The 54,665-nt window shown below is 53.4% G+C and carries 55 protein-coding genes and 6 pseudogenes; 40 read left to right on the forward strand and 21 right to left on the reverse strand.

All coding sequences use genetic code 11. The features are described from left to right. On the forward strand, positions 1-342 hold a 342-nt coding region (locus tag V8L70_RS17915; protein WP_336270287.1), incomplete at its 5' end, for a tyrosine-type recombinase/integrase. Between the two features lie 161 nt (positions 343-503). Here V8L70_RS17915 and V8L70_RS17920 read toward each other — a convergent pair. Genes V8L70_RS17920 through merT form a run of 4 tightly spaced genes read right to left on the reverse strand, consistent with a single transcriptional unit; the run spans position 504 to position 2,818 of the window. Next, positions 504-716 (reverse strand): hypothetical protein, encoded by a 213-nt coding sequence (locus V8L70_RS17920; protein WP_223305241.1) that lies wholly within the window; start codon positions 714-716, stop codon positions 504-506. A gap of 20 nt (positions 717-736) precedes the next feature. Then, positions 737-2,140, reverse strand: a complete 1,404-nt coding sequence (merA, locus tag V8L70_RS17925) for a mercury(II) reductase (protein WP_085682210.1) — start codon at positions 2,138-2,140, stop codon at positions 737-739. 5 nt (positions 2,141-2,145) lie between these two features. After that, the gene (merP, locus tag V8L70_RS17930; protein WP_085682209.1) at positions 2,146-2,442 is read right to left on the reverse strand and encodes a mercury resistance system periplasmic binding protein MerP; all 297 of its coding nucleotides are present in this window, start codon (positions 2,440-2,442) and stop codon (positions 2,146-2,148) included. Between the two features lie 13 nt (positions 2,443-2,455). Continuing rightward, positions 2,456-2,818, reverse strand: a complete 363-nt coding sequence (gene merT / locus V8L70_RS17935; RefSeq protein ID WP_085682208.1) for a mercuric ion transporter MerT — start codon at positions 2,816-2,818, stop codon at positions 2,456-2,458. A gap of 164 nt (positions 2,819-2,982) precedes the next feature. Between merT and V8L70_RS17940 the strand changes: the two genes are divergently transcribed. From V8L70_RS17940 to V8L70_RS17965, 7 genes and pseudogenes are all read left to right on the forward strand, one after another. Beyond that, positions 2,983-3,657 (forward strand): MerR family transcriptional regulator, encoded by a 675-nt coding sequence (locus tag V8L70_RS17940; RefSeq protein WP_198556035.1) that lies wholly within the window; start codon positions 2,983-2,985, stop codon positions 3,655-3,657. Positions 3,658-3,948: 291 nt separating this feature from the next. Further along, a complete protein-coding gene (locus tag V8L70_RS17945) occupies positions 3,949-5,340 on the forward strand; it encodes a cytochrome D1 domain-containing protein (RefSeq protein WP_336270290.1) in 1,392 nt (463 codons plus the stop codon). 73 nt (positions 5,341-5,413) lie between these two features. Continuing rightward, positions 5,414-5,998 (forward strand): RNA polymerase sigma factor, encoded by a 585-nt coding sequence (locus V8L70_RS17950; protein ID WP_085682206.1) that lies wholly within the window; start codon positions 5,414-5,416, stop codon positions 5,996-5,998. Further along, positions 5,991-6,128 (forward strand): annotated as a pseudogene (locus V8L70_RS22955) (zf-HC2 domain-containing protein); the annotation flags it as partial. The gene V8L70_RS17950 and the pseudogene V8L70_RS22955, both read left to right, overlap by 8 nt. A gap of 156 nt (positions 6,129-6,284) precedes the next feature. Continuing rightward, positions 6,285-6,806, forward strand: a complete 522-nt coding sequence (locus V8L70_RS17955; protein WP_232774823.1) for a hypothetical protein — start codon at positions 6,285-6,287, stop codon at positions 6,804-6,806. A 27-nt stretch (positions 6,807-6,833) separates the two neighbouring features. Next, positions 6,834-7,313, forward strand: a complete 480-nt coding sequence (locus V8L70_RS17960; protein ID WP_198556036.1) for an MFS transporter — start codon at positions 6,834-6,836, stop codon at positions 7,311-7,313. Positions 7,314-7,331: 18 nt separating this feature from the next. After that, positions 7,332-7,709 carry a YkvA family protein gene (locus tag V8L70_RS17965; protein WP_101146399.1) on the forward strand — a complete coding sequence of 126 codons (378 nt, stop codon included), beginning with the start codon at positions 7,332-7,334 and terminating at the stop codon, positions 7,707-7,709. On the opposite strand, the gene V8L70_RS17970 is transcribed toward V8L70_RS17965, so the two are convergent. Together V8L70_RS17970 and V8L70_RS17975 are read right to left on the reverse strand one after the other, a co-directional pair. Next, positions 7,700-7,861 (reverse strand): hypothetical protein, encoded by a 162-nt coding sequence (locus V8L70_RS17970; protein ID WP_157826481.1) that lies wholly within the window; start codon positions 7,859-7,861, stop codon positions 7,700-7,702. The genes V8L70_RS17965 and V8L70_RS17970 overlap by 10 nt on opposite strands. 165 nt (positions 7,862-8,026) lie before the next feature. Next, positions 8,027-8,809 (reverse strand): annotated as a pseudogene (locus V8L70_RS17975) (ISL3 family transposase); the annotation flags it as partial. Positions 8,810-9,053: 244 nt separating this feature from the next. On the opposite strand from V8L70_RS17975, the gene merR reads away from it, so the two are divergent. Next, positions 9,054-9,518 carry a mercury resistance transcriptional regulator MerR gene (gene merR, locus V8L70_RS17985; RefSeq protein WP_063091985.1) on the forward strand — a complete coding sequence of 155 codons (465 nt, stop codon included), beginning with the start codon at positions 9,054-9,056 and terminating at the stop codon, positions 9,516-9,518. 160 nt (positions 9,519-9,678) lie between these two features. Here the strand turns inward: merR and V8L70_RS22960 are convergent, their stop codons facing one another. Then, entirely contained in the window at positions 9,679-9,801 is a 123-nt protein-coding gene (locus V8L70_RS22960) for a hypothetical protein (RefSeq protein WP_422822249.1), read from the reverse strand. 232 nt (positions 9,802-10,033) lie between these two features. On the opposite strand from V8L70_RS22960, the gene V8L70_RS17995 reads away from it, so the two are divergent. The 7 genes from V8L70_RS17995 to V8L70_RS18025 all read left to right on the forward strand — a co-directional run bounded on the left by V8L70_RS17995 (position 10,034) and on the right by V8L70_RS18025 (position 18,045). Continuing rightward, positions 10,034-13,006 carry a Tn3 family transposase gene (locus V8L70_RS17995; RefSeq protein WP_101146400.1) on the forward strand — a complete coding sequence of 991 codons (2,973 nt, stop codon included), beginning with the start codon at positions 10,034-10,036 and terminating at the stop codon, positions 13,004-13,006. Between the two features lie 66 nt (positions 13,007-13,072). Beyond that, the gene (gene rdgC, locus V8L70_RS18000) at positions 13,073-13,345 is read left to right on the forward strand and encodes a recombination-associated protein RdgC (RefSeq protein WP_101146401.1); all 273 of its coding nucleotides are present in this window, start codon (positions 13,073-13,075) and stop codon (positions 13,343-13,345) included. A gap of 197 nt (positions 13,346-13,542) precedes the next feature. Next, a complete protein-coding gene (locus V8L70_RS18005; protein ID WP_035557937.1) occupies positions 13,543-14,319 on the forward strand; it encodes a ParA family protein in 777 nt (258 codons plus the stop codon). A gap of 1 nt (position 14,320) precedes the next feature. After that, a complete protein-coding gene (locus tag V8L70_RS18010; protein ID WP_101146402.1) occupies positions 14,321-15,484 on the forward strand; it encodes a ParB/RepB/Spo0J family partition protein in 1,164 nt (387 codons plus the stop codon). A gap of 5 nt (positions 15,485-15,489) precedes the next feature. After that, complete coding sequence (locus V8L70_RS18015; protein WP_008958302.1) at positions 15,490-15,771, forward strand: helix-turn-helix domain-containing protein; 282 nt, start codon at positions 15,490-15,492, stop codon at positions 15,769-15,771. Between the two features lie 88 nt (positions 15,772-15,859). Beyond that, entirely contained in the window at positions 15,860-16,873 is a 1,014-nt protein-coding gene (locus tag V8L70_RS18020; RefSeq protein ID WP_101146403.1) for a hypothetical protein, read from the forward strand. A gap of 110 nt (positions 16,874-16,983) precedes the next feature. Continuing rightward, positions 16,984-18,045 (forward strand): YaaC family protein, encoded by a 1,062-nt coding sequence (locus V8L70_RS18025; RefSeq protein ID WP_101146404.1) that lies wholly within the window; start codon positions 16,984-16,986, stop codon positions 18,043-18,045. A gap of 54 nt (positions 18,046-18,099) precedes the next feature. On the opposite strand, the gene V8L70_RS18030 is transcribed toward V8L70_RS18025, so the two are convergent. From V8L70_RS18030 to V8L70_RS18045, 4 genes are read right to left on the reverse strand one after another with little or no spacing between them, the layout of a single operon-like run. Next, positions 18,100-18,831, reverse strand: a complete 732-nt coding sequence (locus V8L70_RS18030; protein WP_101146405.1) for a hypothetical protein — start codon at positions 18,829-18,831, stop codon at positions 18,100-18,102. Next, positions 18,828-19,196, reverse strand: a complete 369-nt coding sequence (locus V8L70_RS18035; RefSeq protein ID WP_101146406.1) for a hypothetical protein — start codon at positions 19,194-19,196, stop codon at positions 18,828-18,830. The genes V8L70_RS18030 and V8L70_RS18035 overlap by 4 nt, the downstream gene beginning before the upstream one ends. After that, on the reverse strand, positions 19,193-20,149 hold the full coding sequence (locus tag V8L70_RS18040; RefSeq protein WP_101146407.1) for a tyrosine-type recombinase/integrase: 957 nt from the start codon (positions 20,147-20,149) through the stop codon (positions 19,193-19,195). Before V8L70_RS18040 ends, V8L70_RS18035 begins: the two co-directional genes overlap by 4 nt. Next, positions 20,134-20,469, reverse strand: coding sequence for a hypothetical protein (locus V8L70_RS18045; protein ID WP_101146408.1), 336 nt, complete (start codon positions 20,467-20,469; stop codon positions 20,134-20,136). The genes V8L70_RS18040 and V8L70_RS18045 overlap by 16 nt, the downstream gene beginning before the upstream one ends. An 886-nt stretch (positions 20,470-21,355) precedes the next feature. Here V8L70_RS18045 and V8L70_RS22965 point away from each other — a divergent pair. Continuing rightward, positions 21,356-21,595 (forward strand): annotated as a pseudogene (locus V8L70_RS22965) (histone-like nucleoid-structuring protein, MvaT/MvaU family); the annotation flags it as partial. Positions 21,596-21,628: 33 nt separating this feature from the next. After that, positions 21,629-22,660, forward strand: coding sequence for a plasmid replication protein (locus tag V8L70_RS18050; protein ID WP_101146411.1), 1,032 nt, complete (start codon positions 21,629-21,631; stop codon positions 22,658-22,660). Between the two features lie 1,160 nt (positions 22,661-23,820). On the opposite strand, the pseudogene V8L70_RS18055 reads toward V8L70_RS18050, so the two are convergent. Beyond that, positions 23,821-23,994 (reverse strand): annotated as a pseudogene (locus V8L70_RS18055) (JAB domain-containing protein); the annotation flags it as partial. 75 nt (positions 23,995-24,069) lie between these two features. Between V8L70_RS18055 and V8L70_RS18060 the strand changes: the two are divergent. Continuing rightward, positions 24,070-25,232, forward strand: a protein-coding gene (locus tag V8L70_RS18060; protein ID WP_157826482.1) for an IS3 family transposase whose coding sequence is annotated in 2 segments (ribosomal slippage) — positions 24,070-24,343 and positions 24,343-25,232 — 1,164 coding nt in all. Because the reading frame shifts where the segments join, the coding sequence is not laid out codon by codon here. Here V8L70_RS18060 and V8L70_RS18065 read toward each other — a convergent pair. Then, a complete protein-coding gene (locus tag V8L70_RS18065) occupies positions 25,229-25,639 on the reverse strand; it encodes a JAB domain-containing protein (RefSeq protein WP_336270296.1) in 411 nt (136 codons plus the stop codon). The two genes, V8L70_RS18060 and V8L70_RS18065, sit on opposite strands and share 4 nt — an antisense overlap. A gap of 140 nt (positions 25,640-25,779) precedes the next feature. Here V8L70_RS18065 and V8L70_RS18070 point away from each other — a divergent pair, with 140 nt between their 5' ends. The 5 genes and pseudogenes from V8L70_RS18070 (at position 25,780) to V8L70_RS18090 (ending at position 31,160) form a co-directional block, all read left to right on the forward strand. Further along, complete coding sequence (locus V8L70_RS18070) at positions 25,780-26,682, forward strand: ArdC family protein (RefSeq protein WP_101146414.1); 903 nt, start codon at positions 25,780-25,782, stop codon at positions 26,680-26,682. Between the two features lie 438 nt (positions 26,683-27,120). Beyond that, entirely contained in the window at positions 27,121-28,482 is a 1,362-nt protein-coding gene (ltrA, locus tag V8L70_RS18075; protein ID WP_085942804.1) for a group II intron reverse transcriptase/maturase, read from the forward strand. A gap of 335 nt (positions 28,483-28,817) precedes the next feature. Continuing rightward, positions 28,818-29,846, forward strand: a complete 1,029-nt coding sequence (locus tag V8L70_RS18080) for a DNA-binding protein (RefSeq protein WP_052703847.1) — start codon at positions 28,818-28,820, stop codon at positions 29,844-29,846. 380 nt (positions 29,847-30,226) lie between these two features. Next, a pseudogene (locus V8L70_RS18085) lies at positions 30,227-30,772 on the forward strand (IS3 family transposase); the annotation flags it as partial. Continuing rightward, positions 30,759-31,160 carry a DUF411 domain-containing protein gene (locus V8L70_RS18090; protein ID WP_232774879.1) on the forward strand — a complete coding sequence of 134 codons (402 nt, stop codon included), beginning with the start codon at positions 30,759-30,761 and terminating at the stop codon, positions 31,158-31,160. The pseudogene V8L70_RS18085 and the gene V8L70_RS18090, both read left to right, overlap by 14 nt. A gap of 375 nt (positions 31,161-31,535) precedes the next feature. Here V8L70_RS18090 and V8L70_RS18095 read toward each other — a convergent pair whose 3' ends face one another. Further along, the gene (locus tag V8L70_RS18095) at positions 31,536-32,456 is read right to left on the reverse strand and encodes a bile acid:sodium symporter family protein (RefSeq protein ID WP_101146559.1); all 921 of its coding nucleotides are present in this window, start codon (positions 32,454-32,456) and stop codon (positions 31,536-31,538) included. Positions 32,457-32,660: 204 nt separating this feature from the next. Between V8L70_RS18095 and V8L70_RS18100 the strand changes: the two genes are divergently transcribed. The 3 genes from V8L70_RS18100 to V8L70_RS18110 all read left to right on the forward strand — a co-directional run bounded on the left by V8L70_RS18100 (position 32,661) and on the right by V8L70_RS18110 (position 35,355). Then, a complete protein-coding gene (locus tag V8L70_RS18100) occupies positions 32,661-33,575 on the forward strand; it encodes a cation diffusion facilitator family transporter (RefSeq protein ID WP_035556048.1) in 915 nt (304 codons plus the stop codon). Between the two features lie 113 nt (positions 33,576-33,688). Further along, positions 33,689-34,366 carry a DsbA family protein gene (locus V8L70_RS18105; protein WP_022521292.1) on the forward strand — a complete coding sequence of 226 codons (678 nt, stop codon included), beginning with the start codon at positions 33,689-33,691 and terminating at the stop codon, positions 34,364-34,366. After that, the gene (locus V8L70_RS18110; RefSeq protein WP_101146560.1) at positions 34,366-35,355 is read left to right on the forward strand and encodes a M23 family metallopeptidase; all 990 of its coding nucleotides are present in this window, start codon (positions 34,366-34,368) and stop codon (positions 35,353-35,355) included. Before V8L70_RS18105 ends, V8L70_RS18110 begins: the two co-directional genes overlap by 1 nt. A 93-nt stretch (positions 35,356-35,448) precedes the next feature. Here V8L70_RS18110 and cadR read toward each other — a convergent pair whose 3' ends face one another. Then, positions 35,449-35,856, reverse strand: a complete 408-nt coding sequence (gene cadR, locus V8L70_RS18115) for a Cd(II)/Pb(II)-responsive transcriptional regulator (RefSeq protein ID WP_101146561.1) — start codon at positions 35,854-35,856, stop codon at positions 35,449-35,451. Positions 35,857-35,954: 98 nt separating this feature from the next. Here cadR and V8L70_RS18120 point away from each other — a divergent pair, with 98 nt between their 5' ends. From V8L70_RS18120 to V8L70_RS22970, 3 genes and pseudogenes are all read left to right on the forward strand, one after another. Continuing rightward, positions 35,955-36,851 (forward strand): cation efflux transmembrane domain-containing protein, encoded by an 897-nt coding sequence (locus V8L70_RS18120; protein ID WP_101146565.1) that lies wholly within the window; start codon positions 35,955-35,957, stop codon positions 36,849-36,851. Positions 36,852-36,992: 141 nt separating this feature from the next. Further along, positions 36,993-37,754 carry a ZIP family metal transporter gene (locus V8L70_RS18125; protein WP_232774881.1) on the forward strand — a complete coding sequence of 254 codons (762 nt, stop codon included), beginning with the start codon at positions 36,993-36,995 and terminating at the stop codon, positions 37,752-37,754. Between the two features lie 132 nt (positions 37,755-37,886). Beyond that, positions 37,887-38,033, forward strand: a pseudogene (locus V8L70_RS22970) (ZIP family metal transporter); the annotation flags it as partial. 156 nt (positions 38,034-38,189) lie between these two features. Here the strand turns inward: V8L70_RS22970 and V8L70_RS18135 are convergent. Beyond that, positions 38,190-38,648, reverse strand: a complete 459-nt coding sequence (locus tag V8L70_RS18135; RefSeq protein WP_101146562.1) for a MerR family transcriptional regulator — start codon at positions 38,646-38,648, stop codon at positions 38,190-38,192. A gap of 86 nt (positions 38,649-38,734) precedes the next feature. Here V8L70_RS18135 and V8L70_RS18140 point away from each other — a divergent pair, with 86 nt between their 5' ends. The 4 genes from V8L70_RS18140 to V8L70_RS18155 are packed head-to-tail and all read left to right on the forward strand — an operon-like array spanning position 38,735 to position 44,034. Continuing rightward, complete coding sequence (locus tag V8L70_RS18140) at positions 38,735-40,921, forward strand: heavy metal translocating P-type ATPase (protein WP_101146563.1); 2,187 nt, start codon at positions 38,735-38,737, stop codon at positions 40,919-40,921. Next, the gene (gene lspA / locus V8L70_RS18145) at positions 40,918-41,421 is read left to right on the forward strand and encodes a signal peptidase II (protein ID WP_022521288.1); all 504 of its coding nucleotides are present in this window, start codon (positions 40,918-40,920) and stop codon (positions 41,419-41,421) included. Before V8L70_RS18140 ends, lspA begins: the two co-directional genes overlap by 4 nt. A gap of 4 nt (positions 41,422-41,425) precedes the next feature. Beyond that, entirely contained in the window at positions 41,426-42,958 is a 1,533-nt protein-coding gene (gene lnt / locus V8L70_RS18150; RefSeq protein WP_022521287.1) for an apolipoprotein N-acyltransferase, read from the forward strand. A 53-nt stretch (positions 42,959-43,011) separates the two neighbouring features. Then, positions 43,012-44,034: a L,D-transpeptidase family protein gene (locus tag V8L70_RS18155; protein WP_431313231.1), complete on the forward strand. Its 1,023-nt coding sequence runs from the start codon at positions 43,012-43,014 to the stop codon at positions 44,032-44,034. A 274-nt stretch (positions 44,035-44,308) separates the two neighbouring features. On the opposite strand, the gene V8L70_RS18160 is transcribed toward V8L70_RS18155, so the two are convergent. The 3 genes from V8L70_RS18160 to V8L70_RS18170 all read right to left on the reverse strand — a co-directional run bounded on the left by V8L70_RS18160 (position 44,309) and on the right by V8L70_RS18170 (position 45,574). Next, on the reverse strand, positions 44,309-44,581 hold the full coding sequence (locus V8L70_RS18160) for a hypothetical protein (RefSeq protein ID WP_127062892.1): 273 nt from the start codon (positions 44,579-44,581) through the stop codon (positions 44,309-44,311). Between the two features lie 128 nt (positions 44,582-44,709). Beyond that, positions 44,710-45,042: a DUF6685 family protein gene (locus V8L70_RS18165; RefSeq protein WP_332870637.1), complete on the reverse strand. Its 333-nt coding sequence runs from the start codon at positions 45,040-45,042 to the stop codon at positions 44,710-44,712. Continuing rightward, a complete protein-coding gene (locus V8L70_RS18170; RefSeq protein WP_157826499.1) occupies positions 45,017-45,574 on the reverse strand; it encodes a hypothetical protein in 558 nt (185 codons plus the stop codon). Before V8L70_RS18170 ends, V8L70_RS18165 begins: the two co-directional genes overlap by 26 nt. A 113-nt stretch (positions 45,575-45,687) precedes the next feature. Between V8L70_RS18170 and V8L70_RS18175 the strand changes: the two genes are divergently transcribed. From V8L70_RS18175 to V8L70_RS18185, 3 genes are all read left to right on the forward strand, one after another. Then, entirely contained in the window at positions 45,688-46,143 is a 456-nt protein-coding gene (locus tag V8L70_RS18175; protein ID WP_157826500.1) for a DUF192 domain-containing protein, read from the forward strand. Positions 46,144-46,408: 265 nt separating this feature from the next. After that, positions 46,409-46,687: a type II toxin-antitoxin system RelE/ParE family toxin gene (locus V8L70_RS18180; protein ID WP_101146622.1), complete on the forward strand. Its 279-nt coding sequence runs from the start codon at positions 46,409-46,411 to the stop codon at positions 46,685-46,687. 134 nt (positions 46,688-46,821) lie between these two features. Next, complete coding sequence (locus V8L70_RS18185; protein WP_198556051.1) at positions 46,822-47,106, forward strand: HigA family addiction module antitoxin; 285 nt, start codon at positions 46,822-46,824, stop codon at positions 47,104-47,106. Between the two features lie 566 nt (positions 47,107-47,672). Here V8L70_RS18185 and V8L70_RS18190 read toward each other — a convergent pair. After that, a complete protein-coding gene (locus V8L70_RS18190; RefSeq protein ID WP_101146623.1) occupies positions 47,673-48,221 on the reverse strand; it encodes a hypothetical protein in 549 nt (182 codons plus the stop codon). Between the two features lie 479 nt (positions 48,222-48,700). Between V8L70_RS18190 and V8L70_RS18195 the strand changes: the two genes are divergently transcribed. From V8L70_RS18195 to V8L70_RS18205, 3 genes are all read left to right on the forward strand, one after another. Beyond that, positions 48,701-49,624, forward strand: a complete 924-nt coding sequence (locus tag V8L70_RS18195) for an Abi family protein (RefSeq protein ID WP_101146624.1) — start codon at positions 48,701-48,703, stop codon at positions 49,622-49,624. 64 nt (positions 49,625-49,688) lie between these two features. Further along, the gene (locus V8L70_RS18200) at positions 49,689-49,853 is read left to right on the forward strand and encodes a hypothetical protein (RefSeq protein WP_157826501.1); all 165 of its coding nucleotides are present in this window, start codon (positions 49,689-49,691) and stop codon (positions 49,851-49,853) included. Between the two features lie 36 nt (positions 49,854-49,889). Beyond that, positions 49,890-50,795, forward strand: coding sequence for a hypothetical protein (locus V8L70_RS18205; RefSeq protein WP_101146625.1), 906 nt, complete (start codon positions 49,890-49,892; stop codon positions 50,793-50,795). A gap of 2,112 nt (positions 50,796-52,907) precedes the next feature. On the opposite strand, the gene V8L70_RS18210 is transcribed toward V8L70_RS18205, so the two are convergent. After that, on the reverse strand, positions 52,908-54,038 hold the full coding sequence (locus tag V8L70_RS18210) for a hypothetical protein (RefSeq protein ID WP_101146627.1): 1,131 nt from the start codon (positions 54,036-54,038) through the stop codon (positions 52,908-52,910). Positions 54,039-54,665: the final 627 nt, after the last annotated feature.

Genomic DNA, 54,665 nt, shown 5'->3' on the forward strand with positions numbered 1-54,665 from the left:
CGCGCGGGCATTCACGAAGGACCCGTCTTTCGAGCCGTCAATCGCTGGGATCGGTTGCAACCCCAAGCCCTCTCAGGCGGGTCAGTGAACCGTATCCTGAAGGCGCTCGGGGAAACCTGCGGCCTGGACTTCGTGCCGACCCTGAGCAGTCACAGCTTCCGGCGCGGTCTATCCACCGCCGCCGCGCGGGAAAAGGTCGACTTTGCGCAGATCAAGCGCCAGGGTGGCTGGAAGCATGACGGGACGGTGCGGGGCTACATCGAGGAAGGACAGCAATTTACGGACAACGCCGCAAACACCTTACTGACCAAAGTCGCCAGGTTGATCCGGGACACCGACTAATGGTGAGTGTGGTCGCGGCTGGCTACGCTGCCCGGAAGCACTCAGAATACGATGAACAGGTATCTGTAGTGGCTCACAAAGCTAATCTGTTGGGCCCGCAATTATCCTGAGCAGTGGGACCACATTGGGTGAGAAAGGGCGCCCGGTTGGGCCCAGATTAGCTACGAACCGACCAACCCCTGACCGTCATACTCGACGGTTCCGCAAGGCAGCTGTTCCCGCACCTGCACCACCTGGTCCGTCGTCCAGTTGAGCGACGCTGCAAGCCGCTTAAGAGTGACAGGACGACCCTGGACCAGCTCACGCAATAGCGCCACATGAAGCGTGGCCTCCGCTTCTCCGGTCAGGCCCAGCCGATTCACGATTTCTCGCATATCATTCACGGGGCCTTGCCTTATCCCGCGCAGCAGGATAGTTGTTTGACATCCTTGGTAAACGTTTGAGCGCACAGCTTCAAACCTTCTACCATCGTCAGGTACGGGAACAGCTCATCGGCAATCTCGTTGACGGTCATGCGGGCGCGTAGCGCCATCACCGCGGTCTGGATCAGTTCGCCGGCCTCACCCGCCACGGATTGCACACCCAGTAACCGCCCGCTTTCACGTTCCGCGACCATTTTAATGAAGCCTCCGGTATCAAAGTTGACCAGGGCCCGTGGCACATTGTCGAGGGTCAGGGTACGGCTGTCGGTGACGTAGCCACTTGCCTCGGCGTCGGCCTCGGATAAACCGACGGTTGCAATCTGTGGCTCGGTAAAGACCACCTCCGGCATGGCGCTGAGATCCAGGCGGGCATCGCCGCCGGTCATATTGATCGCGGCCCGGCTACCACCCGCTGCCGCCACATAAACAAACTGGGGCTGATTGGTACAGTCGCCGGAAGCGTAAATGCCCGGCACCCGGGTCTCGAGTTGCTCATTGACGATAACGGACCCGCGATCAGTCTCGACGCCGATAGACTCCAGGTTCAGCCTGTCTGTGTTCGGTGTGCGTCCCACGGCCACCAGCAGCTGATCGGCCCGCAGTTCCCCGGCGTTCGTGTCGAGCACGAATTCCTCGTTGGTATAACTGATCTGGCTCGCCTGGGTGTCATTCAGAACCTTGACACCCTCGGCTTTGAACGCGGTTTGAATGGCCTCGTCAACAGCCGGGTCCTGCCGGGATAACAGTCGACTGCGCGCCAGGATGGTCACCTCGCTGCCCAGTCGGGCAAACGCCTGTGCCAGCTCCACTGCCACGACGGATGCCCCAATGACAATTAGTCGATCCGGAATGGTGTCACTGGCCAGTGCCGTGGCGGACGTCCAGTACGGCGTATCGGACAGGCCCGGAACCGGGGGGATGGTAGGCCGCGCACCGGTACCAATGAACGCTCTGTCAAAGCGTACCTCGCGTTCCGTACCATCAGGTGTAGTAACCTGCACTGTATTGGCATCGATAAAACGGGCCTCACCCCGCAGGACAGTAATCGCCGAATTGTCGTCGAGAATGCCCTCATACTTGTCGCGACGAAGCTCATCGACCCGGGCCTGTTGCTGGGCCAGCAACCGGGGCCGGTCAATGGTCGGCTCGACTGCCGCAATGCCCTCGTCGAACGGACTGCGGCGGCGCAGATGGGCCACGTGAGCGGCGCGGATCATGATCTTCGAGGGCACGCAGCCGACATTGACGCAAGTGCCACCGATGGTACCACGCTCGATCAGCGTCACTCGGGCTCCGCGTTCCGCCGACTTCAAAGCGGCGGCCATGGCACTGCCACCACTGCCAATCACGGCAATGTGCAGATCGTTATCACTCATAAACACTACTCCTGTTTCGCCCCGGACTGTATCAGTGTGGACGGGTAGCCCGCGTTGGTCGTGGCTTGAGTTATTGCGTCGACAGAGGTTTTGTCATCGTAGAAAGTAACCGTCGCATCACGTTCCTCATAGCGGACCTGGACAGAACTCACCCCATCAACTCTCTTGAGAGCGGCTTTGACGGTAATCGGGCAAGCCGAACAGGTCATTCCGGGAACAGACAGGGTCACCGTCTTTTGCTCCGCCAAGGCAGGCATGCTGAACAGCGTAAACAGTACGGCAGTGATCAGGGACTTTCTCATGGTGTATGGCCTCTCAGTAAAATAACGGTAAGACGAAAGGGAATGCCAACGCGATCAGTACGAGCAACGCGACGATCCAGAAAGTGATCTTGTAAGCGGTGCGCACTTGCGGTACTGCGCAGACCTCGCCCGGCTCGCAATCCTGTGCAGGCCGGTATATCCGACGCCAGGCAAAGACCATCGCCACCAGAGCAGCACCAATAAACCACGGCCGGTAAGGCTCCAGAGCGGCAAGATTGCCGATCCAGGCACCGGAAACACCAAGGGCGATCAGGACCAGGGGGCCAAGACAGCAGGCCGATGCGAGCAATGCTGCGACCCCGCCTGCAATTAATGACCCGCGACCGGATTTGGACTCTGATTTCAACTCTGACATTGCGACGGTTCCTTTCATGACTTTGCTGGCTATCTTCAAAATACTTCCGTAGTCGGCTACGGAGTCAAGCCCCACACTCCTATAAAATGTTCAGCACTCTTGACCCCGTACCGTGGTACGGGCACTAATCTTATTATTCGGATCTACTGGGTGGGAGTTCTGCCATGACAGACATGACCATTGGCAAAGTGGCTGACGTGGTGGGTGTTGGTGTCGAGACGATTCGTTTTTACGAACGCCGCAAGCTCATTGAACAGCCGCCACGTCCCAGGGAAGGTGGCTATCGGATTTACTCGGACGCCACGGTAAGGCGACTGCATTTTATTCGTCGAGCGCAAGAGCTGGGCTTCTCACTGCGTGAGATCGCTGAGCTGCTCGCGTTGCGTGATGCCGAAAGCAACCAGGCAGACGCAAGTGATGTACGCCAGCGGGCGATGGCAAAGCTGCACGACGTAGACCAGAAAATTGAACAGTTACGGCGAATCCGCCAGGGGCTGGCGGCACTTGTGGACTGTTGTCCCGGACAGGGGCCGTTGCAGTGTTGTTCCATATTTGACGCCCTGGAGCAGAATGCGGGGCCTACAGGCGAGCCGATCATAAGTGAGGAGACAGACATGCAGACAATCAGGCTTTCAATCGGCGGCATGCACTGCGGTGGGTGCGAGGAAATTGTTCGTCATGTTCTCGAACAGCAAACCGGCGTCAAGGGGTGTTCCGTCTCCCATGAAAGCGGTGAAGCCCGGGTGGCAGTTGACGAATCAAGGATTTCGGACGAACAACTTGCGGAGGCTGTGCGTGGTGCGGGGTACTCCGCAAACATCATGAACACGACAGAATAACCCCTTGGAATTCTCGGCGGCCTTGCCCTTGGCCGCGAGCCTCGGGTTACTGGCCTTCGTTGAGCCTTGGTCCGCGGGTAGGGGGCCGGGCCGAAAGTTTCGGGAATAAATCCCGGCCCGGTGACGCCTTTGGCTTCACAGATCGTTTTCGACCGGTGCTTTGCTGGCAAGAGGTCTTGCCAGCACATGAGTCCGGCCGAACTTCTTTTAGCCTTTGGAGTTTGTAATATGCGTCCACCGATCCCCCATGCCATCACATCATTCGTCGCCGCAACCCTGCTCAGTGTCAGTGTGCCCGTGAGCGCGGCGGAAAACACCCGCTTTGAGCGCGGCAGCGAGGTGTACAACCAGCAGTGCGCTGCCTGCCATCAGGCTCAGGGTCAAGGCATACCGGGGTCGTTTCCCCCGCAAAAAAACCACACCGCTCAAATGTACAATGCCACTGACGGTATCGGTGGCCGCCGCTATCTGGGGCATGTGCTGCAGTACGGCCTGACCGGCCCCATCAAAGTCGACGGCACAAGCTACAACGGCAACATGCCGGCCTGGGGCGGTGCGCTCACTAACCAGCAAATGGCGGATGTGCTGAATTACGTGCTGACGGCGTTCGGCAATGAAAAGCGGGTTGCTGGTGAGTTTCAGCCCTACACCCCTGAAGAAATCGAAGCGATTGCGGGTAAGGACCTGTCCGGCAAGGATGTTTACCAGCTGCGGCAGACCCTGCTGGGCCAATCGCCTGAGCAGTCGCGGACCAAAGCCACTCCCGTGCGGTCGGCGCCCGAACTAAGCCTGGAAAAGTCCATTCGCGACCCTCTGTATGTGGCGGTCCAGAACAGCGGCATCGTGAAAGTCCTACCCTCAAAGCAGGCCTGGCCCGGCGTCGCGGGCGCTCACTACAATGCCCTGAGTCCTGATGGTTCCCGGCTGATGGTGTCCGGCTTCAAAACCGGCAATGTCTACGTTTTGAATACCGCCAGCGGTGAGGTGATGGCCAGCGTACCGATCGGTGAGGTGGCCCAGGGCGTAAAAATCTCACCGGATGGCCGTTACGGCCTCGCCGTGGCGCCGACCCAAGGCGACGTTGCGGTGATCGATATGAATACCCTTGAACTGGTCAGGAAAATTCCAGTGGGCAAGGTACCCCACAACCTCGTTTACAGCGCCGACGGCACACTCGCCTACGTCACGCTGCAGGGCGAAGGCGCGCTGGCGGTAGTGGATATGCGGGCCCTGGAAAAACAGCGTCAGATCCCCACTCCGGGTCTCAAGACGCCTCACAACATTGACATCAGCGCCAACGGTCAACGGCTATGGCTGCGCGACTTTACCGGCAACGTGGGGGTACTGGACCTGGCTAGCGAAACCATGCTGAAAACTTTTAAAGTGGGTAGTGGCCATGGCGGCATCGACGTGGTGCCTGGCGAGCAATACGTCGCAACCGGTGCGATTTCTGCGTCCGTGGTCACTATAATCGACTCCGAGAGCCTTAAAATTGTCAAAAATGTCGACGTGGGCGTTGGCCCCCACGGCGTTCGGGCAAGCCGCGATGGCCAGTTCATTTACGCGTCGGTCACGGCGGATAACCACATTGCCGTTATTGATACCCAGTCCCTCGAGGTGGTCCGCCGGGAGCCGGTTGGAGGCCAGTTCCCCTTCTGGCTCGCGGTACCGGGCAATCCATAAAAAAGTCGGGAATAAAAGGCGACCCGGTGACGTCCTCCAGTGAAGTGACCATAAATAGGTAGCGGGCAGCCCCATGCGCAGCACCGGAAGCAGGCAGCAATTCGACACACTGGTACGGCCCTGGCGCTACCGCCTGTACGGTGTTGCGCAACGCCAGGCCCCCTCACAGGAAATGGCGGAGGACTGGACCCAGGAGACCTTGCTCCGGGCCTGGCGGGACTTTGACCAACTGGACGATCACGTGGCGGCCTACGCCTGGCTGCTAAGGATTCTCAACCGGGTGGTTGCCGATGACTATCGGCGGGATGGGCGCCGGCAGCAACTGGCTCCGGTGCTGACCACCGGTGACGCGGTGTTGAATGAGTATCCCTGCAGTGCCCCGGGCCCCTTCGATCAGCTCCTGAAAAACCAGAGCGATGCGCAGGTCATGGCTGCGGTTCACGCCCTGCCGGACAGCTTTCAGCAGGTCATTCTGTTGCGGGACTTTGAGGAGCTGAGCTATCAGGATATCGCACAAATTCTGGACCTGGCACCGGGGACGGTCATGAGTCGCCTGTCACGCGCGCGGCGCCTGCTCGTTAAGCGACTGATCAAGGCAAGCCCGAGGTCCCTGGCTGCCAGCCACACAAAATACACATCGGTGAATTCCCATGAGTGATCTCAAAAACACAGACGCCCACGAATGGTCCGACCTGCACGCCGAAATCCAGGATTGGCTGGCGGGCTATGCCGATGGTGAGTTGGATGAGCATCACACCGCCCTGGTCGAGGCCCATCTTGCTGGATGCGAGACCTGCCAACACGATGTTGAACGTCAGCGAATTCTTTCCGAACGACTGCAGATGATACCCACTCCGGGACTGTCCGCCGATTTTGACGGGCGGCTCGATATCGCCCTTGCGAACGCCCCCGTCGGTGGCAAGGGCCCATCCGGTCGTCGCCGCATGACGAATCTGAAACGCTGGCTGAGCAGCCTTCGCCCGTCGGTTGTGATTGGCAGTGGCGGTTGGGCCGTCGCCCTGGTACTGGCAGCGGTACTGCTGATGCCCAGCGTGACGCCGGATAATATCAACAGGATTCCCATGGTCAGTGACGTGCTGAACGATTATCAGCGTGTCGCCCTTGAGGAACTGCCTATCCAGGCCGGCAGCTCGGAAGTGTCTCCGCCATTGCCGTGGGCAAACAGCCGGGTGCTGGCAACCTGGATGACCCGAGTGGGGGGCGAGCCTGCCCAGGCGTACGCCATGCGCCAGGGCAACAGCCTAGTCATCCAGTATCGTATCTCGGAGCGCGTATTCTTCCGGGATCCGGATGTGCGACAGGCGGTGGCCCGAGCCGGCGACTTTCGTACCCGGGCCGATCAGTTGGAGGTGCTCGGGCTACCCATGGAGGACTCGGGATTGCTGGTGGTTGCGCCAGCCGGGAATATGCCGGCGGTAAGCGAAGCCACGACGGGGGCCTCCTGACTTGCTGTCAACGGTGATTATTTGACCATGACCTACTACACTGAATCAAAATCAGGTTTGTCACGAATTCATGGCACCGATGACCACCGTCGGCAAGTGCAGGTCGCGATGTCCTACCCGGTCGGCGCTATGGCGGATCGCCTCGGCCATCTCCCCATGCTGGTCGGCGGGTATGTTCTGGGAACGCTCACGGCCGTTTTGACAGCACTGGCCTTCTGGCTTTCGGTAGACAGCGTGCCGCTGCTCGCCGTCATCTTCTTCGTCGCTGGCTTGTACGTCACTGTCGAGGAAGCGTTGGAGTCCACGGTGACAGCCGAAATGGTGCAGGCCGACACCCTGATGATCAGCTATGGTGCGCTGGGGACGGTCAACGGGACGGCCAAGTTCGTCTCCAGCGCCACGGTCGGTTTGGTGTGGACCGCAGTCTCGCCGACTCTCGGCTTTGGCTTGGCGGCCCTGCTGATGGCGGCCGGGACATTGGCTATGCTCCGCGTCCGTAATGCGTAGCGTACAGAGACACTTACTATGACAATAAAACTGGTTTCGAACGCCAAGCAATGGGCACGAACCATCAAGCGTGACGTACACGCGGTCTGGCTTTCCGCTCGTGATCCCTGCACCCCGTGGTTCGCAAAGGCGCTTGCGGTGGTTGTCGCGGCCTATGCTGTCTCGCCCATCGACTTGATCCCCGACTTCATTCCCGTGCTCGGCTACGTGGATGACATCATCATCGTGCCGCTCGGAATCATGCTGGTCGTGAGGCTTATCCCGCCAGAGGTAATAAGCGAGCACCGAGAAACCGCCGCCAAAGCCACCGAGCGTCCGGTAAGCCGCATGGCAGCGGGGGTATTTATCACCCTATGGATCGTCTGTGCAGCCCTTCTAAGCGCCATCTACTTGTGATTAATTATAAACACCGGGAGGGCGAGTTGTACTTGGCGGATGACGCTGGCCACTGCCCAATTCTGGGGGCCGCGCACGCTCTCCAAGAATTTACCCCGGAGAACATCATCCAGGCCAGCACATACAATGGTGACCGCATAATTGTTGCTCACCTTCGTCCTCCGTTACCCAGCATTGAAGTGTGAGCCATGATAAATTATCCGAGTGTCATACATGACGCTATTGCGCATCTCATTTGAGATACGGTCAAGCTGTGGCCATTAGAAAATGGGTATCCGGATTAATTGGTTGACGATCCCTGTAGGCCCACCGATATCTTAATTTTCCCAGAAGGTTGATAGATCGACACCGAAGTTCTTCTCGGGCTCGGGTAGACCCATGCCGTAGGTCATGGTGGCCTTGCCCAGGAAGGGGGATTCCTTGGTCTGCGGCACCTTCTTCTTGTGCTTGGTGGTGTAGAGCATCCGGGCCCGCATCACCTCGAATGAGTAGCCCCGGCCATCGCGGTTCTTGTCCTTGGCCAGCCGGTTGATCGACTCCGTGAAGGCATTGGTGACTGGGATGTCGTCAATCCAGGCAGCCAGCGCCTGCTCAGCATCTCGCCGGCTGGCACAGTCCCAGATGTGGTAGAACCGCTCCTTGTGCTCGTAGGCTGCCAGGAGCTGGGGGAAGGCCCCCATTCAGGTTTCCATGATGAGACGTTCGCGGTCGGAGACGTCGTGAGCCCGCTTCAGCAAGGTCTTCCGGTCACCCTTGAGGGTTCGGCGTTGGTTGGCCTTCAGCTCCTTCCTGAGCCCCTTGCGGACCTTCTCCAGGGCTTCGTTGGCCATACGCACAACATGGAACTTATCGACCACGATGCGGGCCTGTGGCAGCGCCGCCTGGACGGCACGGCGATATGGCTTCCACATGTCCATGCTGACGATCTCGATCTTGTCGCGCTCGGTCATGCTCATGAGCCGCTTCGTCACTGCCTCCTGCTGACGACCGGGCAGCAGGTCTAACAAGGTACGCTCCTCCAGGTTGGTCAGGATGCAGAGGTAGCGGCGGTTCAGGTACAGCTCGTCGATACCTAGGTAGCGGGGTGTCTCGAAGCGGTGCGCACTTGCGGTACCTCGCAGACTTCGCCAGGTTGCCGATCCAGGCACCGGAACCCCCCAGGGCGATCAGGGCCAAGGTGCCCAGACAGCAGGCCGACGCGAGCAGGCTGCAACCCCGCCTGCGATTAACGACTCGCGACCGGATTGTGACTCGGAATTCAACTCTGATATTGCAATTACACCTTCTACGGCCTTGTTCGATAGGTTAAGCTTGAGGCCGTAGTCAACTACGGAGTCAAGGCAAATGCCGGATGAAATGAACTCATTGACCATCGGGGGGCTGGCTAAGGCGGCGAACGTCTCAGTTGAGACCATCCGCTACTACCAGCGACGTGGGTTAATACCTGAGCCCCAGCGTCCTCTCGGGGGTATTCGACGCTACGGTCCCAGCGATATCGGCAGGTTGAGCTTTGTGAAAACATCGCAGCAGTTAGGCTTCAGTCTCGATGAGGTCAGCGACCTGCTCCGACTCGAAGACGGCACCCACTGCCAGGAAGCCAGCACTCTCGCGGAGCGCAAGTTGCACGACGTACGTGGGAAGATCGAAAAGCTACAGCAAATTGAGGTTTTACTGAGCGCCATGGTTGATCGGTGCTGCGCCCAAGAGGGCAATATCTCGTGCCCCTTAATTGCGTCATTACATGAAGGGGTTGGGCGAAAATTTTGTACCTACCCTAGCCAGAGTGGGCCCCCTGCCAAACCTCAGTGACAAAGGGCAACCCCGCAGGCCCTCAGAATGTCCAGTGTGACCAGCAGAGTACGGCGGGGAAGTTTTTGGGCAACAGCCCCAAACAGAGGTGCTATTAGGGCGTAGGCAATCATCTTCAGGGCCAGCGCAATGCCGAGCACCTGGCCCGCACTGCCGCCCGTCAGTCATGGGCCAGCGGCGCCAGCGCCACCGTCGTTAGCCCGGTCCCTGCCAGAGCGATTAGCTGGGCACTAGAAAGGCGTTGGTAGGTGTGAATGATCAGTGGGGGGGGAAAGATGCTCAATGGCCATAGCTCGAATCAGTCTGCGGTGTGGTGTAACGATTCAATAAATCGGGGAACCGGCGATCGATGACCGAATAATCCCGTAACGTAAAGCGAGCGTGGCGTTCACAAAATAACGGGCGGTTCCTTTGGTCTTGACGAATTGCTGCCTACTATAAGCAATGCCCCCCTCAAGAGCGAAAGTACTGTGGGCTAATGCCTTTCACTGGAACCCCATAGCGAAGGACTGCGTATGAGTAGCCTCCATGAAACCGCCTATCCGCGATTGAAGGCGGTGGTCTCGGATCAAGAACTGGCAGAAATTTATACACCCTCTACCCAGGAACGATCCTTTGCCCGAAAGCACGGTCGAACTCCGGCTGCTCGTGGCGCCCTACTCATTCTCCTGAAAACAGTGCAGCGTCTGGGCTACTTTGTCCATCTCAAAGCCGTTCCCCAATCCATTACAACGCACATTCTGGCGTGCGACGACCTTTCACATCTCGCATTGAGCCAGCTCAGGGTCTACGACCGCAATGGCGGCGCCCGTCAGCGGATGCTGGAGACGGTTCGTCAACAGGTGGGCATCAAGGCGTTCACCGTTGAAGGCAAGGCAATTGTACGGGAACTAGCGCGTGAAGCGGCCACCACCAAGCAGGACCTGGCGGACATCATCAATGTGGTGATTGAAGAGCTGGTGCGCCAGCGTTTTGAGTTACCGGGTTTTTCAACGTTGCAACGGACCGCGCGTCAGGCTCGCAGCACGGTCAATACCGGTTACTTTCGGACGCTCAATGTGGGTTTGACAGCGCATCAAAAAAACGAATTTGACCAGTTGCTGCAAGTGCCGGATGATTCCCCTCATACCAGTTGGCATAAGTTGAAACAGGAACCCAAAAAGCCGACCAATACGGAAGTGAAGAAGTATCTTCAGCACCTGGAATGGCTTCAGGGCTGGTGTCAACGATTGCCCGCTGTTGATCACATTCCAGCCGCCAAGTATCACCACTTCATACTGGAAGCACGAGCGCTTGGCGCGGCCAACATCAAGGCTATGCAAAGCACCAAACGCTATGCCTTGATGATTCTGTTGGTCCATGCCCAATTGCGTCGCGCAATGGACGATGCCGTCGACATCTTTGTCCGCAAGATGCGCAACATCAAGACTAAGGCGGAAGCCAACCTGAACCAGTATCATCTGGATCACATGAAACGGATGGACAAACTGGTCGCTCAACTGCGTGACGTGCTGACCGCCGTTCAGGAAGCGCCGACGGATTCCGAGCGAGGTGCCCGAGTGGCGGCTGCCATCCAGAGCGACCCTGATGAATTACTGGCCGAGTGTGAGGAACACATGGCCTATGCTGGCAATAACTTCATCCCGTTTATGCTGCAACCCTATCGCCCGTTACGCCCCCTGCTATTCAATTGCCTTGAACTACTGGATCTGACGGCAACCAGCCACGATCAATCCTTGATTGAGGCGATTGCGACTCTGAAAAAGCACCGGCACAGCCGCAAGGAATGCCTTGTGCTCAGCACTCAACCCGTCGACGTGTCCTGGCTACCGGAGCGTTGGCGCCGTCTCATATTGGGGTCCGGGTCAAGCCAGCTACTGCCCGGTATGGTCTACCGGAAGTATTTCGAGCTGGGCGTACTAACGCAGGTGAAGCGTGAACTGATTTCCGGCGATCTCGCGGTCGCGAATAGCGACCAGTACAGCGACTACCGCGATCAGCTCGTGGATTGGAGTGTCTATGATGCCCAAATAGCGGACTACAGTGCGATGGTTGATATCGCATCCGACCCAGCCGCTTTTGTGGCGCAGGCCCGCTCACGCTTGAGCGAAACGGCGGACCGCATTGACCGTAACTTCCCGGAGAATGAATACGCCGTCTTCAATGGTGAAGAGCTGGTGATCCGGAAGCACCGTCGCACAGCGCCTCCCGATGGGCTGGCCGAAATTGACAAACAGTTATCCCAGAATTTGCCCGAAAAGAATATTCTCGACATCCTGGTGGAAGCCGAAAAATGGCTGGGGCTCCACAAACGCTTTGGACCACTTTCCGGTTTTGAGAGCAAGCTGGAAGACCCACGTACCCGCTTTGTTTCGACCTTGTTTTGCTATGGCTGCAATCTCGGGCCAACTCAGACCGCCCGATCCATCACGACACTTAATCGCCGGCAGGTGTCCTGGCTCAACCTGCGGCACGTCACCGAAGAGCGCTTGGAGCAGGCCATTGTGCAGGTTATCAATGCCTACAACCGCTACCGGCTGCCGCGACACTGGGGAACTGGCCAGCGGGCTGCCGCCGATGGCACAAAATGGAATCTGTACGAACAGAATCTGCTATCGGAATACCACATACGGTACGGTGGCTACGGCGGGGTGGGCTACTACCACGTCTCCGACAAATACATCGCGCTGTTCAGCCACTTCATCCCTTGCGGCGTTTATGAGGCCATTTACATCCTTGACGGGCTGATCAAAAACGATTCCGATATCCAGCCTGACACCTTGCATGGCGATACTCAGGCGCAAAGTGCGCCCGTCTTCGGGTTGGCTTACCTGCTGGGTATCAACCTGATGCCCCGCATCCGGAATCTGAAGCAGCTGGTGTTCTACAAGCCTGACAAACGCCAACGGTATGAGCACATCAATGCCTTGTTCAGCGAAACCATTAACTGGCAACTGATCGAAACCCATGTGCCCGACATGCTCCGGGTGGCGCTATCGATAAAGGCAGGGAAAATAGCACCGTCCACGGTATTGCGACGTTTAGGTACCGCAAGCCTCAAGAATAAACTCTACTTTGCTTTCCGGGAACTGGGGCGGGTAGTTCGGACAACCTTTCTTCTGGACTACATTGGCAGCGTGGAGTTGCGGCGAACCATTCATGCGGAGACGAACAAAACGGAGGAGTTCAACCAGTTCGTAAAATGGCTATTTTTCGGCGGCGAGGGGGTGATCGCCGAGAATATCCGCCACGAGCAACGGAAGGTGATCAAATATAACCACTTGGTGGCCAACCTGGTCATTCTTCACAATGTGGAGTCGATGACGTTAACCCTTAAAGATCTCAAGGATCGCGGCCATCATATTGATCACGATATTCTCAAAGGATTGGCCCCATACCGCACGGACCATATCAACCGATTTGGCGATTATACGCTTGATTTTGAACGGCAGGTTTCACCCATGAGCTACAACGCCAAAATAATTTAAATACAATAGGTTAAGGCACATTTTGGAGGATTTCGTCAGAATCGTTGCCGACCCTCGGGTGGCCGCATCTGTTCAGCGCTCTCGATTGCTCGGAAAGGCCAGCTGGCGATGCAGCTTCTGGATGATCTAGCCCTAAAGAAGATCAAATTCGATGACGCACTGCTTGAGCAGGCTGACTCGGGTGATGATGAAGCATCAAACTTTGATACGGATGCTCATATTCACATCCCAGCTCTTGCGGCCGTTGCTGAGGAGCTGATCACCCTACTGGGGGGTGAAGTTGTCCCTACGCTAGAGGATGCCACTGAAAAAGCTGTTCAGGCATCTAAAGCAGCCTGAAACCTACCCATACATATCCTGCGTTTGACCTGGCTCCGTCCAGGCGTTTTTATGCGCCATATAGAGCATTTTATACTATTTGCCGTATCAGTTTATGTGGTTTATCATGTTTCGCATGCGTAACTTGGCAAGGATCGCCACTGTTTGCAAAAGGACATTCTCAACCTGTCTTTTCCAGGTCGGCTACCGGAAACACCATGACCAAAATAATCAGTTTCTCCAATCAGAAAGGCGGGGTCGGAAAATCGACCATTTGTCTTCAAACAGTCTTCTACCTCGTGGAGGCGGGCTATCGCGTACTAGCAGTTGACTTCGACCCGCAGGGCAACACCTCTAGCCGGTTGAGCCAGAGCGATGAGGCAACCTATACAGGCACTCCCTCAGTCAGGCTGTTCGATGAGAACATGCATGAAATCAAGCCGATGAAATGCGTGCGAGGAATGGATCTGATCTGGACCACCAAGAACGATCCTGAGCTGTCCGAGATTGAGTCCCTACCGCTGAACTGTGTTGTGAACCCGATCACAAACCTGAAGGCTAGCGGCATACTGGACAACTACGATTATGTGCTGGTCGACTGTCCCCCTAGTCTGGGCCGTAAGCTGGTAGCTGCACTTACTATGTCTACCCATGTCATTTGTCCAGTACAAGTGAGCGGATTTGCATTGGATGGCGTAGAGGGTCTGCTGAACACGATCATAAGCGTTCAGGAGGAGCTGAATCCCGAGCTGGAAAATACCGGGATGGTGATCAATAACCTCAAGCGTGGCTTCGAGGAGGACATGATCACACGAGATGAGCTTCGCAAGGCAGTGCCGGATCTGGTCTACAAGTCTGAGATTGGCGTTCGAGGCCAACTCGACGTGGCCAACCTCAACGGCGTACCCGTTTGGAGCATAAAAAAGACATCGGCACGAGAGGCAGGGAAAGAAATCCGTGCAGTGATCGAAGAACTCATGGAAAAGGTGGGCTGACATGGCATTAGGAAAACTAGACAACCTACAGAGCCTTTCACGCCGCTCAAAAGGCGCCAAGGAAGTATTGGTGCTGGATACAGCAGAAGTGGTGCCGAAGGATGGCCAGGTCCGCGAGAAATTCGCCGGCATTGAGGAGCTAGCCGACTCAATTAAGTCGCATGGTCAGGAACAGCCGATCATCGTATCTCCTAAAGATGCCAACGGTAAGTATCGGATTCAGAAAGGTGAGCGTCGTTGGCGTGCCTGTAAACAGGCTGGCGTACCGGTTGAGGCGATCGTCAATAAAAAAGACCAGAACGAGCTGGACGAGACAGCCGGCGAGCTGATCGAGAACATCCAGCGAGAGAACCTGACTCCGATGGAGATTGCCAAGGGGATTCAGAAGTTCATTGATGGTGGGTGGAAGGCCGTTGATGTGGCTAAGCGTCTAGGCAAGTCGCGTGGTTACATCTCGCAGCACCTATCGCTGCTCAAGCTCCCGGAATGCGTGCAGAAGCTCTACGAGGAAGATGTTACGTCTGACCCAGAATCGTTGAACTCGCTCAGGCAGATATATCAGATTGCGCCTGAGATTGCAGAACGCATTTGTGAAAAGGCTTTGATAGACGGGATTAGCCGGAAGGCCTGCCGTGAGCTGCTGAAACAGGCGAAGGATGGCACCCTGCCTGAAGATCCTGGAACAGCGCCCATGGAGCCTCAGGTGCCAGCTCTAGGGTCGCAGGATGGCCAACCACCACTTAGCGGATTCGACTCAACCCCCTCTGCCGGAGAGACTGCCAAGGGTGACACTACTGATGACGGCCGGCCTGAAATACCACCTCAGATTTCCGAGGGAGAGGGCTCCTTTCCTGGTAAGGGGGATGTTGCACAGAAAGAGCCACCGACACCCAAACCGGCCACTAAAATCGAGCAACCCCAGCCCAAGAAGGCGGCTGTCGTCGAACTTGAAACACCTGCGCCAGTAATGGCAAAGGAGCCCACCCGGGCTCGTATCGTGGTAAGCGTGACCGTGAAGGGCGCACTACGTAGCGGCTTGCTACAGACTGATCGTATCGATCGCGAGACTGGCTATTGCTGGGTTCGGCTAGATGATGATGAAAAAGACACACTGAGGGTAAGGGTCTCTGACGTTCAGCTACTTGGTGTCGAGGGTGAGGACTGACCTCTATGCCGAGCCTATCGCGTGACACACAGCGAAAATACGACATCATCCGTGCTATTGACCACATGGATCGCCCAAGCCTTCAGGACATCTCTGAGGCTACGGGCATCCCGGCTGGCACGGTTAAACGGCAGCTGACTTCGATCCGGGAAGAGTTTAAGGTAAAAATCCTCTTTATTCGTGACCCTAGCTCACCTGAAGGTGCAATGGGCTATTACGCACTCGAAGGCTGGGGAATCTTGGACCCAAACTCCTTTCGAGTGCATTTTGGAGACAGCACTTCCTAGCCAACTGACACCCGGGGAGCATATAGCTCCCCGAATTTTTTCAAACCAGCCCCACCTTTCTGTGCCAGTCAACACGGAGTCATCAGCAGTGACTGAATCCGATAAACCCCCACGGAGTCTCATCAAGCAACCTGCTTCAATTGGTCATGAAGATGTAGTTAAAGAGCTTGCCACTTTGAAGGTCGAACTGGATAGATACGCACGTAAGACAATTGGGCAACCGTTGCTTAATGACATAGGGGACAATGATCGAGGAACCTGCGCACTACACCCAGATTCATTAATGGCAGTGCTGATACCTTTTTTAAACTGGGAAGACCAGAATGGACAGGCTTATCGAGCCTTTGTAGATCCGAAACATGTCCTTGGGGCAAGCATCAAAGGGCTTCCTGAGAACGTGCCAGCAGAGGAGGTGGTGAAAAGAATCGAGCGCTACGCGACCTACTTTGGCTCAAGGGATAACGCCTTATATATCTGGTACAAGCCACTTGGGCTATTCATTGCTCATGAGGGAAAACACAGGGTCGCTTTTATGCGATCGCATGATCAACCGGCTATAGCAGCGTGGGTTCAGGAAGCTGGTTATCCGGCCCCATCTCGAATTACGATAATTGAGCCCAGCGATGATCGTGACGAATGGTTAGCAATGCTCGATGGTCGCTACATCCAGGTTCTGCGGCGTCCGAACCTTGCTCGGAAAATACTTGATGCTTACGGCGTATCGACAGAGAGGTGGCAGAATATAGAGCATCTACCTGAAGAAGAGATGGTGCGATTGGCGATTTATGAGCGCCGGCTTCATCGACCAGCCAGAACACGGAAGGAAAGGGATAGAACTCTTGACCTGCAGGCTCTTCTCGCTCGAAAGGCCAGGGACAGTCAGGAGCAATATTTTCATTGTCATGATCTCGAAATATATCGTCTTGACTGGAAGCGCAATATTGCAGTCATGTGTTTCCTGCTATTTGCAGGTTTACTGCTGTTAACGTTTGATCATGAGTGGCCGATCAAAGCAGGGATTGGCTTGGTGGGTGTAACCTCTGGCATGATGCTGAGCCAGGAACTGATGAGATTCAAAGGCCCGCGAAAGCTAAAATCATGAATGAACGAGACCGAAACTACCTTAAAAGGCTCCGCTACGGCTGATGACGACCAACCATACCGCAAATTTGTAGCCTACTAACCCGCAGGAAAGCCTCTTAAGGAGCGAAAGTGCTTGCAGAAAACATAAAAATTGGCAATCGTCGGGTATGGATGCACAAAGCTATCAACCACCCTGACTTTGTATCGGAGAGTGTACTCACAAGAGACCCATGGAGCTTCGTAGAGCTTTGGCTTAAGCGACAGAATAAGAGTGAGGCACTATCCTTCTGGTCACAGGCACGAAGGTTTCATGAAGCCGCTAAGTATATGGATGTTGAGGCCTCGCCACTATCCCTTTATTACTCATTCCTGAACGCAACCAAAGCTCTCCTTGTGGTTCGAGGCGCCACGCATGCAGAGAATCATGGTGTTACCGGAGATAGGCCAGCGAAAGCCAAGGCTAGCTTGGCGAACGAAGCCATAACTTTTAAGTCTGGCGGTATCTTGCCTGCTTTGTGTACGTACCTCGGGGAAAGCACCGTCACACACGCCACCGAAAAGTATAACCTCAAGGACTTGCTCTGGAATGTCCCTTTTGTGCATAGAGCATTCTTGCATACTTTCAGGGCAGCCCCCGAGCTCTTCATTCCGTTAGAAAGTGCTTGCTACGTAAAACATCCTGATCCCAAGGCTCGTGAATGCTGGTTCCAAGCTGAAGTGTCGCCCAGGTATGCAGATGGGCGGATGCTCAGAAATATCCCTCACTCTTTTGAATGGTTCACTGAGGAGGGAAAAACATATATTCGCCGAAAAAAGCGCTTCAACTGGTGGCGAGGTAAAGCCCCACAGGCTGAAAAACTACTGGCCCAAAAACGGCTAGGCACATATCACAGCAAGACCCGTCGAATCATAGTTCCTATCTCTGGGAATCGCGACCTGTGGTACATCAAGCGGAATCTGAGCAGTAATCCGCCATCTGAGCGCCACGGTCTTACCATTATATTTGCTGCGATGCATCGGCTGAGCGAACTAGCCCGTTACGATCCTAATGGCCTAGAAAGACACCTCTACGGCTCATCGAACTGGCTAATCACGGAGTTCATGACAAATTCAGCGGATCAATTCATTGATCAGATGGCGTCGGAAATTACAGGGTTCCAGTTTTGGCGACCAGCCATACGAACCCCATGAGAACTCATGTCAAGGTACGATATGAATAGCCGACAAGCTGATTGACTGAGCTGGCTACTGTGGTCCCTCTAAGGCTGACGTCAACCCTGCCCAGGTACTATACAGCGCGTTTTCATAACATTCTTGCTCAAGGCTACGCGCCAGCACGTCACTGGCGACAAGATCCAATTGGGTCTGAAGGCTTGCCACTGGAATAACTATCTCCGTGGTTTCCCATAGCTTCTTCTGTGTGCTGCGAGAATCAACTCGGTAGCGGGACCAGTGCGGTGAAGCCTCCACAGAGCTGATGGTTTCAACTAGCTGTGCCAAGCACTCTGGAGGAATTTTCTCATCGGCTAGCTTGGCTGCCTTTTTCAGGCTATTCAGAATTTTCCGCAGGTCATGCTCATCATTTAGCGAACGGCGATGCCGATTTGTAATCGTAATAGCCTGCCCAGGTTTGATCTGATTCCGACATTCAATAATCTCAAAACACCACTGTAGTAGCCTTTTAAGAATCAACTCCGCAGCGTGACGCTGAAGATAAAAAGCTGGTAATCCTATCTCATCGAAGCTACCACGTGCCTGCCCTTGCTCAACGAGCAAAGAGGCTGCAGTCAGATAGGCCCCCACATAAGATGGCTGGCGCCAAAACCCACCCATGCGAGCGATGCCATTCTCGAAATCACTTTCCGCTTGGCTGGGGTTCTTCCCACCAACGAAAACATCTCGAAGGTCGGTCGCAGGGTGACGGGAGTAGAGAGGTCCGGTGCTCCATAAACCGCTTACTTCTCTCTGACCAGTCATTTGCTGACCCCTTCCTGATGAATTAGGCAGTAGTTGCCGCGCATGGCTACCCATCGATCTGGGGTTGCTACAAGATGGCCACCATGGACTGGGTTCCGGCATTGCCGCCCCTTTGTGGTCAGCTCGGCACACTGCGCCATGTACCCGGCTGCTTGCCAGGCGAGGTAGTCTCCCCGGGTAATACCATAGACACTGGCAAAAGCTGCAGCCGGATCGCACCAGAACACCTCGAGCTGACCTGGCGTTAGCGTCACGGTTACCTTTCCAGCTGGGCCATCGTGGCTGGTGTTGAACGTTATGTCACTGTTAGCAAGGCGTTGGATGACACCTATGACTTGGGGTGAAGCCCTGTTCTGTTGTGTCATATCCCTTTCATCGCCTCCTCCAGGCGCCTTTCCGCACTTCGGTCATAGCGTTGTGTGGTGACTAGGTTGGTATGGCCTAAAGCGTATTGCACGGTGAGAACGTCGACCCCTCTATCCAGCAAATTCGTAGCGAAGGTGCGACGAAAGTCGTGCGGTGCGCATTCCTTTATGCCCGCCTGAGCAGCCCTTTCTTTAATGATGAAGTACACAGCCTGGTCAGTAATTCGAAGATCAGTAATCACACCATGGCGGCGCACTCGAGGGAACAGAGGGCCGACATCCCGACCCAACCGGGTTTGCCATGCCGCGACCTTCAGGAACGTTTCATTGGGCAGAAAGACGAGGCGCTCCTTGTTCCCTTTGCCCAAAATCCTGATCGATTGCCGGCCGCGGTCAATCATCTCGAGGTCTATGGATACACTCTCCGATCGACGCAGCCCCGTGTTGACCAGTAAGTGGAGTAGCACGGCATCCCGCTCCCCTTTGGGAGTCTCGTCTGTTTCGCATGCGGAACAAAGGGCTTGGATCGCCACATCATCTAGGTGTACGCCCTTCGGCAACCTCGAGCCTCTGACAGACTTGAGATCGCTTATCTGATGATGACTCTCACTGTCCATGCGACCGGCGACCCAAGCCTCACGCGCCACACCCTTCATCGCAGACAATGCTGTATTGATGGTCGCTGGCGCCTTGCCCAGCTCACTCATCATTTCGATGATCGAGCGCACATGTTCGCGCCGGATCAGATGCCACGGACAACTCTTAATGTCATGACCGCCGCTAAGGTGTGCAACTTGCTGAAGGTGCGATCGCATCGTCACCCGGCTTCTGCGGGAATCGAGCCCCATGAGATAAGAGAGCGCCGGGTTTCCTTTCGCCTCTGCCAAGGTATTTGATGCTACAGCAAGGCTACCAGTGCCGGACGGAGGAATAATCGTCAGTGAATCAGCCATTCCCGGCGCTCCCTTCCTTCTAAACCGGCAACGTGTTGCTGCAAATAATCAGCCTGGTCAGCAGAACACGCAACTATATCGAGCAAATCCCCGCCTGCATGCAACAGCTCGTGAAAATCTGATGAGCCTGGTGACGACTCGACGTAGACTCGCTGGCGACGCAGCCCGCCCGGGAGCGTTAAGCTCAAGTGCTCAAGAACAGCGTCGGCGTCCTCTATGACGCTAACAATATCGCCCGTATCGCGGACGATGGCCATGAAGTCGTTGGTAGTGATAACCACATATCCTGCTCGAGGTGGCATAATCAAGTGATCGAACATCCAATTGCTCTCTTATGGTTGTGATTCTTTCCCTTGGTCAGGGCTAGTATCGGCCTTGCGGCTGAGCCGCATCCTGGCACCAATAGGCGAAAACTTCTTCCTGGTGACCGGTACATGGTGATAATCCCTTGAACTCCCCAGCTTCGACGCCCAACCTAGTGAACCAGCCGCCCGAATCCCGGTAAAAGATCCGTCGTTTGCCGAGACCACCTAAATCAGCTGCGATTCGACTGATGACCCGCTGAGCATCATTGATGACCATTCGTGGGCCATCCTAGTCTATGATCAGTACGAGGGTGTCGGTGACGACCGCAATTTTGTAGATTGCTTTCAAATTCATTCAGCAGAGCGTTATTCACGTGACTCTCATACAGCCTACTAGGGTTCACGGCCCTTCTCTACTTTCTTAAATAACTATTTTAATAAGTAGAGAAATAAAGCGCCAGTTCAATTGCAATTTTGAGTGTGAAAATAGCATCACTCGAAAGCGGAAAATATTATCTTAACACACTGTTTTATAAGTATTCTTACAACCAAAATGCCATTTTCAACAAGCCTGTACGCAAAATCTAGCCTATTGGCAGGGTCAACGCCCGTGGATTTTGCGAAATAAAGGGTATTTTTTGGGCAAAGCACCTCCATGGAGAGAATTTTTTGCGATAGCTTATCGGTCACTGTCAACGGTCGCATATCGTTGACATACAGCCGCGTTAGCTACAAAATGTGCTTTGCACACTTTTACATTGCCTTGTCTGGAAGCACATGTCTATATTGCTTGAATACCAACAGCTGCAGGAGCAATCGGAGTCTCTTCGTGAGCAACTAATATCGGTTGAGAATCGAAGAGTCGAGAAGATTTCAAGCGTGAAAGTGCTTTTTTAATCGCTTAAAAACGTTAATAGTTGATTATAATAGAACAGCCTTGGACGTTATTAAATTGGTTAATGCTGAAAAAGGCGTAAGCGAGTCTCCGGCTCGACGTAAAAAGCGAAAGATAAAGGTATACCGCAATCCTTATGATAGGGAGATTGTCGAAATAAGAGGCGGCAATCATAAAACCCTGAGGGCATGGAAGGATCTGCACGGTGCCGAGGTCGTTGATTCTTGGCTTGTCGAAGAGAAATAGCAGGTTATTACTGTAGGCTGACAGAGGTTAGAGATGGCCAGCGATAGCAATAAAGACAAGGACATACAAGCTGTTTCGGTTAATAAGCCGCCTCAGCTTGACCTATTCAGCCTGAGCGATAGCCGGGACAAAAATTATAGCAATAGCATCGACATTTACGATGCATTGCCTAAATATTCTCTGGAGAAGCGTCGTCGATTCACAGACCTTAACAGCGCGGTAAGAGAGCGCGAATGCCGTATAGGCGAACGCGTTATAAAGGTTAAAGTTAAGCCAGCTATTATCGAGAATAGCAATGGTAAACATGAGCTAGTTTACCCTGGTGAGCGTGAAGAGATTATAGAAGACGCTTTAAGAAAACTGGCGGTTAATGGCGGAAGCGTCATGATCGATGGTAAAGTCGGTGTGCTTTTTACTTTCTACGAGTTGCGTGCTGAGTTACGCCGGAATAAACATGAGTTCAAACTCAGCGAGATAAAAGAGGCTATTCTTGTTTGCCGTGGCGCACAGCTTGAAACGGTCACAAATGATAATGAAACTGTTATTTCTTCTAGCTTTTTTCCTATGGTCGGCCTAACCACGCGAAAAGATATTCAGATGCGCGAAGGCGATACTAAATGCTACGTACAGTTTAACCCTTTAGTAACTGAGAGCATTCTTAAACAAACTTTCCGGCTATATGACTATAGCACTTCGATGGCGATTAAGAGTCCTCTTGCCCGGTACATGCATAAGCGAATGAGCCACTACTGGAGCCAGGCATCAGCCAATGATCCCTATACTCCACACCTCGTTCCTTACCTGTCAGGCAGCCCTCGCGGCCTCTCAGATCGCATGGGCAGTAATGTGCGAGCCATGAAGATTGCCCTTGACGTACTCGTTGAGCATGAGGTTATAGCTAGTTATAAAGCGAAGCGAATCACGGAAGGAAAAAAACTTGTTGATATATATTACGCGATTTATCCAACAGATAAATTTGTTAAAACCGTTAAACGTGCAAATTACAAAAGTAACTCAATACGGTTAAAGAAAGACTTACATTCTATTCGCGAAACATCTCTTTAAAATATTATTCCCTTATTTGCTCTTTGCGAATTCTGATTCATTGAATGCATGTAGATCGCATTTACTGCGTAGGGGGGATGTTGCACACATGGATGACTCGGCGCCCCTTCAAGCCCTCAGCCAGCGTGGATCGGAACCCTGGTGCTGTGCTGCAGAAACTATTGAGGCACGGCAGTATCAGTTCTCATAGCAAGCCAAGCGTGAGTCATCTTTGGGGGGAATGTTGCACAGATGGCCGCTTCCAGACCTCCTCGATCACACCGCCCAATGAGCGTGGCCAACGTCAAGCCACCCTAATAAAGCACACTGCCATCACCACAGTAGGCGTTCAAGAGTGCAGCTCGTGGGGCAAACGTAGGTGGGAACGTTGCACCATTAGCTGCCGCGACAGGCCTCTAATGCTCGGCCAGCGTGCTCAAAAGCGTCATACCTTCCCTGGCTGGGGATTGTTGATCAGTAACAATCTGATGATAGAGAAGCCAAGCTACTGAATTGATCAGCTTAAAATGGTAACGGTATAAATGTGCTCTAATAACAGTCAACGTATCCACATTTACTGTGGGTAAGCCTGTGGAAAAGTACCGTTCTATAGGTGGGAATGTTGCACGGTTTCGGTGGGGACACTGCACAGGTTGTTTTCTGACCAGCGATTTAGTCCCCTATAGTAGGTGGGTATATTGCACAGTTGATGTAAAGCGGATCGAATTGGCCATGTCAACCTATCATTCTTAAATCTTGCAGGTGGGAATGTTGCACAGATGGTGCCTAAATGAGCCAAAATGTGGACAAAAAGACGTTTTCTGTGGACATCAGGAGGATAACTTTGAGCCCCAGGTGGGGATGTTGCACAGCAAGCGGTGGGAATGTTGCATAGCAAGCGGTGGGGACGTTGCATCGGTTTTTGAAAGATAATGCATACTTTTCAGTGGTTTGATGCTTCTTTACTCGCTCGTAACCCTGTTTTAACCCAGCCTTAACCCTTTAACCTTTTTATATTAACCAGCCTTTCCTAACACCCCCCAAGCCACCGAGTTTCTTTGTGGGCCATTAGAAGAGCAGTATCAACATCACAGCAGGTTTAACAATTAAAGGATAGCCCATAAAAAAGCCTCACCAGCTGGAATGCTGGTGAGGCCATGAAAACGGCATAACCGTTGAAGTTATATCAGCCCCCTCTCTGCAAAGCTGACATGCTCGGTGCCAGCCACAATAATGTGGTCTATCACCTTTACGTCGATCACATCCAAAGCCTCTTGCAGCTTCTTCGTAATCTGACGATCAGCATCACTCTCTTGAGGACTACCGCTAGGATGGTTGTGACACAACAATACGGCGGAAGCATTCTGAAGTGGCTATAGTTTCCCGGACACACAGAGGCAGGTAATATCTCCTGCTTATAGAGGTGTGTCATGACTCAGAAGAAAACCAATTCTTATACCGACGAATTCAGAGAAGGTGCCGTCAAACTGGCGATAGAATCGAATCAGCCAGTTGCCCAGTCCGCCCGGGAACTGGGGGTGAACGTCAATACACTGCATACCTGGATCAATAAATTTCACGGCGAACCACCGCCAGGCTCCGGTAAGCAGGTAAATGACGTGCATCTGTATGAGGAGCTAAAACAGCTGCGTCGTGAAAATGCCCGACTCAAGGAGGAGCGGGAACTGTTAAAAAAGGCGGCAGCCTTCTTCGCCAAAGAATCACGCTGAAATACACCTTTATCATGCACCATCAGAGCGAATTCAGCATCGCTCTGATGTGTCGGGTGTTTGACGTTTCCCGAAGCGGTTATTACGAGTGGCAATTACGGCCGCCCAGCTTGAGAAACCAGCGAGATGAAGCGTTGAAGGCCAACATTCATAAACACCATCAAGCCAGCCGAGCGACGTATGGGACGCGACGTCTCCAGCAGAAGCTGTCTGAAGAGAATGAATCAGTCAGTCGGCGTCGCATTGGCCGATTAATGCAGGAGGAAGGCTTGGCGTGCAAAACAAGGCGCAAGTTCAGGGCAACAACGAACTCGAAACATGATAAACCCGTTGCTCCCAACCTGCTGGATCGACACTTCACCACGGAGAAGCCCGATCAGGCTTATGTGGGGGATATCACCTACATACCGACGCGGGAGGGGTGGCTTTACCTAGCGGTGTTTATCGACTTGTATTCGCGCGCTGTCGTAGGTTGGTCAATGGATAGTCGCATGCCGACCTCGCTGGTCAATGATGCGCTTACCATGGCGATTTGGAAGCGTAGGCCTAAGGCCGGATTACTGGTTCATAGCGACCGCGGCAGCCAGTATGCATCGGACAACTTCCAGCAGCTGCTGACGCAACATGGTTATCGGTGCAGTATGAGTCGTAAGGGAAATTGCTGGGATAATGCCCCGTCAGAAAGCTTCTTCCACACGCTAAAGACGGAACTTGTTCACCATGAAGACTTCAAGACGCGGGCTGAAGCGAAGCAAGTCATCTTCGAGTATATCGAAGTGTTTTATAACCGGGTGCGGCTGCACTCCAGCAATGGCTATATGAGTCCAGTGGACTATGAGTCAGCGCTACCAGTAGCTGCTTAAAAATATGTCCGGAAGACTGTTGCCACATCATTCGTTTCAATCGCACTTCTAACCACTTCCCTAGGATAGACAGCCGCCTTATCCACGGTGCCTCTAAAAAGCTCCTCATGCTTGATGACTTGATGTTGCGAGTTCAGCCACGTCACTGAGAACACTTCGTAAGGCAGTTCCGCATACTTGAGCGTCAGATAATCAACCGCTATCCAAGGAGCCGTTATCTTTGCACCCTCACTCTCAAGCTGACCATAGAACCGTGCTTCGATGATGTTCAGTGCCTCTGAGATAACAGCATCTTCACGCTCTTTACGCTGCTCTGTGATCTCTACGGTTCCCTTTCCAGGGAAACTATAAACTTTGGCCGCCTCACTAACTGCGAACATATCCAACTGGTTGGTGTGCTTCATCATTCTCTCCTCTCTCATTCCCGCTGCCGGGTCTCGATTAGAGTTAGGGAAAGCACTGACCCTGACCCCCCACCGGCTGTCACCTAGCGCCCTATCCCTTCTTGAGACCTGCACTACTGCAGGAATGAGAGAGGAGATAGATCATGAGCAAACGTGCAATCGATGGTATCCGCGAAGCACTCATACAAGGTTTGATGGAAGGCACAGCCCCCTGGCAGAAGCCTTGGAAACCAGGCGACAAAGATGTGAGCCAGCCCTATAACGCCTCTTCAGGGCGTTCTTACACTGGCTGGTCAAATATCATCAGTCTCTGGATTGCTTCATATAAAAACGGCTACACCAGCCCTGCCTGGGTGACTTTCAAGCAAGCGAAGGATCTCGGCACTCACCCCCGCAAGGGCGAAAAGGGCACTCCCGTGGAATTTTGGAAATTCCACAAAAAGCGCGAGAAGAAGGAGAACGGCACAACGGAGGAGAAAATCATCCCCGTGAACCGTATCTTTTATGTGTTTAACGAGGAGCAGCTGGCGGACCCATTGACAGAGGCTGCAAAGCCACCTGTCTTAGAAGCTCAACCTGAGCCCGTGCAGTTCGTTGCACGGCTGATTGAAGCATCGGGCATCCCTTTAAGCTGGGGCGGTGACAAGGCCTACTACAGGCCCTCTACGGATGGCATACGCCTGCCCCGTCCTGAACAGTTCCATGAGGTTAGTGAAATTGCGGCCACCGGCCTGCATGAGCTGATCCATGCTACTGGTGCTCCCTCGCGCCTCAACCGGGACAAGAGCGATCGCGCTCGAGAGGAAGTAGTGGCAGAAGCTGGCGCCTGGCTTGCAGCCATGCGCTTTGGTCTCCCTGCTACCCCCGAAAACTCGGCGTCCTACCTCACTGGATGGGCTTCACGGCTCAAAGGTGACCAGGCCAAAGAGATCGACCGTGCTCTGGCTGATGCGCAGAAGGCGGTCAACTTCATCGAGCAAATGGCACAACAGTGCGGTTTGATCGACGGAGAAGAAGACTCAACTGCAGCAACCGCGGCAGCTTGATTTTTTTCTTTACCATTCAACAGCCTCCCCCTCGGGAGGCTTTTTTTGTGCGCCCGGCACGGGCGCACTCCTGGAGGTGCAAGTCCTCCCGTAAGCTGGCCACAGCGAACGAAGCGAAGCGCAACTGCGGAAGGGTGACCAACCGTGGGAAGGAAGCGTGGAGCGTAAACCGCGAGCCGATGAACAAGAACCGGATAGGAGGCGCTGCCAAGCAGGGCGAGCGGGCAAGAAGCCGCGAAGCTCTTGTGGCCAAGGCGACGTAGCGTATATCCGGCGGTTGTGCGGTGAAGGAGTGTGTTCTTACCCGGGGAGATCTCGCCTTATGCCTGAAAGGGCAACGTGACCCCACGGAGCGAGAAGTCAGCAGAGGCCGTAGTAGCTCCTCGTTTTTTTTTGGAGCAAAGGGCCGAACGAGAAGGAGCGTCAAACGTCTTGTCGATGAGATCAGTAACGCATCAGATGCCCGCGACTGCGGGGCGGGAGAAGGCATGCCAAGGTGAAGCCTTGTCGTCCTGCTCCAGCGATGAAACTGGCCTCCCGCGACAAGTGCCGGAGGACGCAGGGCAAGGTCTGCTTGAGCGGGCCTTCGCAAGAGAGAACATGCTACGTGCATGGAAGCGCGTGCGTGCCAACAAGGGAGCAGCAGGCATCGATGGTCTGGATATTGCTCAGACCGCCGAGCACCTAAGGTGGGCCTGGCCCGATATTCGACAGCAGCTTCTTGCAAGTCGATATTATCCTCAGCCTGTCCGCCGAGTGGCTATTCCGAAGCCAGATGGAAGCGAACGAGAACTGGGGATACCCACCGTGACTGACCGTCTTATCCAACAGGCACTGCTGCAAGTTCTACAACCGCTGATCGATCCCACTTTTAGCGAGCACAGCTACGGCTTCCGTCCGGGCCGCCGTGCCCATGATGCCGTACTAGCTGCTCAGAGCTTCGCCCAACAGGGTTACCACACCGTTGTCGATGTTGACTTGTCTCGATTCTTTGACCGAGTCAATCATGACATCCTGATAGACCGCCTGAGGAAACGCATCCAGGATAATCGTGTTATCCATCTGGTTCGTGCGTATTTGAATGCGGGAATAATGGAGGGAGGGGTGGTCATTTATCGGCATGAGGGGACACCGCAGGGTGGCCCATTATCGCCGCTACTGGCCAATATCCTGCTGGATGAGGTGGATCGCACACTGGAACGTCGCGGACACCACTTTGCTCGCTATGCCGACGACTGCAACGTTTACGTGCGTAGTCAGAAAGCAGGGGAGCGAGTCATGGCTTTGCTACGTCGCTGTTACAGTAAGCTGCGCTTGACGATCAATGAGTCCAAAAGTGCGGTCACCAGCGTGTTTGGTCGCAAGTTCCTGGGCTACGCCCTATGGGAAGCTAAGGGTGGAGATGTCCGACGTGGTATATCAGCAAAAGCGTTGGGGGCATTTAAACAGCGGATTAGGCAACTGACACGCCGAAATGGCGGACGCAGTATCTCACAGGTCGTCGCCTATCTACGACGCTACCTTTTAGGCTGGCAAGGCTACTTTAAGCTGTCGCAAACACCTCGTATCTGGCGGTCGCTGGACGGGTGGATACGACGACGGTTAAGAGCTTTGCACCTTAAGCAATGGCGTCGGGGTAAGACGATTTATCGTGAGCTGATGCGTCTTGGCGCTACGCCGAGGGTAGCACAATCGGTGGCGGCGTTGAGTCGTCGCTGGTGGCACAACAGTCTGTCGGGAGTCCATCATGTATTAACGGTGGCCTACTTTGATCGGCTGGGCGTGCCCCGTCTCTCATAACCTCAACTTCTCGAACCGCCCGGTGCGGACCCGCATGCCGGGTGGTGTGGCAGGGGACCGGTCAGCCATGCTGACCGCCCCTATGCCGATTGTGTTTAGTCACTGCGGTGGGGATGTTGCACCGATCCCGCAACAGCTATGGCTTTCAACATTGGCACGATCTTTCCCAATAGATTTCCTGCACTGGTTGCATTCTTAGGTGGGAATGTTGCACAGCAGATCATCTAGTAGGCTGCGCTAGCATTATTTTTAGGGTTAGCGAAGCTGTTGACTATATTGTATGTATCTTATGTATAATACATACATACAATACATACACTAGGAGATAGCCCGGCATGACTATTAAGCCGGAAATACGGCAACGCATCATTGATGCTGCCGAGAAGCTGGTATCCGAAGGCATCGACAGGCCCACCAATGAACAGGTGCGCGAATGCCTGGGTGGTGGCTCCCTGTCGCATATTTCCCCGGTCATGCGTGAGTGGCGCGATAGCCTAAAAGACAATGCCATCGCTGTGCGAGAAATGCCGAATGAGATCCGCACTGTCTTGGAGCGGGTTGGAGCTGAACTATGGCGCTCCGCTAGCCAGCACGCTGATGAAGAAGTCGAGAAGATACGCGCAGAGTCCGAACAGCGCGAGAAAGCTGCCAACGAAGAGCGAGATGAGGCGCTACGCGAGATTGAGCGACTAGAGGCCAGCATCGCAACCTTGCGTGAACACGGCCATCAGGATGGGCAGCGCATTGAGCAGCAGACGGAGGAGATCCATACGCTTGTGACGGAGAATGCCACCGCAAGGCAGCGGGCAGCGGATGCTATGGGACGAGTTACCGATTTACAAGACCAGCTCTCCCGCCAGAATCAGCAATTGGAAACCATGCGTGTTGAAGCGCAACGGCAACAAACGTTGGTCGACCACTTGCGAGACGAGAAAGCCGATAGCAGCGCCCGGTTGGCCACAATTGAAAGCGAGCTTAAAGCCGCTACACGGGAACTGGAAACCTCTAGTAAACGTGAATTGCAGCTCCAGAAAACGCTCGAGGCCGTCAACGAAGACCTCTCTTCTCTTCAGCAGGAACATGCCAGCCTACGTGCGGAGAATGCCTCTGTTATGAGGCGCAGCGGTGAGCTGCAGGACGAGAACGCAACGCTTCGTACCGATCTCGACAAGATCAAGACATCTTCCAGCGACGCCCGTAGCGAGCTGAAGACAGCGACTAAGCGGATTGAGGAGTTGGCAAATATTCAGGAAGAGCACTCAGAAACCCGGACACAGCTGGCAATCGCTTTATCCCGCGAAGAGGATCTGCGCAAGCAGTTAGCTGACCATCAGAAACGGCTAAAATCAAACAAAAAAGACTAGGGACCAAAGGCAGAGTGATGAGGTACAGGTCAGCCAGGTTACTGACCGGGCTCATGCTGATAATGGCACCAACCGTGGCCACTGCTGATATTATCATAGGCACCTGGTACGTGCGCCAGCTTGGCTGATTACCGATTGCCAAAGTGATACACCCTGGTAGAAGCGCAGAATGGATTCTTCTCCAGCACGAGCAAGTTCAAACCCAAATTACACCGGCTTTCCAATCCTTATATCTAGGGAGGGAAAGATTACTGAGGAAGCCCTGGACATTTGTATAGCGCATCTGATCAAGCGTGGCAGGGTTCAATCCAGGAAGTCGTGGATAACATGCCGGAAAGCGTTGTATCAGTTCTTTGGCTGGTGTGAGGTGACGGGCACCTGATTTAGTGAAACGTGACTTTACGGCCATGCGTCCAAATCAGCTTTGGGTGGCCGATTTTACCTATGTCGCTACCTGGTCTGGCTTCGTTTACGTTGCGTTCGTTATCGATGTTTATGCACGCTGTATCGTGGGTTGGCGTGTAGCGACGTCGATGAGAACGGCACTGGTGCTGGACGCTCTGGAGCAAGCCCTGTGGGCACGAAAGCACAGGCAAGGGTTAATCCACCATAGTGATAGAGGAAGCCAATATCTCTCGATCCGCTACACAGAGCGTATGGCTGATGAGGGTATCGATGCCTCAGTCGGCACCACCGGTGACTCCTACGACAATGCGCTGGCCGAGACCATCATCGGCTTATTCAAAACGGAGGTGATTCACCATCGTGGACCATGGAAAGGGCGAGATGCCGTTGAGTATGCCACGCTGGGATGGGTTGACTGGTTTAACAATCGCCGACTGCTGGAACCCATAGGAAACGTTCCACCAGCAGAACGAGAAAGGACGTATTATCGTCATTTGGAGGAGTCGGGTGAAGCTGCCTGACTCAAACAAACCGGTCTCCGGAATAACCGGGGCGGTTCAGTATAAGAACCCCCAGTGCGGCTGTTGTGACGAATATGCGCGCCATCTTGAGGAACTTGGCGTAGACGTCACCGTTATTGATGACGTCGAGCTGGGTGATATCAAACAACAGGCGGGCGTACCCTATGGTCTGGGATCGTGCCATACCATCGAAATCGGCGAGTATTGGATCGAGGGCCATGTTCCGATGGAAGCCGTACAGGCGCTGTTTGAGCAACAGCCTGATGTAGACGGCATTGGCCTAGCAGGTATGCCCATCGGTACACCGGGGATGCCAGGGCCTCAGGAAGAGCCCTATGACGTGTATTCCTTTACGGATCAAGAAGACAAGGCGTTTATGACGCTGTAGTAGGTTTTGGATGACATAATTAGACCTCTTGTACTACATGAGATGTTTGTTAAGCACCAGGTGTGTTTCGAGATGATTTGAAAATTGGTTGCGTCAGATGCTCTCTAACGTGCGACATGTTCAAGAAATCATCCAGAAATTGGCGGGGCCTTTCCCAGGGTTCGCTGATACTTTTAAGCACCCTAAATCCAAAAATGAACAGATACCCTGCGAAGCCTCGGTGAGGAATGCTTTTAACAAGGTCGCTATTGGGCACGGTGACTCAGCGAAGGTGCTATGTGCCACATTAGGCTATTGCCGTATTGCTGGTAAGAGCATCCTGCGCGCAAACCAGATGCCAGGTGCACTTCTGGTGAAGCGTCATACTGCCAACCTTCAGTGGCGGGCGAGAATCTTCGCTGCGATGGGCGAAGTGATCATTTGAACCACTGCAAAAAAAGCGGCTGGAATGGCGATTTCTGATGGCAAACCGGAAGCAGCGACAAACGCTGCGGCAATGCTGAATTCCTTTTTACTGACCGTGAAAAGATAGGTAATCACCTCTTTGCGATCGGAGGTGAGTAACCGTGAGGACATACCTACCAGGTATCCAATCAAATTGAGGCACAGGGCCGCCCCCGCAATCACAAACGCATACCAACCATAGCCAATGATCGTGGAGGCATTCGGCCCGACCACGGCGAGTAGGATCAGCAGATACAGAATCGACCCTATCCCTGCATACGCTGAATCATGCCGTGCAAAGAAAGCCGAGAACCTTGTACGCAAGCTGACCCCAATCACGGTAGGAAGAAGCACGATTAGTGTTAATTCAAGAATAATTGATCCAAGCGGCACGTCTAACTGAAGGCCGGTGAGCCATAAAAACAGGAAGGGAACAATAAACGGACATAACGCGGTGTTGACTGCGTTGAAAACAGCGGCAAGCGCCACATTGCCTTTCGCCATCAGTACCAAAAGAGGAGAAGACACATCTGTCGGCAGCGTGCCGAGCAAGGTTTGGCCAGCAGCCAGCGGGCCGCTTCCAAAAAATAGACGGCCCGTTAGCCACCCGGCAATCGACATAGGCCCATAGACCAGCCCCAATGCCAACAACTGCCGTGACGGCTTTCGGAACACGATGCGCACTGCATGCGCATCGAATGTGAGGCTGATAATCAACATCAGTAATGCCAGTAATGGCCCAATCGCGAACTTAAGCATTATTCCGGTGGCCGGAAAGAGTAAGCCTCCCCCCGCGACGACGATTACAAACCAGACAAGGTGCGCCTCGACAAAATAAATGAATCTACCCATGGTGGATTGGACGTTACCGGTTGAAGTGGATTGAGCCCCGCACCTAAAACATGATCACCTTCGGCCCAGCACACAAAGGCTCCTTGGTAGCTAGGGACGTGCTTCCCAATCCAGCGATGCAAATAGATAATGCTCAAGGGTTGAAGCTTTAGTTGCTAGAGGTTTTATAGTACCAAGAACAGATAATTCGAGAGAGGGTAACAGATGGGACATCATCATGATCATCCCCACATTGATCCTGCCTCTGGCGACCGGCGCGTCAGCATCTCCATTTGGGCCAATGGGCTCTTAACCATCGCTCAAATCGTCGGTGGCATTATGGCGGGGAGCCTATCGCTGATCGCTGATGCGTTACATAACTTTTCTGACTTGGCAGCATTAGTCATTGCCTTTGCTGCTCGTAAAATCGCCAGACGGCCTGCCGATGTGCATATGACCTTTGGCTATGGCCGCATCGAGATAGTGGCAGCACTCATCAATTACACCACCCTCATTATTGTCGGTGTCTACCTGATTTACGAAGGCGCTATGCGGATGGTCGATCCCCCTGAGATAGAGGGATGGACGATCGTGATTATTGGTGGCGTCGCGCTCGTCGTCGATGCCCTTACCGCCATGCTCACGTGGTCAATGCAAAAAGAGAGTGTCAATATCCGCGCCCTTTTTCTGCATAACTTATCGGATGCGTTTGCCTCCATCGCCGTGATTATCGGTGGTTCGCTTATTTTACTGTACGACATGCGCTGGGTAGACCCCGCGATCACGATAGGGATTGCGCTATATATTCTTTACCTAGCCTTCTCTGAAATTGGCGGCCCTATCCGTACGCTAATGCTGGGATCTCCCCCGGACATTGACGGGCAGGCAGTCGTTGAGACCGTACGAGATATCGAGGGAGTCCAGGATATTCACCATGTGCATCTATGGCAGATGCAGGAAAACATGGCAGCCCTTGACTGCCACGTGGTTCTGACAGAAACCGGCTGGCAGCAGCTTGAATCCGTCAAAGCAGAGATCAAGGAGCAGCTTAAAATGCGCTTCAGTATTGCTCATTCCAGCCTAGAGTTTGAGCATAGTGACCACGCGCATCAAAATGCCAATCTATATGGGCATGAGTGACAGACCGAGGCCGGCTCCCAGCTCAGGTAGATAGCGAGCAGCTTACTCCCATAGCGATTGGCTTATTTTTCAACCCTACTTTTCCACCCCATCGTTGAGACAGAGAGAGAAACATGTTCAAAAAAGCGTCTTTTATATTGGCCGGTACGTTAATGCTGACCGCTGCGATCGTCGCCGTATCGAAGCCTGCCCTCTTAGACATGCAAGCTCAGGCAGCAAAAGAGAGCGGTGTCCAGGCCGAGGACTCCTTGGTGCGTTCACACTCCCCCATCTTGGGACGAGAAGACGCGCCGGTGACGATTGTGGAATTCTTCGATCCGGCTTGCGAAGCCTGCCGTGCTTTCTATCCCCTGACAAAAAGTATTCTGGAAACCTACCCAGAAAAAGTGCGGCTCATCGTGCGCTACACTCCTTTCCACGGCGACGTATCGGACAAGGCCATTCGGGTATTAGAAGTTGCTCGTCGTCAGGGCGTCTTTGAACCGGTACTGGAGAGGCTGCTGGCTCGCCAGGATCAATGGGCTTCACATGGCAGTTTTGATGAATCCGCTATCCTCGATATCGCGAGCCAAGGAGGCCTTGATTTAGCGGCTGCCGAAGAGCAACTGACTTCTGCTGAGGTGCAGGCGGTGATTGACCAAGACATGGCGGATGTCAGAGCCAATCAGATTCGCCAAACACCTACCTTTTTTGTCAATGGCGAGCCTTTAGACCCCTTTGGTATGCAAGAGCTGATTGATGCCGTCGAGAGTGAAGTAGCGGAGATCTCTGGGGAAGAGGATGGCCAGTGATGCAGCGCTGGTGGTTACTAGGCTTGGTGGGCTTTTACCCCTTGCTAGCCGAAGCCAATTGGCAAACGCATCTGTCATTGCCTCCGTCTGAACTTAGCCCTGTCAAGTTACAGGCGGCTAGCGAGCAAGAAGGCACATTACCGCTCGATAGCGTTGATACCCTAACCTTTGGGCGTGATGTCGTCATTGATACCACCCTCTACGAGGCCTTGGCAGCAGAAGGTGTCCCAACGCGTTTCGCCACTAAACTGGAAACACTGCTCAGCGAGTTTATCGCAGCGCCGCTGGAGTTTTCTGGCAGTGAACGTATTCAATTAGTGTGGGAGGAAGATCGACGCCAGGACGGCGCCCGTGTTGGGCCACCACGCCTCAGTTATGCCGCTCTGCCTGATCAGGCAGAGCCCTTGGAGGTCATATGGCCGGTCACCCAAAAGGGGGACGTAGCTCTTTTCAAAAGCGACACCCTGCTAGGCACGTTGCGGTTGCCCGTGCTTAGTGCCCGCTTAACGTCTCGCTTTGGGAATCGGCGACATCCTGTGTATGGAGGGATGCGTCCTCATAATGGAATTGACTTGGCTGCGCCGACAGGAACGCCGGTCATTGCCACCGCACCTGGGCGCGTATTCTTTATGGGTCGCCAAGGGGGATATGGGCAGGTGATCGAGGTGGAGCACGACACAGGGGCCATTAGTCGCTACACACACCTTAGCCGATTCTCCCCACAGCTAGTGGTTGGGGATTTAGTCAATGCGGGAGAGTCGCTCGGAGAGGTAGGTTCCTCCGGGGTCGCCACGGGCCCCAACCTGCATTACGAAGTGAGAGTCAATAACCAGCCTGTTGATCCCCTTGGTCAAGGTCAACGCATCATGTTGGGCGAACAGTCGACTCAAAGTGAATATCAAGCGTCACTTTACGAGGCAAGAGATCGCTTAGAACAAGCTATCGGTACGGCTTCTATTTACGATCTGATTTCACTTAACGAGCAATAAAATTTGGATAAGTGGATTAAATGGTGGGTGTCACCGTTGCATGAGAGTGAGGCAAACCGACCTCTCATCGGAATATCTGGTTGATGCTTGAGCCTACTGTGAGTACATATTTCCTTCGCTAATTCCGGCAAGAACGCCACACGCTTCAATTTCTCGATCATCATTGCAACATGCTCGCAGTGAAACGAGATGTTTCTCAAGCGTTTGCAGAGCGGTTATCTGCGATTGCACATGAGAGATGTGCTCATCAAGCATTGCGTTGACGGCAGTACACGGCTGGTGAGGGTCGTCCTGATAGCGTTGTAGCTCGCGAATCTCTGTCAGTGACAGATCAAGGATTCGACAGTGACGGATAAAGGCAAGCCGCTCACCATGCTTCTCGTTATAAATGCGGTAACCATTCTGCTGGCGGTCTGGCAGCGGCAACAGGCCCTGTTTTTCATAGAAGCGGATCGTCTGCGTGTCGATACCCGCTATCTGGGCTAACTGACCAATGCGCATCAGGCTTACTCCTTAACGGATCATCTGTCTTATTGACCTTATAGTGACTATATAGTTTTAAATGATGACAAACTATGTTGGCTAACTGGAGCCGTACCGTGCGTAAAACCGGTGGAGGCCCATGTGGCTGCGACGCAACGTCTGCAACGGATACCGATATGCCGGTCTTCTCCGAAGCGTCAGGGAAGTATGTCAGTGTGTATGCCGTGCCGAAGATGGATTGTCCTTCAGAAGAACGGATGATCCGCTTGGCGCTGAATGGCTTTGATGAGATTCAAACGCTGTCATTTGACTTGTCGAACCGCCGGTTGGAGGTCTTGCATGATGGTGAGGCTGAGCCCATTACCGCAAAACTGGCAACCTTGGGGCTAGGTGCTTCTCTTCAGGAAACTGTCATTGCCGACCCAGAGACAATTAGGGCCGCTGAGAGCTCGGCGGCTTCTGCGACGCAGGAGTCTGGCACCCTGCGCGTGTTGCTCGGCATCAATGCGCTCATGTTCGTGGTGGAAATGACTGCTGGCCTGATCGCCCAGTCTACCGGCTTGATCGCTGATTCCCTGGACATGTTTGCCGATGCAGCTGTCTATGGCCTGGCCCTCTATGCCGTAGGGCACAGTGCGAAGATGCAGATACGTGCCGCGCATCTGGCTGGGGTACTGCAACTGATTTTGGCTATCGGCGTGCTCGTCGAAGTGTTGCGACGTTTTGTATTCGGTAGTGAGCCTGAATCGCTGATGATGATGGCCATCGCCTTCGTCGCGTTGATCGCCAATACCGGTTGTCTGCTATTGATATCCAAGCACCGCGAGGGCGGCGCACATATGAAGGCAAGCTGGATATTCTCGGCCAATGATGTGCTGATCAATATGGGTGTCATCACCGCCGGTGCCTTGGTCGCCTGGACGGGGTCTAGCTACCCTGACCTGATTATCGGTACCATCGTGGGTCTGATCGTCCTCAACGGCGCCCGGCGCATCCTAGCGCTCAAGGCATAAGGCTGCACGGTATGCAGCTATCGATGCCTGGGACACTTAATCGAAGTGGCTGTACAAGTGCGCTAGGCCTGAACGACTACGAGTAGCGTGAGGTCCGGAACTAGTAAGGCAGCGTATCTAGGAATCTACCAAGGAAGGAAGATGATGGATAGTATTTGGCTGGTACTCGGCTTGGCGCTGTTGCCCGCGTTGGGAAACTTCAGTGGCGGGCTTGCTGCGGAGGCCTCCCGAACGACAGGGCGCCGTCTCAATTACGCCCTTCACGGTGCTGCCGGCCTCGTCATTGCGGTGGTGGCGGTGGAAATCATGCCACGTGTGCTGGAGAGCCTTTCAGCCTGGCTAATCGCCCTCGCTTTCGCGCTGGGTGGCATTGTTTACGTAGGCCTTGAGAAGCTCGTTGAGAGTCTCCAGAAGCGGCAAGGTCAGCAGAAAGAAGGCAGTCAGACGAGTGTCTGGATGATCTATATCGCCGTGTCCATCGACCTGTTCAGCGATGGCCTCCTGATCGGGGCGGGGTCGGCGGTCTCACCGTCGGTCGCGATAATCCTGGCGGCGGGGCAGGTGCTCGCGGATGGCCCTGAGGGGTTTGCGATGATCGCCAACATGAAAGACAAAGGAATTCCCCGCAGCAAGCGCTTGCTGATCTCTGCCTCCTTGGCGGTTCCCGTACTCTCGGCAGCCATCTTCGCTTATTTCGTGCTCAGGGACCTACCGGAAGCGTTCAAGCTAGCGGCATTGACGTTCACGGCAGGCCTTCTCACGGTCGCTGCCATCGAGGACATGATATCCGAGGCTCATGAGAGCGGAGAAGATACCCACGTCTCGCCGCTGGCCTTCATAGGCGGCTTTGTCCTGTTCGTTCTGGTATCGGCAGGCTTGGAAGGGGTTGTGTCACAAGGCTAATGTACAGCTCTCCAATAAAGCCCCTGTCGTGCTGACCCACGAAGCAGCCCCTGTTTACGGTGCACCTAATCGTGGACAGAAATATTCACTTTCCCCCCAGGTCAGTCCCGCCGAATGGGTTGATGTGCAAGAATGCCAAGCGTGGGCTATTCACGTTGGCGGTCATGGACGATTGCCACCCTTACGGGGCTTGTTGAGCCATTGGGTGGCTTATTAGGCGCTGGGGTCGTCAGCATGTCACAAGCGTTGCTTCCCTGGGGATTGGCCTTTGCGGCGGGAGCGATGCTGTATGTGATCAGTCATGAGATTATTCCCGGAACTCATCGGAGCGGGCACAAAAAAAGGCCACGCTGGGCCTTTCCATCGGATTGGTACTCATGCTGTTTTTGGATGTTTCTCTGGGCTAACCATTGGGCGTGGGGCGTAGCGTTAGTTCTAACCCAAGTCGTGAGCCCCTCCGTGCGATTTTTCAGTGATACAGAGCTGATGATCACTGATGACCTCAATGATTCGGCAGCTTCCCACTTTGCCACCGGCACACTGCGTGACCATCCGTTGAAGCTCCTCACGCAGTGCGGACAGTCGCTGAAGGCGGGACTCCACTTTCTTTAGGTGATGCGTGGCGATGGCATCGACTTCTTGGCAAGGCATATCAGGCTGATCTGACATGGCCAAAAGCTCTCGCACTGACTCCACCGAAAAGCCAAAGTCTCGGGCATGACGAATGAAGGTCAAACGCCGCACAGCGTCGTCTCCATAGCGGCGCTGCCCTCCGCCGGTTCGTGTTGCATCGCGCAGCAGCCCAATACGCTCGTAATAACGAACCGTTTCAGGTTTGCAATCGGCTCGTCGTGCTAACTCACCAATGCTGATACTTTGCCCCATCATCGACATGGTAAAACTCCTTACGTAGGGCTTGAAGCTATAGTTGCTACAAGGTTTACACTTCAAAACCATAGCCCATTGAGAGAAGAGGCACCATGAAAACATCAACGCAGGCGACAGCGACTACCTTTTTGACGCTGCGTGTTGAAGGCATGGACTGCGGCGGTTGTGAGCGCAAGGTCGTGTCGGCGCTAGAGCGGCTGGACGGCATTGAGGAAGTCACGGCAAGCTCGGTCACGGGATCGGTGAAGATTCATCACCATGATCACGGGGCCCCCTCGCGAAAGACCATTGAGGGCATTCTGAACGAACTAGGCTATCAAGTGACTTCCCCTGATGGCCAAACACGCGCATCTGGTTCTTCATCCCCTTGGTGGCAAACCGCTAAAGGGCGCTTGGTCATTATCACAGGAAATCTGCTGATCGTAGCCTTCGCGCTTCGTTTAGCATGGCCTGCGCTGGGTAATGTGCCGTTCATTCTGGCCACGCTGGTCGGCTTAATGCCCATTGCGCAGAGTGCCTGGGGCGCCCTCAAAATGCGCAACCCCTTTACCATCGAGATGCTGATGTGCATCGCTGCGCTTGGCGCATTGGCCATCAATGCTGCCGCTGAAGCTGCGATGGTCGTGTTCTTGTTCGCCGTAGGTGAGCTACTCGAAGGGGTAGCTGCTTCACGGGCGCGCCGCAGTATCTCAGCCTTGGCAAATTTAGCACCCTCAACGGCGAGGCTGATGGACAATGGCCATCTGCGTGACGTCTCGGCGGAGTCACTTAAACCCGGCCAGCGTGTGCTGGTGCGGCCCGGTGATCGCGTTCCCTGCGATGGACGCATCCTGGTGGGCACCTCCGACATTGACGAGTCGCCGGTAAACGGCGAGTCCATACCCCGTTCGCGAGCGCCTGGTGATGACATTTTTGCTGGCACAGTGAATCTTGATGCCGCCCTGGAGGTGGAGGTAACACGAGGCGCTGATGACAATACGATCGCACGCGTTATTCGCCTGGTTGAAGAAGCACAGGCCGCCAAGGCACCGATAGCACGCTTTATTGATCGTTTTGCGTATTACTATATGCCCGCCGTCGTCTTACTCGCCCTCCTGATGGCGATAGTGCCACCGCTGGTATCGACCATGGCATGGTCGGAGTCGATTTACCGTGCGTTAGCATTGCTGTTAATCGCATGCCCCTGCGCGTTAGTCATTTCCACCCCAGCCGCCATCGCCGCAGGCCTCTCGGCGGGCGCTCGGCGCGGCCTATTGATCAAAGGGGGAGCCGTTCTTGAACAGTTAGGTAAGCTTCGCTTGGTGGCATTAGATAAAACGGGCACCCTCACTGCGGGTACTCCAAGAGTCACAGATGTGGAGTCTTGGATCGCTGAGGAAGACGATAACAGCGTATTGCGGCTCGCCGCCGCGATAGAGCGAGATTCCAGTCACCCTATCGCCACGGCTATCGTTGAGCATGCCCGACAATCGGGCCTAAACCTCCCCACCGCCACCGGCAGCCGCGCTCTGGCGGGGCGCGGTGTCTCAGGCCAGGTGGAGGGTCGCGAGCTGAGCTTAATGACGCCTCGTCACCTTCACGAGAAAGTCATCCTTGAGGAAAGTCTCAGTGCTCGGATTGTCGCGTTAGAAGAAGCCGGTAAGAGCCTCGCTCTCCTCGTCGAAGGCGAGCGTTTACTGGGCTTGATCGCGGTTCGCGATGAGCCACGCGAAGATGCCATTGAAGGCCTAGCGGCGCTATCCCGTTTAGGCGTACAGGCGGTCATGCTCAGCGGTGATAATGCCCGCACCGTCGCTGCCACGGGGGGTCGCTTAGGCATTGAAGCGTACGGCGAACTAATGCCTGAAGACAAGGCAGCGTATGTTCGAGACTGGCAAGCGGCTGGCCGTGGCCCCATCGGTAAAGTAGGCGATGGCATCAACGATGCACCGGCACTCGCGGCAGCCGATGTGGGTATCGCGATGGGGGGCGGCACGGATGTGGCGTTGGAAACCGCCGATGCAGCCTTGCTCAAGAACCGCGTTACCGGCATCGCTGAGCTGATAGACCTCTCTCGTGCCACGCTGCGCAATGTGAAAACCAACGTTGTTCTCGCCCTTGGCTTAAAAGCCATTTTCCTAGTTACAACGGCGCTGGGTATTACCGGCATGTGGATTGCGGTGATGGCCGATACCGGTGCTACCGTCCTGGTGACGTTGAACGCCATGCGACTGCTGGGTTACCGCTTTTCGCCCAGTACCGCAATGACAGGCCTGTCACAAGGAAAAGTAACCTCATGAGAACAGTGCAACACGATAGCCCTTCACGTCGCTGGCCATGGTTCACATTAGCTTGCGTGATGGCTCTAGCCGATCAACTGGTCAAGGAAATTGTGCATGCTCAGATGTCGTTTGGCCAAGTCATTCCGCTAACGCCGTTTTTTAACTGGGTTTATACCGGGAACACAGGAGCCGCTTTCAGCTTTCTCGCAGAAGCAGGGGGTTGGCAGCGCTACCTCTTTCTTGGTTTAGCGTTGGTGGTGGTCGTCGTATTGGTTGTGCAGCTATGCAAACCCCTGTCGCGCTTGGAGGCCTGTGCGTACAGCCTGATTCTTGGCGGCGCGCTCGGTAATACTGTTGATCGCTTAGCGCGAGGGTACGTCGTCGACTATCTGGACATTTACTGGGGCGAATGGCATTGGCCCGCCTTTAACATGGCCGATATCGCGCTATTTGCCGGTGTATTGATGTTCGCGGTGGCGTTATGGCGTGAAAGTCCTGCTTTTAAGCGCTCTGAGTAACGCTATGGATGTGGTCGATAAAGATAAAGAATATACGCTTTTTGCTGGGCGCTCCTCACCAATAGTCGATTGCGTTGTAGCGCTCGCCGCTGGGGTGCTGACCACCTTGAGTGCCGCCCCCTTTTCCCTATGGTGGCTTGGCCCAGTGGCCGTGGCACTGGTCTATTGGAAGATACAGTTGCTAACGCCCGCCATGGCCACCCTGCGTGGGTGGTGCTATGGGGTAGGCCTGTTCGGTTCAGGCACGTCGTGGGTCTTCGTTGCTATTCACGATTTCAGTGGCACCGGGGCCTTGGTGGCGATGTTCCTCACCACTCTTTTTGTCAGCGTCCTGGCGCTCTTCTTTGCAGTCCCCTTTGGGCTCTATCGACGCATCACGGGGCCACGGTTCGCCTTTCTTAGCTTTGCCGGTATGTGGGTGGTGAGCGAATGGCTACGCACTTGGATGCTCACCGGCTTTCCCTGGTTATTGCTGGGCACCTCTCAGATTGATTCTCCACTAGCCCCATGGGCGCCCGTTGGTGGTGTGTACTTGCTGTCACTCATGACCGCGCTGACAGGTACGTTAGGGGTAGAGGTACTGCGTCGCCGCTGGAGTTTCCTTGTCCCAATGGCCGCCTTGTGGATCGTTCCATTCCTATTGCCCGCCCAATGGACAACCCCGGCTGGCAAGCCCATCCGGGTGGCATTGCTGCAAGGGAATCTTGACCAGCGCATTAAGTGGACTGCCCAAGGGCAGCGCGAGGCGATCAGTATCTACACGGCGATGACACGGGAGCAAGCAAGGGATATCGATCTCATCGTTTGGCCCGAGGCAGCCCTTCCCATGCTTGAGCAGGAAGCACAGCAAATACTTGAGCAAGTAGCGTCCGACCTGGGGCCTGACACCGCCTTGTTGACCGGCATTTTGCAACGCGACAGTGAAGGGCGCTCTTATAACAGCGTCATAGGGCTAAATGATGTGCAGGGCGAATACCAGAAGGCGCACTTGGTGCCCTTTGGCGAGTATTTGCCATTCCAAAGTCTCCTCGCTGGCACCCTTGCTTTTTTCGACTTGCCAGTACCTCGCCTGACCCCAGGGTCAGGCGAACAGGCTCCGTTACACGTGGCTGGAGCCACCATTGGCAATGCCATTTGTTACGAAATCATTTTTGCCGACCATGTCGCCCAGCAGGCGCGTAATGCCGAGCTGCTATTAACGGTTTCCAACGATACGTGGTTTGGGCGTTCCATTGGCCCACACCAACATCTTCAAATGGCGCGTCTACGTGCCTTAGAAAATGGTCGTCACCTACTTCGAGCTACCAGTAATGGCGTGACGGCCATCATCGATTCACAAGGTCACGTCACAGCCCGTGCCCCACAGTTTGAACAGGCCAGTTTAACGGGCGAGGTGACCCCGATGCAGGGCCTAACTCCTTTCACACGCACCGGTAGTGGCCCCGCTTGGATACTCGCTGCGGTGCTGACACTGCTCGGGTTACAACTGAACTTATCTCGATCAAAAAACGACGCATTAGATGAAAAAGGAACCTAGCGATGCTCTTGGCAAAGAACGCAGCAATACTTAAGAGATTCCTCCCATGGCCAATGCAGATCGGCTTCATCGTGAGTGTGATGGTTTCGTTTCTGGCATGGCTCCCTGTCGCCATGGCGGCACAACCTTCCACTGCCCAGGAGACGGAATGGCCCAAGGGGCATTACCCGCTACCTGAGGAAGGCAATATTATCGGAGAGGCTGACACCTTCATCGTGAAGAATTACGAGGATACTCTGATTGATATTGCCAGACGTCACAACCTTGGCTACCAGGAGATTGTACGTGCTAACCCAGAGGTCAGTATTTGGGTGCCCGGAGTGGGTACTGAAGTAACCATTCCAGGACGCTTCATCCTGCCGAATGTCGAGCGTACTGGGGTCGTCATCAATATCGCCGAGCTGCGGCTTTACTACTACCCAGATGTCAAAACCGGTGAGACACCGCGCGTTGAGACCTATCCTATCGGCATCGGTCGCGAAGGGTTTGATACACCCCTTGGTGTGACCGAGACCACCATGAACATTAAAAACCCCGCATGGTACCCGCCTGAGTCGGTAAAACGTGAAGCGGAAGCACGCGGCGAAACCGCACCAAGCGTTGTACCGCCCGGCCCCGATAACCCGCTAGGAGACCATGCCATCATCCTAGGCTTCGATGGCTATTTGATTCACGGCACCAACCAGCCCGATGGCATTGGCATGCGTGCAAGCCGTGGCTGTATACGCATGTTGCCTGACGATATTGAATCAATTTTTGACCGCATACCGGCGGGCACCCAGGTCAATATCATCAACCAACCTATTAAAATCGGTTGGGACAACGGACAGCCGCTGGTACAGGCATTACCTCCTTTAGGGGTGGAGGATCACACCATGACCGCTATATCAGATGCCATTTCACGCCTTGAGCAACGCAATGTAGATGGCGTTAGCTTCGATTACGAACAGCTTAGCGATTTACTAGCATTATCCAACGGGCTTATCGAACCTCTGTATCCGAAGCCGGAACCGAGTAATAAAGAAGACGACAATATCAACAGTGTTTATGAAGAACTGACACTTCATTCGTCGTGAATGTCGATAAAGACAAGGCAGAGCGTTTTTTCAGCCCTTTGGAGAACAACGGCTTGGCTACCGTCAAACCCTTAATATTCGTCGTGTGTTGTTGATTGAGCTCTTCCATCACTAGCGTAGAAAGAGCTAATGCGATCATCACAACGTTGGTAGCATCCACTTTCGGTAGCACTGAAGTGTGACGAAGAGGATCTATTCTAAGCCCCTTCCACTGGCTGGCAGGGGCTTTTTCTATACCTAGGCAAAGTGATAAATATTATTTCCCTATTAAGATTCATTTATTCCAGTGTTTGTTTAGTGGCTGATGCTCTGGGTTCGCCTTATCAATTGCAGCACCGATAGCAGCATAGGCGTGTTGGTACGTCTTATAGTTTTTCTGATTGCTGTAATACACGTTAAAATCAACAAGGCTTCGCACCACTGCCAGCAGGGTTTCTGGCTCACCATCACGAGTGATAACGTCAATAGCGTCGGTCACAGATTCATCGTAAACGCGCATAGCTATCTCGGCGTGAAACGCCTCTGCGTCGTGTTTAATCTTTGCCAAGTTCATTCTCCTTATGCGTTGCTTATCAATGTACTTTCAAAGCCCTCTAACAGCCTGGTGGTTCTACGCGCTGCCGCAATAACACCAGCTGATGTCAGCCCTGTCCAATGGATGTGCCCAGTTTTTTTCTATTGTTGTTTCGCCTGCTTGCGTAAGAGGTCGCCGACATCGAGCCAGCCGTAAGCTCGGAATATATCGGCTACGCCCATGGATTTGCTGTTCTCACAGGACAACAGTAAAAGGTGATGGCCATCCTGCCGCGGCGGGGGTGCTGAACAGATGGCGAATGGGATCTGCGCAGCCTCCATCCGCTTCATAAACGCTTCGTTCATTGTGTGGTGCTCTGGCTCGCAAAAGATGTCGAAGGCGCTGAGAATAACTTGGGCGACCTCGGTGTTCAGTTCATGCCTGGTCAAGGGAGCTTTTATGCGCAGCTCAGGATCGAAGAAGCCAGCAATCAGACAAGCTGCAGCGAAGTGATGGGCGCCACCCTGGTTGTTTAGATGGCCGCCAACTGAAACCTTCTACTGACTCTTCAGCGCCAGAACCGCCATGGAAGCGGAGTTCATGCCAGTTGAGCAAAGGTTCGATGCTGGCACGGTTGTTGTGAACCAATTCGCGACATTCGCCGATAGCATAGGAGTCGAGAGTGGCGTAGCCGACGAGATCGACTTTCCCAGACGCCAGGGAGATGATGTCTCTGATCGAGCAGCTGAAGTTGTCATCGTAGGTGGTCGATGTGAGTCCAGCGGCCGCTGGATAAGGCAGGCGCTGACATTGCAGCCCCGTTCGCCCTGGTCGCCAGTAGGCAATATCACCCCCTAAGCAAAGCGGCCATCGGTGCCATTGGATGATGCCGAGTTCGCTGGTGCTAGCGGCTGGGAGCGTTACCTGGGCTGCTAAGTGCGAAAATTCAATAGCGTGCTGCACGACTGCTGGGCTGGCCCAGCAAGCATGGCGCAGCCAGCGGATCAGTAATGTGGTTGCCAGCATAATATGTCCCCCCAAAGCCTAAACGTTACGGTCACCCTCGGCTCTATCTTGGAGTGATATTCTGATTTTATTCTGGAGCCCAGGTGATAATGTCACGGCGTCAACAAAGGCTTGTGAGATTCGATCGGCCCACTACCCCGCAAATTATCGGCATTTTGGCCCTTTTCTTGATTGGCACTGCACTAATCACCGGGATGATTCTTCGACAGGCCACTGCATTTTCCTCTGGTGTCTTGCACGCTAAGGAAGGCCGGTATTCGCTCGTGCTTGAGGTGGTATCTACCTCGCGCCAGCGTCGCAACGGCCTAATGGAGCGTGACTCACTGGCTCCCGATGCTGGCATGCTCTTCGTCTATGATGAGGAGCAGACAGCCGATCATGCTTTCTGGATGTACCAAACTCGTATACCGCTTGATATTGCCTTCCTCGACCATGTCGGAGAGATCCAATCAATCACCAGCATGGACCCCTGCACGACCGAAAAAGGAGCCTGTCCGCGTTATCCAGCTGGCACGAGCTTCTGGATGGCCCTGGAGGTAAATGCCGGCTACTTCAATGAGCATGTATAGCCGCTGGAGATCGCCTTGAGATCGACCCTTTACAGCACCACCCCCCTCTTAAAACCTGTTTTACTGTAGGAGTGAGAGAGAAGCACGTTAATGAGCACACCCGTTTTTTCACCTCAATCGGGGCCAATCTAGTTGGCGGAACAACTGCTCCTGTACTGTCAGCCATGCCACCTTTAAGCAGTTTCTACCTCAGCTGTCATTGACGCGTGTAGCGTTACGCGCTACACTTCGAGGGCGTTTCACAACAAGGGAGCAAAGCAATGCGATGATACAGAAGATCAAACACAAAGGGCTTAAACGTCTTTATGAGAAGGGAGAATCCCAAGGAGTACAACCAAACCATGTAGACGATTTAAGAGGCATACTTGCTGCACTGGACGCAGCCACTAAGCCAAACGATATGAATTTGCCAGGATTTGATTTTCATAGTTTGAAGGGTGATAGAAAAGGCTTTTTTTCGGTGCATGTAAACGGTAATTGGGTAGTGATATTTACGTTTGATGGGGAAGATGTACACCTTGTTGACTATTTAGACTACCACTAACCCCGGCGTTCCTTGATAACCGGCTCGGTACGGTTATCAAGGGCCACCGAGAAAGATGGCCTCGCAGACGTAGCCATGAATGCAACACCTCAAATATGCGATACACAATTTGTGTAGAGAGAGAGAACTGAAACATGACCATGATGAACCCGCCGCACCCAGGTAGCTTATTGCGCCGTCGGATCGTGCCAGCGCTGGGGCTGAACGTCACTGAATTTTCCAAAAAGTTAGGCATGTCTCGTGCAGCAGTTTCACGCGTATTACATGAGCATGCCGCTATTTCCCCCGATTTGGCCGTTAAGTTAGAGCATGGCGGAATTGGCAATGCCAAGCACTGGCTAACGATGCAGGCAAACTATGAGCTATGGCACGCCGAGCATAAAGAACAGAACCATATTGAAAGATTTGCAGCTGTTTGAATTAGTAAGATATTAATTCGGAAAAACCCAACGTACCGCGACGTTGGGTTTTTTGTATCCAATTAGCCTCGCTAATTGAGACGCAAAAACCCGGCTTATTGCCGGGTATCAAGGTTTAAATATTGGCCATTATGAAAAATCTGCTTACCCATTCATGCGAACGTAGCAGGTAATAGCACCTAATTAGAGGTCGTCTTCTTCCTCTACATATTTGGGCACGCAGTCATGACAAAGGAATAATTGGCGTTCCTGGCCGAACACCACAGCTGTTATATTGTGAACTGCTTCTCGCGCACATGGCGTCTCATCATCCTTCATGCCTTCGCACTCAATCACGGTGCTACCTCATCGGTTTTTTGTCTGACTAGGATTAACCAGCAGCTTCGCTAAAAGCCCTACTCCTATTAAAACACTAGGCCTGCATTTCGACACCCGTCGACATAGGTGTTATCTATATTCTTTTAACAGGTTAAAAAAACGTCGTATAGGGCCGGACTTTTGGTGTTTGATGTTGTGTCATGCCATCTGGATGTAGAGAAACCCGGCTGGCAATTCTTCGCAGCGTGTTACTTCTTATTCACGCGGTGGTAAATTTCTTCCTCTAAGACGAGCTTAAACGCCTCTCCTTCTGCTTCAAATTCATCCCACAAGCATTCTGGCAGCGATGCAGCGTCCAGATCGAGTTGGCCCGGCTGAGCGCCGTATTCTATTTCATTGACGATATGGGGTTCGCGCTGGATAAATAACGTGGCCATAGTGTTGAGCTTTTCGTCTTCACGCTCTTTCTGGTAGAGCCTAATTTCATCTAGCGCCGGGCCTTCTGGCCAGGACTCTTTTCCTTCCATTCGACGTTTTGCCGTGTCAATCAGCTCGCCGAAAGCGCCCAAAGCCCCTGCTGCTGAACGATGCCCGTACTCATCGGCCGCCAAGATCAAGTCTTGCTCTTTATAATCGCGCACAGCCACGCGAAAACGAACGCCATCACAATGCAAGACCGAGTAAGGCATGACACTGCTTTCGGCATCAATCCACTCGGCAATACCTCGTATAGTAGTTTCACGGTCAAAAATGCGGCGTGGGTAATCGTCCCAGCCATCGATAGCGTCGAGAATCATGCTTCCCCCTGTGGGCGCTTATTAAGTTTATTAAGATAATTTCAAGTGGTTTTTCTATATTCATCTTGGTGGGTAGTTAAAGTACTGCCAACCATACATGTGAAATTCGGTGAATTATAAACAGGCTATACGTTGGATTCCGGTGCAACATTCCCCCTATAGCTGCCTTTTACTACCCAGTCAAAGCGTACTACATCAATTAGACTTGTCCTGGCCAAGGTTCACCTTCGGCCGAGTACCCATTACAGATAAGAAACAGCTTTGGTTGGCACGGGCACAGTAAAGGTCTACTACTGCAAGTGGACTTGTACCGACCAAGGTTCTCCCTATTCCGGGTGCCCATTCGGCATAGGAAACAGCCTAGATTGACACGAGTACAGTAGAAGCCTATTATTTAAGACAAGAATAACCCCCACGCCTCACAGGATTCGTTCTGACTGCGCACCAGGGGGTTAGTTTTTTTAGTGGTAAAAGAATGTATGGGGCTACAACTGCAACCACAACTAAACTTCACAAAACCCGCAAAATCCTCTCACGCCCATCTTCGCCACCTTCGCGCCAAGGGTCTCATCACCAAAGGTCAGCAATCACAAGCACTTAATGCCCTTCAGTTTGTCGGGTATTACCGGCTGCTCATTTATACGCGGCCGCTGCAGGATGATCAAAAACGTTTTTATCCGGGTGTAAGGTTTGACGATATTCTTGCGCTTTACGAGTTCGATCGTAGTCTTCGGCTAGTGCTCCTTGACGCTATTGAACAAGTAGAAGTCGCGTTTAGATCCGCCATAGTTAACGCTATGGCCAATGACAAAGACTGCGGCCCCCACTTCTATCTCAAAACCAAACATTTCAAGGACATGGAAGCGCACCGCAATTTCATGAAGAACGTCTTGGGATTGAGACTTACCAACCCCATTAAGCACTATTACCACACTTACCATACGCCGCCTTATCCGCCGATCTGGACAATCTTGGAGGAGTTAAGCATTGGCCAAATGTCGCGGTTGCTTGCCAGTCTTGATCGCGAACATCGGAGGCGAGTGGCTACACAGTTTGGCTACGATGAAAAGGTCATTGTGTCGTGGCTCAAAAGCACAACCATGCTGCGTAATAATTGTGCCCACCATAGCAGGGTCTGGAATAATAATGTCGGCGCTGACAGCCCTCAAAGCGCGAATGCTATCCACTCCGAGTTTCCAGGCAACCCTGATCAAGGATTTTTCTTTTCCCGGACCGTCGCGCTCCAAGCACTTTTGAAAGCGATCGATCCATCAACAACTTGGCAGGATCGCTTCAAGACAGTTATGAGAACATTGCCAGTTGCGACGCTCTCAAAAGCCGGCATCACACCTCAGTCAATAGGGATTCCCTTTCAGTGGGAAACACGACCGTTCTGGAACTGAATACAACCCGAAGCTAATTTTCAGAGAGTATCCTGAAACATCTTATTATCCAGGGAAAGGTACGATGTTACGCTGCCTGGGAGTTGCAGAATACGAGGCCTTGGCGAAAGTAGCCGATCGTTTGCGCCTCACTTGGATCGAAGTCCCTGATGAAATCGAGGATAGTTGGGTAAGGCTGAATCGCCAAACGGTTGCCTATCTAAGTGAGTTAGGTGCCACATCCAACTGATTAAGTTTAAACAGTTGCTTGTAATAGGCTCTACCAATGGTCACTAACATTAATGAGTATGAGGCAGAGACTGCCTTTGAACGTTTTGCCCTTGACCGGTATTTACCCCTGACAGCCCAGGCATCAGGAAGCTACATCGATATACGTCCCCTCATTGACGGAGGAAAAAACGTTATACAGAACGGGGCGAGCCACATTCAAGCCAATCGGGAGGACAACCTACGTGCAGCTTTCTTGCCATTGGCGTTTGGAGCAGCCTGGAAGGTGCTCGATCTTACGATCGAGCTTGCGCTGGCGAAACAAGGTATAAAACCCCAGCGGGAAGCCAAGCTCTGGCCAATTAAGGAAAAGGCTCGTATCGCAATGAGCGAGACGCTGAATGGCGCGATCCTAACCGAGGAAACCTGCACCTGGGTGGGAATTCTGACTTGTTACGTGTCTACAATAGAGTATCGCCATAGCCTGATTCATCGACAAGCTCAGTTTGTGGAAATCCCCCTCACCTTATCGGGCCATGGTAGAGACGGTATGCCACTTCCACCGCTAGATGAAGCTACGCTTAGAGCCTTAATCGCGTTGTCACAACTCGTTGGGGAAGGAATCATCAGCAACGGGCTGAATCGCCGTCGTCTCGACAACGTGAATTTTCTCTTGAATAGATTATCGTGCTTTGGGGTTAACTCAGTACCGCAAGGCGTCAGGATGAAGCCTATCGAATATTATTGGATGAAACTTCGTCCAGACCCTCATGGCCAATGGGTGGCCCCCTTCTCGATCGTTCATGAGCAGATGCGATGCAGAAGACAGTTAGGACACATTGACGTTCGCATCGACTTACCGGGAGAAAGCGGTCGCCAGCTTGTCGGTCAGTGCGAGGATCTACCGGACTGGGATGTCACAATCGATTTCAACCAACCCCCAAGCTATCTAGCTTATCAGTAATGCAGCCTAGCCAAGATATATAAAAGAGAAGTGTTGAAATAGACATTGTACTCAGGCGGGCGCCGCAGGGACCGAGCCATGGCTGAACCTTGCGATTACCGATCGCGAGACATTGAAGCGATACCTTCGGGCGCTCGCCCTGGGGGCTCTCAACGCCTGTGTAATTGATCCTGCTAACGATAGCTCGACACAAGATCAAGGCAGCCATATCCTGCGGATCCTACCTCCCCTCAACTGACCGAGATTGTCGTTTGGGTATTATTTTTTCCGATATTAACTTTCCAGATGTCACCTATGCCCCTATCTTATTGGCGAGGCCGTTCATTGAACGGTATGGGAAACGGAAATTGCTAATCACGGTAACCTCTTAGGTTGGTTGTCAGGTTGTTTCGACAAGGCCCGCGGGCTTTTCGGCTATCACGCGAGGGCGCTTACGTCAGCAGACCTGATCACCTCCTCGAGGCATCCCTGTGGCTTTTTGCTCCAGGTGAAGCTGTCATGCACAGCAAATCTGCAGCCTTCGGCTGATCAGATTCACGTTTTACCTTCAAGCCCCTTCTAGTTCGCTATTTGGGGCTTTCTCATTCTGTGTCATAACCGGCCCTATCTCCTTTGAACCAGCCATTCATGAGCAGGGGACAACAGGGGGGAATCACTTGCAGCAAAGTGGTGGTCCAGGCCGGCGAGGCGCTGGTGACAAACTACCTAGATACCCCCCTTTACTCGGTCGTCCGTGATTTATGAGGCGTGCGTTCGCCTGCCATGGAATAACGCGCACCCTAAGTACCCCGAGCGAGAAACCCTTCTGTGATATGTCGCTGCAGCTCAGGCTTTAGTGATCGATACTCAGCAGCATATCAATCGCCAGACTTCATGAAAGCGATCCCGCTCCGCGGCCTCTGAGTACTCGATGAGGATTCACCTCGAGGGACGATTTCGCCAGCAAGCACCAAGCAGAATGAGAAATCCAATGATCACTAGCATCGAATATACAAGTCGACGTGACATCGAGCGCCGATACTGTAGTCCTGTCCATTCGTGGGGTTGATGAGCGTTCAACTCGCTTGGCAAAGGGGGAGGCTGATGTTCTCTTAATGCAGTTCGATGATGTTGTTCCCGGTGAGGGCTTCGGCTGCGAAGAGCCCATGACGCTTGAGGATGCTTGGAGGATTTCAGGCTGGATTCGGCAGTGGACCAGCGATCGACGATCAGTAAAAATTGTCGTTCACTGCACTGTCGGTGTGAGCCAGTGTGCTGTAGTGGATCTCTGGGCTGGCGCCTCAATCAATCGGCCTGCTCAAGGGGTCGAGGAGGATGGCAGGGATGCGAATCCACACGTTCGGTCAATGCTCGACCGCACGGCAGCGTAAACAGTGCGTATTGCCCATGAGTTATACTGTAGCCTATCGACTGGTTGCGGCCATCCAGCACTTCCTCACTCCAAGTGTCACTCTGCGTCCTACCATTGATGAGACCTGCACTGGGTAGGAATAACTAAGGAGATCGTATGAATGAGGTCGAGGGCTGCTTCAAGGGCTACATGATCAACAGCAGCATGGATGGAATTAGGAATCACTGAGCGAATTTTTTATCGGGTTGTACCATATCGACGGTGGAACAGCCTTTGATTCCTGCATTCAGTGGGATAACCGCTCCCCCCTTGTTGCATGTTTATCAGGACGCTTGGAAAGTTCCAGGTTTTCGATTTAAATAAAGTCTATTTGTAAGCACTGCTGTTACATAAAATGATGCTAAACGTTACGAAGAGCTCACACCTATTCCTGCTTACTTCAGTTTTCGGCCAAAAGCGGTCTTTCAGTACTCGCGCATATATGTCTAACCCCTTTTTACTGCTCCATATCAATACCACTGAGCTAGCCAAGACCATATGTGGGTAAAGCGGCAGCTTATAGCCATTGTGCGTGTCTCTATGTTGCCCTGTGCTGTAGACACCTATTTCCTAGATCCTATTTAATTCCAGTGAACGGGCATTGTCTGGCTCAGGTCTTAGTTGGATACTGGCGGCGCCTTGAGCACTGCGACCCAACTAAACAGAGGTTTCATTACTCCAGAAACTTGTGGAGTTTTTTTGCAGCTTCTTGGGCAATTTCCTCATGGCAAGGTAGTCGACTCGGGAAATCCGACGATTTCCGCAGCTAACGATCGCATTTTCTCCAAACTGTCATCGTTGCACTCACCATACCCAGGATCGTCTTTTCTTTTATCCAGTACAGCGGTGATAGATTCATGAATAATGAGATAGCTGCACATTGAGAGACCCGGCCATAAAAATCCGCTTACATCCCAGGCGTCTGCTTTACTCTTTTCAAGTTCCGACAATGGCTGTGACTCAGCGTCTGTTAAGCCTTTATCGAGTGCTGAGCAGAATTGAGATATCTCCGCCTCGGAAAATTCATTTACTACTTGCTCTTCATCTCCAAGTCCTTCGCACCCGTACTCAGGGTCCGAAAAGAGCTTGATCGTTTCCTCAACGGGCACTTGTCGTTCATCCGCAAGCACCCCCAATCTCTTGGCATGAGCCTCGAAGCGCATTTTTTTCTGGCGCCGTTCAGCCTCCCTCGCCTGTGATGCCGCTCGTTCTGCCTGATTCCGCTGTTCTTCTGCGTGTTTGAGTTGTTGCTCTTGCTGTTTCCGCTGTTCTTCTTCCCGCCTTTCTGCCAATCCTTGCCCGAATTTTTCTTCCCAAACGCGAGCATACCCCTGATCCGGTGAGGGAAGATTCGCCACGCCGGGCACATTCATGCGCATCGTTGACTCATCCGTGCCACCGCGAATACTGAACGAAGTGGTGAGCGGTACATGGCCATCGCGGCATGGCGGTGTTAGGTGGTATATAAGCGATGATGTCTCTTCGAAGGGCTCAAAGTCTTCTGTTACCGGGATGCAGATAGCTTTCACGCTACCCGGGAAGCTTGATCTGGCTAAATTGAAATCGAATGGGAGAGCGACCAATTGTCGGTTCTCGTTGAGTGCAGCAAAGGCAAAGGAGCGAATATCTCGACCCATAAGCCATTCTCGATAACAGCCGTGATTCTCCAATATGTGCCACCCGCTTACCGAGTAGTTCTGCATTAGGCCGTTGTATGTCTCGTAAACCACGGCCAACACCCTGGGCCCACCGCTATGACAAACATGCAGCGTCGACTGGGCAGCCGCCGGTGATGAGAGGGACAGGAAGATGAATCCGAATATAGAGGCAATAATGGAAAGCTGAGATTTCATGTAAAGCCTCGCATTATGAAGTTTGCGAATCGAGATATTGAAATGTGATCAATGCAGTATAGGTAGGTAGGCCTCTCAAGGTTCGGCCATGGCGAGCTTTTTACCAAAATGATGAAACCGGATTACCTCTATTTCCTGAAGCCGTGGATTCACATCTACAAGCGCTTGGTACGTCCCGTACCGTTAAAGCTTAGGTAAGCGAAATTGATCTAGATGCATCCATCTATGGCACGCACACGATGCGTCACACCAAAGCATCGTTGATATATCGCCGCACTAAAAACTTGAGAGCGGTGCAATGTTTCCTGGAACACACGAAGCTGGAAAGTACCGTCAGATATCTTGGGTTAGAGGTAGATAATGCTTTGGAAATGGAAGAGCAAACGGAAGTTGGATGTGCTCAAACGACGGTCTAGGCGGGACTGTTGTTACCGGCCAGGAGCGGTCTTTTAGTCGACACTGATATAGCGCGAAAACGAAGCGGCGCTTCTCACGCGTCCGCCATATGTAGTGGTCAAGTAAAACTGGCCACCGCTTTATAGTTAACCCAGTACTTTTCCTCTGCCTGGTTCGGACTCATACCACCGTTATGCTGGTGAGGCCTAAGCTGGCTGTAATACCCGATTA

It is taken from the genome of Vreelandella arctica, from assembly GCF_037070215.1.
Taxonomy (GTDB): domain Bacteria; phylum Pseudomonadota; class Gammaproteobacteria; order Pseudomonadales; family Halomonadaceae; genus Vreelandella; species Vreelandella arctica.

Bases quoted from the DNA above. Each gene is read 5' to 3' on its own strand.
- V8L70_RS18005 (WP_035557937.1), top strand. From the start codon at position 13,543: ATGACCAAAATAATCAGTTTCTCCAATCAGAAAGGCGGGGTCGGAAAA.
- V8L70_RS18155 (WP_431313231.1), top strand. From the start codon at position 43,012: ATGCAGATCGGCTTCATCGTGAGTGTGATGGTTTCGTTTCTGGCATGG.
- V8L70_RS17950 (WP_085682206.1), top strand. From the start codon at position 5,414: ATGCGCAGCACCGGAAGCAGGCAGCAATTCGACACACTGGTACGGCCC.
- merA (WP_085682210.1), bottom strand. From the start codon at position 2,140: ATGAGTGATAACGATCTGCACATTGCCGTGATTGGCAGTGGTGGCAGT.
- merP (WP_085682209.1), bottom strand. From the start codon at position 2,442: ATGAGAAAGTCCCTGATCACTGCCGTACTGTTTACGCTGTTCAGCATG.
- V8L70_RS18125 (WP_232774881.1), top strand. From the start codon at position 36,993: ATGATGGATAGTATTTGGCTGGTACTCGGCTTGGCGCTGTTGCCCGCG.
- V8L70_RS18185 (WP_198556051.1), top strand. From the start codon at position 46,822: ATGACCATGATGAACCCGCCGCACCCAGGTAGCTTATTGCGCCGTCGG.
- V8L70_RS18015 (WP_008958302.1), top strand. From the start codon at position 15,490: ATGCCGAGCCTATCGCGTGACACACAGCGAAAATACGACATCATCCGT.
- V8L70_RS17920 (WP_223305241.1), bottom strand. From the start codon at position 716: ATGCGAGAAATCGTGAATCGGCTGGGCCTGACCGGAGAAGCGGAGGCC.
- V8L70_RS17955 (WP_232774823.1), top strand. From the start codon at position 6,285: ATGACGAATCTGAAACGCTGGCTGAGCAGCCTTCGCCCGTCGGTTGTG.
- V8L70_RS17965 (WP_101146399.1), top strand. From the start codon at position 7,332: ATGACAATAAAACTGGTTTCGAACGCCAAGCAATGGGCACGAACCATC.
- V8L70_RS18040 (WP_101146407.1), bottom strand. From the start codon at position 20,149: ATGGCTGATTCACTGACGATTATTCCTCCGTCCGGCACTGGTAGCCTT.
- lnt (WP_022521287.1), top strand. From the start codon at position 41,426: ATGGATGTGGTCGATAAAGATAAAGAATATACGCTTTTTGCTGGGCGC.
- cadR (WP_101146561.1), bottom strand. From the start codon at position 35,856: ATGCGCATTGGTCAGTTAGCCCAGATAGCGGGTATCGACACGCAGACG.
- V8L70_RS18180 (WP_101146622.1), top strand. From the start codon at position 46,409: ATGATACAGAAGATCAAACACAAAGGGCTTAAACGTCTTTATGAGAAG.
- V8L70_RS18100 (WP_035556048.1), top strand. From the start codon at position 32,661: ATGGGACATCATCATGATCATCCCCACATTGATCCTGCCTCTGGCGAC.
- V8L70_RS18080 (WP_052703847.1), top strand. From the start codon at position 28,818: ATGACTATTAAGCCGGAAATACGGCAACGCATCATTGATGCTGCCGAG.
- V8L70_RS18045 (WP_101146408.1), bottom strand. From the start codon at position 20,469: ATGTTCGATCACTTGATTATGCCACCTCGAGCAGGATATGTGGTTATC.
- V8L70_RS18135 (WP_101146562.1), bottom strand. From the start codon at position 38,648: ATGTCGATGATGGGGCAAAGTATCAGCATTGGTGAGTTAGCACGACGA.
- V8L70_RS18140 (WP_101146563.1), top strand. From the start codon at position 38,735: ATGAAAACATCAACGCAGGCGACAGCGACTACCTTTTTGACGCTGCGT.
- V8L70_RS18035 (WP_101146406.1), bottom strand. From the start codon at position 19,196: ATGACACAACAGAACAGGGCTTCACCCCAAGTCATAGGTGTCATCCAA.
- V8L70_RS18065 (WP_336270296.1), bottom strand. From the start codon at position 25,639: ATGATGAAGCACACCAACCAGTTGGATATGTTCGCAGTTAGTGAGGCG.
- V8L70_RS18070 (WP_101146414.1), top strand. From the start codon at position 25,780: ATGAGCAAACGTGCAATCGATGGTATCCGCGAAGCACTCATACAAGGT.
- V8L70_RS18095 (WP_101146559.1), bottom strand. From the start codon at position 32,456: ATGGGTAGATTCATTTATTTTGTCGAGGCGCACCTTGTCTGGTTTGTA.
- V8L70_RS18200 (WP_157826501.1), top strand. From the start codon at position 49,689: ATGTTACGCTGCCTGGGAGTTGCAGAATACGAGGCCTTGGCGAAAGTA.
- V8L70_RS18190 (WP_101146623.1), bottom strand. From the start codon at position 48,221: ATGATTCTCGACGCTATCGATGGCTGGGACGATTACCCACGCCGCATT.
- V8L70_RS18170 (WP_157826499.1), bottom strand. From the start codon at position 45,574: ATGCTGGCAACCACATTACTGATCCGCTGGCTGCGCCATGCTTGCTGG.
- V8L70_RS18050 (WP_101146411.1), top strand. From the start codon at position 21,629: ATGGCCAGCGATAGCAATAAAGACAAGGACATACAAGCTGTTTCGGTT.
- merT (WP_085682208.1), bottom strand. From the start codon at position 2,818: ATGTCAGAGTTGAAATCAGAGTCCAAATCCGGTCGCGGGTCATTAATT.
- V8L70_RS18195 (WP_101146624.1), top strand. From the start codon at position 48,701: ATGGGGCTACAACTGCAACCACAACTAAACTTCACAAAACCCGCAAAA.
- V8L70_RS17940 (WP_198556035.1), top strand. From the start codon at position 2,983: ATGACAGACATGACCATTGGCAAAGTGGCTGACGTGGTGGGTGTTGGT.
- V8L70_RS17995 (WP_101146400.1), top strand. From the start codon at position 10,034: ATGAGTAGCCTCCATGAAACCGCCTATCCGCGATTGAAGGCGGTGGTC.
- V8L70_RS18210 (WP_101146627.1), bottom strand. From the start codon at position 54,038: ATGAAATCTCAGCTTTCCATTATTGCCTCTATATTCGGATTCATCTTC.
- merR (WP_063091985.1), top strand. From the start codon at position 9,054: ATGCCGGATGAAATGAACTCATTGACCATCGGGGGGCTGGCTAAGGCG.
- V8L70_RS17960 (WP_198556036.1), top strand. From the start codon at position 6,834: ATGACCTACTACACTGAATCAAAATCAGGTTTGTCACGAATTCATGGC.
- lspA (WP_022521288.1), top strand. From the start codon at position 40,918: ATGAGAACAGTGCAACACGATAGCCCTTCACGTCGCTGGCCATGGTTC.
- V8L70_RS18205 (WP_101146625.1), top strand. From the start codon at position 49,890: ATGGTCACTAACATTAATGAGTATGAGGCAGAGACTGCCTTTGAACGT.
- V8L70_RS18105 (WP_022521292.1), top strand. From the start codon at position 33,689: ATGTTCAAAAAAGCGTCTTTTATATTGGCCGGTACGTTAATGCTGACC.
- V8L70_RS18030 (WP_101146405.1), bottom strand. From the start codon at position 18,831: ATGACTGGTCAGAGAGAAGTAAGCGGTTTATGGAGCACCGGACCTCTC.
- V8L70_RS18110 (WP_101146560.1), top strand. From the start codon at position 34,366: ATGCAGCGCTGGTGGTTACTAGGCTTGGTGGGCTTTTACCCCTTGCTA.
- ltrA (WP_085942804.1), top strand. From the start codon at position 27,121: ATGAGATCAGTAACGCATCAGATGCCCGCGACTGCGGGGCGGGAGAAG.
- V8L70_RS18010 (WP_101146402.1), top strand. From the start codon at position 14,321: ATGGCATTAGGAAAACTAGACAACCTACAGAGCCTTTCACGCCGCTCA.